General features: G+C 62.7%; 58 protein-coding genes and 1 other RNA gene (1 of these 59 running past the window's edge). 26 read left to right on the top strand and 33 right to left on the bottom strand.

All coding sequences use genetic code 11. From position 1 onward, the window contains the following. On the bottom strand, positions 1-987 hold the 5' portion of the coding sequence (locus BHD07_RS28005; protein WP_018095382.1) for an ATP-dependent DNA helicase. Its footprint begins 141 nt before the window's first position; only the first 987 of its 1,128 coding nucleotides appear in the window; its start codon is at positions 985-987; its stop codon lies off the left edge, out of view. Between the two features lie 244 nt (positions 988-1,231). On the opposite strand from BHD07_RS28005, the gene BHD07_RS28000 reads away from it, so the two are divergent. The 4 genes from BHD07_RS28000 (at position 1,232) to BHD07_RS27985 (ending at position 4,152) form a co-directional block, all read left to right on the top strand. Then, positions 1,232-2,320, top strand: coding sequence for an AbrB family transcriptional regulator (locus tag BHD07_RS28000; protein WP_338283931.1), 1,089 nt, complete (start codon positions 1,232-1,234; stop codon positions 2,318-2,320). 116 nt (positions 2,321-2,436) lie between these two features. Further along, positions 2,437-2,811 carry a COG4315 family predicted lipoprotein gene (locus BHD07_RS27995; protein WP_100671642.1) on the top strand — a complete coding sequence of 125 codons (375 nt, stop codon included), beginning with the start codon at positions 2,437-2,439 and terminating at the stop codon, positions 2,809-2,811. After that, complete coding sequence (locus BHD07_RS27990; protein WP_018095385.1) at positions 2,795-3,349, top strand: RNA polymerase sigma factor; 555 nt, start codon at positions 2,795-2,797, stop codon at positions 3,347-3,349. The genes BHD07_RS27995 and BHD07_RS27990 overlap by 17 nt, the downstream gene beginning before the upstream one ends. Then, entirely contained in the window at positions 3,346-4,152 is an 807-nt protein-coding gene (locus BHD07_RS27985; RefSeq protein WP_338283930.1) for an anti-sigma factor family protein, read from the top strand. The genes BHD07_RS27990 and BHD07_RS27985 overlap by 4 nt, the downstream gene beginning before the upstream one ends. Before the next feature lie 19 nt (positions 4,153-4,171). Here BHD07_RS27985 and BHD07_RS27980 read toward each other — a convergent pair whose 3' ends face one another. From BHD07_RS27980 to BHD07_RS27965, 4 genes are all read right to left on the bottom strand, one after another. Further along, entirely contained in the window at positions 4,172-4,558 is a 387-nt protein-coding gene (locus BHD07_RS27980; protein ID WP_324761984.1) for a nitrile hydratase accessory protein, read from the bottom strand. Beyond that, positions 4,545-5,204, bottom strand: coding sequence for a nitrile hydratase subunit beta (gene nthB / locus BHD07_RS27975; protein WP_338283929.1), 660 nt, complete (start codon positions 5,202-5,204; stop codon positions 4,545-4,547). The genes BHD07_RS27980 and nthB overlap by 14 nt, the downstream gene beginning before the upstream one ends. After that, on the bottom strand, positions 5,201-5,842 hold the full coding sequence (gene nthA, locus BHD07_RS27970) for a nitrile hydratase subunit alpha (protein WP_338283928.1): 642 nt from the start codon (positions 5,840-5,842) through the stop codon (positions 5,201-5,203). The genes nthB and nthA overlap by 4 nt, the downstream gene beginning before the upstream one ends. 67 nt (positions 5,843-5,909) lie before the next feature. Next, a complete protein-coding gene (locus BHD07_RS27965) occupies positions 5,910-6,503 on the bottom strand; it encodes a LysE family translocator (RefSeq protein ID WP_338283927.1) in 594 nt (197 codons plus the stop codon). 404 nt (positions 6,504-6,907) lie between these two features. Here BHD07_RS27965 and BHD07_RS27960 point away from each other — a divergent pair, with 404 nt between their 5' ends. Next, complete coding sequence (locus BHD07_RS27960; protein WP_338283926.1) at positions 6,908-7,636, top strand: class I SAM-dependent methyltransferase; 729 nt, start codon at positions 6,908-6,910, stop codon at positions 7,634-7,636. 102 nt (positions 7,637-7,738) lie between these two features. Here the strand turns inward: BHD07_RS27960 and BHD07_RS27955 are convergent, their stop codons facing one another. Next, positions 7,739-7,963: a hypothetical protein gene (locus BHD07_RS27955; protein WP_003533858.1), complete on the bottom strand. Its 225-nt coding sequence runs from the start codon at positions 7,961-7,963 to the stop codon at positions 7,739-7,741. 156 nt (positions 7,964-8,119) lie between these two features. Continuing rightward, positions 8,120-8,329: a cold-shock protein gene (locus tag BHD07_RS27950; protein WP_003533862.1), complete on the bottom strand. Its 210-nt coding sequence runs from the start codon at positions 8,327-8,329 to the stop codon at positions 8,120-8,122. Between the two features lie 311 nt (positions 8,330-8,640). On the opposite strand from BHD07_RS27950, the gene BHD07_RS27945 reads away from it, so the two are divergent. Then, positions 8,641-9,486, top strand: coding sequence for an aldo/keto reductase (locus tag BHD07_RS27945; RefSeq protein WP_338283925.1), 846 nt, complete (start codon positions 8,641-8,643; stop codon positions 9,484-9,486). A 111-nt stretch (positions 9,487-9,597) separates the two neighbouring features. On the opposite strand, the gene ilvN is transcribed toward BHD07_RS27945, so the two are convergent. Further along, on the bottom strand, positions 9,598-10,170 hold the full coding sequence (gene ilvN / locus BHD07_RS27940) for an acetolactate synthase small subunit (protein ID WP_018095393.1): 573 nt from the start codon (positions 10,168-10,170) through the stop codon (positions 9,598-9,600). Between the two features lie 21 nt (positions 10,171-10,191). Next, positions 10,192-11,970, bottom strand: a complete 1,779-nt coding sequence (locus BHD07_RS27935) for an acetolactate synthase 3 large subunit (RefSeq protein WP_338283924.1) — start codon at positions 11,968-11,970, stop codon at positions 10,192-10,194. A gap of 347 nt (positions 11,971-12,317) precedes the next feature. Between BHD07_RS27935 and BHD07_RS27930 the strand changes: the two genes are divergently transcribed. From BHD07_RS27930 to BHD07_RS27920, 3 genes are all read left to right on the top strand, one after another. Further along, positions 12,318-14,354: an ATP-binding protein gene (locus BHD07_RS27930; RefSeq protein WP_338283923.1), complete on the top strand. Its 2,037-nt coding sequence runs from the start codon at positions 12,318-12,320 to the stop codon at positions 14,352-14,354. Positions 14,355-14,466: 112 nt separating this feature from the next. Continuing rightward, positions 14,467-14,817, top strand: a complete 351-nt coding sequence (locus BHD07_RS27925) for a hypothetical protein (RefSeq protein ID WP_100671651.1) — start codon at positions 14,467-14,469, stop codon at positions 14,815-14,817. 42 nt (positions 14,818-14,859) lie between these two features. Next, entirely contained in the window at positions 14,860-15,300 is a 441-nt protein-coding gene (locus BHD07_RS27920) for a hypothetical protein (protein WP_100671652.1), read from the top strand. A 64-nt stretch (positions 15,301-15,364) separates the two neighbouring features. Here the strand turns inward: BHD07_RS27920 and miaA are convergent, their stop codons facing one another. Beyond that, positions 15,365-16,276, bottom strand: coding sequence for a tRNA (adenosine(37)-N6)-dimethylallyltransferase MiaA (gene miaA, locus BHD07_RS27915; RefSeq protein WP_275598095.1), 912 nt, complete (start codon positions 16,274-16,276; stop codon positions 15,365-15,367). On the opposite strand from miaA, the gene serB reads away from it, so the two are divergent. After that, a complete protein-coding gene (gene serB / locus BHD07_RS27910; RefSeq protein WP_275597684.1) occupies positions 16,275-17,162 on the top strand; it encodes a phosphoserine phosphatase SerB in 888 nt (295 codons plus the stop codon). The two genes, miaA and serB, sit on opposite strands and share 2 nt — an antisense overlap. Next, positions 17,159-17,734 (top strand): GNAT family N-acetyltransferase, encoded by a 576-nt coding sequence (locus BHD07_RS27905; RefSeq protein ID WP_275597683.1) that lies wholly within the window; start codon positions 17,159-17,161, stop codon positions 17,732-17,734. The genes serB and BHD07_RS27905 overlap by 4 nt, the downstream gene beginning before the upstream one ends. 31 nt (positions 17,735-17,765) lie before the next feature. Here BHD07_RS27905 and BHD07_RS27900 read toward each other — a convergent pair whose 3' ends face one another. The 11 genes from BHD07_RS27900 to BHD07_RS27850 all read right to left on the bottom strand — a co-directional run bounded on the left by BHD07_RS27900 (position 17,766) and on the right by BHD07_RS27850 (position 25,184). After that, positions 17,766-19,274 carry a Do family serine endopeptidase gene (locus BHD07_RS27900; protein WP_100671656.1) on the bottom strand — a complete coding sequence of 503 codons (1,509 nt, stop codon included), beginning with the start codon at positions 19,272-19,274 and terminating at the stop codon, positions 17,766-17,768. Positions 19,275-19,483: 209 nt separating this feature from the next. Continuing rightward, positions 19,484-19,870, bottom strand: coding sequence for an ACT domain-containing protein (locus BHD07_RS27895; RefSeq protein WP_003534920.1), 387 nt, complete (start codon positions 19,868-19,870; stop codon positions 19,484-19,486). A gap of 5 nt (positions 19,871-19,875) precedes the next feature. Continuing rightward, on the bottom strand, positions 19,876-20,061 hold the full coding sequence (locus BHD07_RS27890; RefSeq protein WP_018095402.1) for a DUF2065 domain-containing protein: 186 nt from the start codon (positions 20,059-20,061) through the stop codon (positions 19,876-19,878). A 7-nt stretch (positions 20,062-20,068) separates the two neighbouring features. Next, positions 20,069-21,001 (bottom strand): protease modulator HflC, encoded by a 933-nt coding sequence (hflC, locus tag BHD07_RS27885; protein ID WP_100671657.1) that lies wholly within the window; start codon positions 20,999-21,001, stop codon positions 20,069-20,071. Further along, the gene (gene hflK, locus BHD07_RS27880) at positions 20,998-22,086 is read right to left on the bottom strand and encodes an FtsH protease activity modulator HflK (protein ID WP_100671658.1); all 1,089 of its coding nucleotides are present in this window, start codon (positions 22,084-22,086) and stop codon (positions 20,998-21,000) included. Before hflK ends, hflC begins: the two co-directional genes overlap by 4 nt. Before the next feature lie 193 nt (positions 22,087-22,279). Continuing rightward, positions 22,280-22,843, bottom strand: a complete 564-nt coding sequence (locus tag BHD07_RS27875; protein WP_100671659.1) for a dihydrofolate reductase — start codon at positions 22,841-22,843, stop codon at positions 22,280-22,282. Next, complete coding sequence (locus BHD07_RS27870; protein WP_338283922.1) at positions 22,836-23,441, bottom strand: glutathione S-transferase; 606 nt, start codon at positions 23,439-23,441, stop codon at positions 22,836-22,838. Before BHD07_RS27870 ends, BHD07_RS27875 begins: the two co-directional genes overlap by 8 nt. A 62-nt stretch (positions 23,442-23,503) precedes the next feature. Further along, positions 23,504-24,298 carry a thymidylate synthase gene (locus BHD07_RS27865; protein ID WP_338283921.1) on the bottom strand — a complete coding sequence of 265 codons (795 nt, stop codon included), beginning with the start codon at positions 24,296-24,298 and terminating at the stop codon, positions 23,504-23,506. A gap of 163 nt (positions 24,299-24,461) precedes the next feature. Next, on the bottom strand, positions 24,462-24,680 hold the full coding sequence (locus BHD07_RS27860; protein ID WP_100671661.1) for a hypothetical protein: 219 nt from the start codon (positions 24,678-24,680) through the stop codon (positions 24,462-24,464). A gap of 44 nt (positions 24,681-24,724) precedes the next feature. Next, positions 24,725-24,967 (bottom strand): hypothetical protein, encoded by a 243-nt coding sequence (locus BHD07_RS27855; RefSeq protein ID WP_010969715.1) that lies wholly within the window; start codon positions 24,965-24,967, stop codon positions 24,725-24,727. Positions 24,968-24,977: 10 nt separating this feature from the next. After that, positions 24,978-25,184, bottom strand: a complete 207-nt coding sequence (locus BHD07_RS27850; RefSeq protein WP_338283920.1) for a hypothetical protein — start codon at positions 25,182-25,184, stop codon at positions 24,978-24,980. Positions 25,185-25,485: 301 nt separating this feature from the next. Here BHD07_RS27850 and BHD07_RS27845 point away from each other — a divergent pair, with 301 nt between their 5' ends. Then, complete coding sequence (locus BHD07_RS27845) at positions 25,486-25,932, top strand: DUF2267 domain-containing protein (RefSeq protein ID WP_338283919.1); 447 nt, start codon at positions 25,486-25,488, stop codon at positions 25,930-25,932. Positions 25,933-26,045: 113 nt separating this feature from the next. Here BHD07_RS27845 and BHD07_RS27840 read toward each other — a convergent pair whose 3' ends face one another. Beyond that, the gene (locus BHD07_RS27840) at positions 26,046-26,354 is read right to left on the bottom strand and encodes a DUF2853 family protein (protein WP_100671663.1); all 309 of its coding nucleotides are present in this window, start codon (positions 26,352-26,354) and stop codon (positions 26,046-26,048) included. A gap of 149 nt (positions 26,355-26,503) precedes the next feature. On the opposite strand from BHD07_RS27840, the gene ssrA reads away from it, so the two are divergent. From ssrA to BHD07_RS27820, 4 genes are all read left to right on the top strand, one after another. Continuing rightward, positions 26,504-26,863: a transfer-messenger RNA gene (gene ssrA / locus BHD07_RS27835) on the top strand. A gap of 203 nt (positions 26,864-27,066) precedes the next feature. After that, positions 27,067-27,582 carry an SspB family protein gene (locus BHD07_RS27830; RefSeq protein ID WP_338283918.1) on the top strand — a complete coding sequence of 172 codons (516 nt, stop codon included), beginning with the start codon at positions 27,067-27,069 and terminating at the stop codon, positions 27,580-27,582. A 21-nt stretch (positions 27,583-27,603) separates the two neighbouring features. Then, positions 27,604-27,819 (top strand): DUF4169 family protein, encoded by a 216-nt coding sequence (locus BHD07_RS27825; RefSeq protein ID WP_127711993.1) that lies wholly within the window; start codon positions 27,604-27,606, stop codon positions 27,817-27,819. Between the two features lie 82 nt (positions 27,820-27,901). Next, positions 27,902-28,144 (top strand): ribbon-helix-helix domain-containing protein, encoded by a 243-nt coding sequence (locus tag BHD07_RS27820; protein ID WP_127711991.1) that lies wholly within the window; start codon positions 27,902-27,904, stop codon positions 28,142-28,144. Between the two features lie 41 nt (positions 28,145-28,185). Here the strand turns inward: BHD07_RS27820 and BHD07_RS27815 are convergent, their stop codons facing one another. Together BHD07_RS27815 and BHD07_RS27810 are read right to left on the bottom strand one after the other, a co-directional pair. Next, positions 28,186-31,920 (bottom strand): AsmA family protein, encoded by a 3,735-nt coding sequence (locus tag BHD07_RS27815; RefSeq protein WP_445190505.1) that lies wholly within the window; start codon positions 31,918-31,920, stop codon positions 28,186-28,188. Positions 31,921-32,020: 100 nt separating this feature from the next. Further along, positions 32,021-33,427, bottom strand: a complete 1,407-nt coding sequence (locus BHD07_RS27810; RefSeq protein WP_100671668.1) for an FAD-binding oxidoreductase — start codon at positions 33,425-33,427, stop codon at positions 32,021-32,023. A 453-nt stretch (positions 33,428-33,880) separates the two neighbouring features. On the opposite strand from BHD07_RS27810, the gene BHD07_RS27805 reads away from it, so the two are divergent. Then, a complete protein-coding gene (locus BHD07_RS27805) occupies positions 33,881-34,315 on the top strand; it encodes a DUF1772 domain-containing protein (RefSeq protein ID WP_100671669.1) in 435 nt (144 codons plus the stop codon). Between the two features lie 54 nt (positions 34,316-34,369). On the opposite strand, the gene BHD07_RS27800 is transcribed toward BHD07_RS27805, so the two are convergent. Next, positions 34,370-37,504 carry an efflux RND transporter permease subunit gene (locus BHD07_RS27800; RefSeq protein ID WP_338283916.1) on the bottom strand — a complete coding sequence of 1,045 codons (3,135 nt, stop codon included), beginning with the start codon at positions 37,502-37,504 and terminating at the stop codon, positions 34,370-34,372. After that, positions 37,501-38,697 carry an efflux RND transporter periplasmic adaptor subunit gene (locus tag BHD07_RS27795; protein WP_100671671.1) on the bottom strand — a complete coding sequence of 399 codons (1,197 nt, stop codon included), beginning with the start codon at positions 38,695-38,697 and terminating at the stop codon, positions 37,501-37,503. The genes BHD07_RS27800 and BHD07_RS27795 overlap by 4 nt, the downstream gene beginning before the upstream one ends. A 320-nt stretch (positions 38,698-39,017) precedes the next feature. On the opposite strand from BHD07_RS27795, the gene BHD07_RS27790 reads away from it, so the two are divergent. The 3 genes from BHD07_RS27790 to BHD07_RS27780 all read left to right on the top strand — a co-directional run bounded on the left by BHD07_RS27790 (position 39,018) and on the right by BHD07_RS27780 (position 42,943). Then, positions 39,018-39,839 carry a cyclase family protein gene (locus BHD07_RS27790; protein WP_100671672.1) on the top strand — a complete coding sequence of 274 codons (822 nt, stop codon included), beginning with the start codon at positions 39,018-39,020 and terminating at the stop codon, positions 39,837-39,839. A 16-nt stretch (positions 39,840-39,855) separates the two neighbouring features. Continuing rightward, positions 39,856-40,266 carry a carboxymuconolactone decarboxylase family protein gene (locus BHD07_RS27785; protein ID WP_018095422.1) on the top strand — a complete coding sequence of 137 codons (411 nt, stop codon included), beginning with the start codon at positions 39,856-39,858 and terminating at the stop codon, positions 40,264-40,266. A 124-nt stretch (positions 40,267-40,390) separates the two neighbouring features. Then, positions 40,391-42,943, top strand: coding sequence for an ATP-dependent helicase (locus BHD07_RS27780; protein ID WP_127711977.1), 2,553 nt, complete (start codon positions 40,391-40,393; stop codon positions 42,941-42,943). A 51-nt stretch (positions 42,944-42,994) separates the two neighbouring features. Here the strand turns inward: BHD07_RS27780 and BHD07_RS27775 are convergent, their stop codons facing one another. After that, the gene (locus BHD07_RS27775; RefSeq protein ID WP_338283915.1) at positions 42,995-43,456 is read right to left on the bottom strand and encodes a GNAT family N-acetyltransferase; all 462 of its coding nucleotides are present in this window, start codon (positions 43,454-43,456) and stop codon (positions 42,995-42,997) included. Between the two features lie 83 nt (positions 43,457-43,539). Continuing rightward, complete coding sequence (locus BHD07_RS27770; RefSeq protein WP_338283914.1) at positions 43,540-44,229, bottom strand: phosphoribosyltransferase; 690 nt, start codon at positions 44,227-44,229, stop codon at positions 43,540-43,542. Positions 44,230-44,351: 122 nt separating this feature from the next. Here BHD07_RS27770 and BHD07_RS27765 point away from each other — a divergent pair, with 122 nt between their 5' ends. Both BHD07_RS27765 and BHD07_RS27760 read left to right on the top strand, forming a co-directional pair. Continuing rightward, positions 44,352-45,632 (top strand): GGDEF domain-containing protein, encoded by a 1,281-nt coding sequence (locus BHD07_RS27765; protein WP_338283913.1) that lies wholly within the window; start codon positions 44,352-44,354, stop codon positions 45,630-45,632. A gap of 103 nt (positions 45,633-45,735) precedes the next feature. After that, a complete protein-coding gene (locus tag BHD07_RS27760; protein ID WP_338283912.1) occupies positions 45,736-46,233 on the top strand; it encodes a CreA family protein in 498 nt (165 codons plus the stop codon). Positions 46,234-46,410: 177 nt separating this feature from the next. On the opposite strand, the gene BHD07_RS27755 is transcribed toward BHD07_RS27760, so the two are convergent. From BHD07_RS27755 to BHD07_RS27740, 4 genes are all read right to left on the bottom strand, one after another. Continuing rightward, positions 46,411-46,770: a hypothetical protein gene (locus tag BHD07_RS27755; RefSeq protein WP_100671678.1), complete on the bottom strand. Its 360-nt coding sequence runs from the start codon at positions 46,768-46,770 to the stop codon at positions 46,411-46,413. A 249-nt stretch (positions 46,771-47,019) separates the two neighbouring features. After that, complete coding sequence (locus BHD07_RS27750) at positions 47,020-47,409, bottom strand: hypothetical protein (RefSeq protein ID WP_338283911.1); 390 nt, start codon at positions 47,407-47,409, stop codon at positions 47,020-47,022. A gap of 298 nt (positions 47,410-47,707) precedes the next feature. Beyond that, a complete protein-coding gene (locus BHD07_RS27745) occupies positions 47,708-48,172 on the bottom strand; it encodes a chemotaxis protein CheW (protein WP_003536237.1) in 465 nt (154 codons plus the stop codon). Between the two features lie 2 nt (positions 48,173-48,174). Then, positions 48,175-50,244, bottom strand: coding sequence for a methyl-accepting chemotaxis protein (locus BHD07_RS27740; RefSeq protein WP_338283910.1), 2,070 nt, complete (start codon positions 50,242-50,244; stop codon positions 48,175-48,177). Positions 50,245-50,494: 250 nt separating this feature from the next. On the opposite strand from BHD07_RS27740, the gene BHD07_RS27735 reads away from it, so the two are divergent. The 3 genes from BHD07_RS27735 to BHD07_RS27725 all read left to right on the top strand — a co-directional run bounded on the left by BHD07_RS27735 (position 50,495) and on the right by BHD07_RS27725 (position 52,434). Beyond that, on the top strand, positions 50,495-50,653 hold the full coding sequence (locus BHD07_RS27735) for a hypothetical protein (protein ID WP_100671682.1): 159 nt from the start codon (positions 50,495-50,497) through the stop codon (positions 50,651-50,653). 145 nt (positions 50,654-50,798) lie between these two features. Beyond that, positions 50,799-51,398 (top strand): SCO family protein, encoded by a 600-nt coding sequence (locus BHD07_RS27730; protein WP_324762007.1) that lies wholly within the window; start codon positions 50,799-50,801, stop codon positions 51,396-51,398. A gap of 160 nt (positions 51,399-51,558) precedes the next feature. Further along, positions 51,559-52,434, top strand: coding sequence for a 50S ribosomal protein L11 methyltransferase (locus BHD07_RS27725; RefSeq protein ID WP_338283909.1), 876 nt, complete (start codon positions 51,559-51,561; stop codon positions 52,432-52,434). 69 nt (positions 52,435-52,503) lie between these two features. On the opposite strand, the gene BHD07_RS27720 is transcribed toward BHD07_RS27725, so the two are convergent. Further along, entirely contained in the window at positions 52,504-52,761 is a 258-nt protein-coding gene (locus BHD07_RS27720; RefSeq protein WP_003536225.1) for a hypothetical protein, read from the bottom strand. Positions 52,762-53,428: 667 nt separating this feature from the next. On the opposite strand from BHD07_RS27720, the gene BHD07_RS27715 reads away from it, so the two are divergent. Continuing rightward, the gene (locus tag BHD07_RS27715; protein WP_338283908.1) at positions 53,429-55,264 is read left to right on the top strand and encodes an aminopeptidase P family protein; all 1,836 of its coding nucleotides are present in this window, start codon (positions 53,429-53,431) and stop codon (positions 55,262-55,264) included. Positions 55,265-55,688: the final 424 nt, after the last annotated feature.

Genomic DNA, 55,688 nt, shown 5'->3' with positions numbered 1-55,688 from the left:
CGCGTAGCCGTAATCGAACTCGTCGTAACGCTTGCGCGTGGACCAGGGGATTTCGCCCTCGACGTCCTCGAAAGCCGCCTTCAGGAGCTTGATCTTGGCGGCGCCGCGATCCATGTCGTCGTCTTCCGGGCGGATCATCAGGTTGATCCCCGGCTTGACCGTCTCCTTTGACGAACTCATCACCTGCCAGAGCGAACCGTTGAGCAGCCCCTTGGCCGGATCGTTGCGAAGGCACACGAGCTTGTCGCCGGACTGCGGATATTCGCTGGTAAAGCCCTTCAGTTCGCGAAGCCGCTGGTTGTAGCGCCGCCGTGTCCTGTTGGTCCCAACCAATACCTGATCGGCTTCCAGCACCATAGGCTGTGTCACCTGCCCCTTGGAGATGACCTGGGCGGTGCCGTAGTCGCCGTGCATGATCTCCTTGCCCTCGCGCACCTGCATGGCGAGCTGGATGATAGGGTTGTCCCTCGCCTGGCGATGGATATCCGTCAGAAGAAAATCCGGTTCGTGATTGGTGAAGTAGCCGCCGCCGGAAACCGGCGGCAATTGTCCGGGATCGCCGAGAACGAGGATCGGCGTGCCGAAACTCATCAGATCCTTGCCGAGCGCCTCGTCCACCATCGAGCATTCGTCGACGATGATCAGCGCCGCTTTCGCGACCGGGCTCTGGCGGTTGATCGCGAACATCGGCGCAATCGAGGTCTTGCCGGTCTCCTCGTCCTCCACTTCCTCCTCGCCGCGCGGTCGGTAGATCAGCGAGTGGATCGTCTTGGCGTTCGTGGCCCCCTTGGAGCGCAGCACCTGGGCAGCCTTGCCGGTGAAGGCGGCGAACACCACCTCGCCATCGACATTTTCTGCAAAATGGCGGGCGAGCGTCGTCTTGCCGGTGCCGGCATAGCCGAACAGCCGGAAGAGCTGCGATCGGCCTCCCTTCAACCATTGCGAAACGGCCTTCAGGGCCTCATCCTGTTGCGGAGCGAACTGCATGACCTTGAGTGTCAGGATTCGGCCGCCCGGCGCAAGTGCGGATTTGGCCGGCCAGCCGACGAAGCTCGTGCGGTGCTGCTGCGCGGGGCCATCACGTCAGCAATCCACGACTTTGTGGCCGACTTCGGGCAAAACGGCTGTGGCACTTTTTGCCCCGCACCTTGAATTGGGGCGGCCGAACCTGCTACCAATGGTGCGCTGCATACAGTGTGCAGGAAGCCGCGCCGCCCGCCGGAGAATGACCTTGAAGCCGGAACAGCCCTCAACCCCGACGCTGCCCAAGAACGGCGGACTGGGACGTCTGTCCGCCGCCTGGCAGTGGTGCCTGCTGGCCCTGCTCTCCGCCGTCTTCGCCGGCCTCCTCGAAATGATCGGAATTCCTGCGGGGCTGCTGATGGGGCCGATGATCGCCGGTGCGCTCGTCGGCATGAATGGCGGAACGATCCGGCTGCCGCGACAACTCTTCTTTTGCGTTCAGGTCGTGCTGGCGATGATGATCGCCGCTTCGATGAGCCCCGATCTTCTCGTGACCTTTTCCGGCAATTGGCTCCTCTTTCTCGCCATCATACTTTCGGTGATCGGCGTCAGCACGCTCTGCGGCTGGACGATCACCCGGATGGGCATCCTGCCGGGCACGACCGCGATCTGGGGCTCGTCGGCGGGCGCTGCCTCGACCATGCTGCTGATGGCCGATGCCTATGGCGCGGACGCCCGGCTCGTCGCCTTCATGCAATATCTGCGCGTCGTCTTCGTCGCCAGCACGGCGACCATCGTGTCCCATCTCTGGGTGAGCGGCGTCGAAGCCGAAACGGCACCTCAATGGTTTGTCCCGATTGCCGGTCTGCCTTTCATCATGACGCTCGCCGTCGGAATCGCGGGCGGCTTCCTTGGCAGGATACTGCGTGTGCCGGCCGGCGCCTTCCTCGTGCCCTTTGCAATCGGTTCGGCCCTCAACATTACCGGAACGCTTACGATCGAACTGCCGCAATGGCTGCTGGCGCTCTCTTTCGCGATGCTCGGATGGAATATCGGCCTCGGCTTCACGCGGGCAATTCTGGCGCATGCGCGGCGCGCTCTGATGCCGACGATCGTCTCCATCCTCGTGCTGATTGCCTTTTCCGGCTTTCTCGCTCTGTTGCTCGTCAAGGTCGCCGGGACCGATCCGCTGACCGCCTATCTCGCGACCAGTCCCGGCGGGCTCGATTCGATCGCCGTCATCGCTGCCTCGAGTGACGTCGACCTGCCATTCGTCATGGCCTTGCAGACGGCCCGTCTGCTCATCATCACGCTGATCGGCCCCGCCCTCGCCCGCTTCGTCGCCGACCGGGCATAAACCCAGCGCCGCAATCGTTACTTGCGCAGGGAATAAATCCGTAGCGTTCCGTGTCTTATCCTCGAACCCGCCCGAGCGCGGTTCTACGTCGAAGACATCTTGAGGAAGGAACGCCCATGAGAACGCTTGCGTTGACCATCGCCATCTCACTTGCCACGGCCGCCGCCGCCTTTGCCGCTCCGCCCGTGAAAACGGTCGAGTCGGAGAAAGGGCCGGTGCTCGCCGCCGAAAACGGCATGACGCTCTACACTTTCAAAAACGACAAGAAGGGCGTCTCTGCCTGCTATGATGCCTGCGCCACGAATTGGCCGCCCTTCATGGTGGAAGGCGACGCAACGGCCGAGGGTGCCTTTTCGGTCGTGGAGCGAAAGGACGGCAGCAAACAATGGGCGAAGGACGGCATGCCCCTTTATTTCTGGGTGAAGGACAAGAAAATGGGTGACGTCACCGGCGACGGCGTGAAGGGCGTATGGGATGCCGCACGGCCGTGATGGCTTGAATAAACGCGCGGGGGAGGAAATCTCCTCCGCCGATCCGTTCGAGGAGGACGTCCTGGCGCTGATTCCGGCGCTCAGGCGTTACTCGCGCAGCCTCGCGCGTTCCGATACGGATGGCGAAGATCTGCTGCAGGACTGCGTCGAAAAAGTGCTTACGAGACGCGCGCAATGGCGAGGCGTGAACCTTCGCGCCTGGGTCTTCACGATCATGACCAATCTTTATCGCAACGGCCGACGCCGCCGCGCTCAGCACCCGGAAGTGGAGCTTGACGAGACGCTCGGCCTTCGCGCGGAGGAAAACAATGCGGATCCTCTGGAGCGGCAGCGTCTGCTGCGCGCACTCGAGCGGCTCTCCGCGGACAATCGCGCCGTTCTGATGCTCGTCGTCATCGAGGGATACCGCTACCAGGATGTGGCAGACATGATGGAAATTCCGGTCGGGACCGTGATGTCCCGCCTTTCGCGAGCCCGCCGCCAGCTTGCCGAAGCGATGAAGGACGATAACGTGATCGCCCTGCGGAGACCCAAATGAGCGCCGACTTCGAAACCGTCTCCGATGACGACCTCCACGCCTATGTGGATGGCCACCTGGCGCAACCGGAGCGCGAGCGCATTGAATCCTGGCTGGAAAAGCAGCCGGCCAAAGCCGAAGAGGTCCGCCAGTGGCAGGCGCAGGCGACGGCGCTGAAGCAGCATTTCGCCTCTTATGCCCGCAGCGGCGAGGAAGATCGCTCGCTTATATCCGCCCGCCGAAAATCACGGAGTACCGGATGGGCATCGGCGGTGCCGACGCTGCGACGTCTCGCCGCCGGGCTTCTGATCTTTGCCGCCGGCGCGCTCGCCGGAGCCTATGGGCCCGACCTCGTGGCTCCGCCGCCCGAGTCCGCCGATGCCTCCGAGGCGCTCCCCCGGCAGGCACAATCGGCATTTCTGATCTATGCCAGCGAAGTCCGCCACCCAGTGGAGGTCGGTGCCAGCGAGCGGGAGCATCTCGCCACATGGCTCGGCAAACGCCTCGATTATGGGTTGAAAATTCCCGACCTGTCCTCGCTTGGATTCTCGCTCGTCGGCGGGCGCCTCGTGCCGGTCAACGATACGGCAGGCGCAATGCTGATGTATGAAGACGTGACCGGGGAACGGCTAACGGTCCTTCTCGGCCGCAACCCGGAAAATCGCGAAACGAGTTTCCGTATATCCAGCCGGGGTGAAGTCGAGACCTTCTACTGGATAGACGGCGAAATCGGCTACGCCGTGACGGGCGAAGTGCCGCGCGACCTGCTGCAGAAGGTTGCCGACGAATGTTATCGCCAGTTCGAGGCTTCGGAGAGCTCCTGAACCGCCGTCGGACAATCCCTCAACGCAGAGGATCATTCGCGAGCGCGATCGGCGTTCCGTGCGGCGTCGCTTCCGCTGCGCGCTGCCAACTGCCGACCAGCGCTTCCAGTTCGGGGCCGGAAGCGAGGGAGAGTTCCGTTACCAGACGGCTCAGCGCCGCAACCCAGCAATCGTAGTAGTCGCTGCCGTCCGCCCTGCGGCCGGGCTTGTAGAGCTCGGCCGAAAGCGCTTCCGCCCATTCGCTCCACGAAAATACACCCTGCTCGTGAAGCCGCACGGTCATGGCAAAGGCGACCGCCTGCCAGGGTTCGGCAAAGACGGGATCGCCCTCGCGCGATTTCGGCAGTTCCGCCGAAGCCAGAAGCGGGGAACGGGCAGGAGCAGGCGTCGATCTATGCGTGTTCAAGATAGCTCTCCCAGGCACCGATAGAGACAGTAAGCGTCGGGTCCGCGCCCTCACCCCAGATCTCGCCGGCGTCGAAGACCACCGTATAGAGCCATTGCGGGTTCTCGCCCCTGCCGTGGGCGTTGTCGTCCGGGAAGACGAAGCCGCCCTGCACGGCCTCCACCATGCCTGTCCTGGCGCGGGCGTAGCGCGGCAGGCGCGTGTGGCTCTCCGGATTGAAGTTCTTCGTACGCACTCTCTCGCCGGCGGCAAAACGCGGCGGCGTTTCGACCGGCCGGTCGCATGGCCCGCCCTTGGCGAGCACGCCTGCTACCATGTCCGCTGTGAGCACCCGCTTCGGCTCCCGCCCCTTGTCGAGCATGTGGCCGGCGTCGAGCTCGGCTTCCGTCACGAAGCCGTGGCGCTTCAGAAGCGTTTCCAGCGCCCGCGTCCAGATTTCATAATAGCTCGCGGAAAGATAGGTCGCCGGGGGTAGGCTTTCGCGCGCGTGCCGGCTTTCGTCCAGCGTCCAGGCACCGAAAGCGCCACAGGAAAGCGTGATGCCGAGCGCCCGTTTTTCCCACTCGGCATGGAATGTGGGCTCGTTGCGTTCCGGAGCGATCGGACCCATGCCATGCTGACCTCCGAGATCGTGCGGCCCGTTCATCGTACCCCCTCCGGCGAAAGGGCGAGCCCGGTGCCGATCATGGAATCGCGCGTCACGAGCTCTGCCAGGGCGTCCTCGCCGAAGCCATCGGTACCTTCCGGCCGCTCCGGCACCACGAGGTAGCGCAGTTCGGCCGTCGAATCCCAGACGCGAACCTTCTTTTCAGCCGACAGCTCGAGCCCGAACTCGGCAAGCACGCCGCGAGGATCGATAACCGCGCGCGAACGATAGGGCGGCGCCTTGTACCAGACGGGCGGCAGCCCCAGCACTGCCCAGGGATAGCAGGAGCACAGCGTACAGACGATGAGGTTGTGCGTTTCGGGCGTGTTGAACACCGCACGCATGTGCTCGCCCTGGCGCCCAGTGAAACCGAGGCTGGCGATCGCCGCGGTCGCGTCGCGTTTCAGCCAATCGGCAAAATCGACGTCGTTCCAGGCCTTGGCGACGACGCGTGCGCCGTTTCGCGGTCCCACCTTCGTCTCGTACGCCTCGACGATCGCGTCGATCGCCGCAGGATCGATCAAACCCTTTTCCGTCAGCACCGTCTCCAGTGCCTTTACCCGGGCTTCCATGTCGGTCAGATGGTTGTCGTGGTGATGGCCGTGATCGTCGCCATGCCCATGATGATGCTCGGACATTCCTGGCTCCTCTACCGAAGGCTACTGATCTTGATGCGTGACCCTAAAAACGTCGCGTGTCGGCGGACTATCTGAGCATCGGCCAAAGACTGACGACGAGCAAGACGGCCATGGTGATGTTGAACCATTTGAGCCGCGCAGGTTCCGAGAGCCATTGCCTGAGGGCCGAGCCGAAACCCGCCCAGGTCGAAACGCTCGGCACATTGACGAGTGCGAAGACGACGCCGACGACGAGCACGCTCATCAGATAGCTGTCGCTGCTCGTATAGGTGGCCATGGCCGAAACCGCCATTACCCAGGCCTTCGGATTGACCCATTGGAAAGCAGCCGCCTGCAGGAAGGTCATCGGCACTGCATTCGCCTTTCCTTCGCCGAGCGAGCGAGACGTGCCGATCTTCCAGGCGATCCAGAGCAGATAGGCGCCTCCGGCGAACTTCAGGGCCGTATAGAGGAGCGGCACGGAATGAAGCAGTGCGCCGAGACCGAGCCCCACGGCAATGAGAAGAACGAAGAAGCCGATGCCGATTCCCAGCATATGCGGAATCGTGCGCACGAAACCGAAGTTCACGCCCGAGGCGAACAGCATCATATTGTTCGGTCCGGGCGTGATCGATGTCGTTAAGGCAAACAGGAACAGCGCCAGAAGCGTATCCAGTTGCATGAGTTCCTCCAAAGCCGCGGGTCTGCCGAGAACGCCGCTACAAACCTGGGATTCGCGTCGCGTAATCTCCCGGGCGGCGACCCTGGTGGGTCAAGCTAGCTGACCCAAATGCAACCGCCACCCAAATCTTGTCACGGTGACAAACCGAAAGCCGGGGGTGCTGCACCGCCTTGACCCCTAACCTTTTCCATGGGATAGCCACGGTATGTGTGAACATGACACCCACATTGTCGCCCGGTTCGCCGGCATCCCAACAGGCGGGATGCAGGGGCTTCGCACACGCTGACAACAGCGCCGCGCGTCTATTATACGCGCAGGCACGCGCAACCCCTCAGCCTCGCTCGAAGCGGACGGGGCTTTCTTCTAATTCAGGCGCCCGTCCATCGTCATCATGGAGATGGAAAATGGCACAGAACGTTTACGACAAACCCGAATTCTTCACCGGCTACAGCCAACTCGGGCGATCCCTGCATGGACTCGCCGGCGCTGCCGAATGGCCGGCAATCCGCGCAATGCTGCCCGACCTCAGGGACTTGCGCGTCGTGGATCTCGGTTGCGGCTTCGGCTGGTTCGCCCGCTGGGCGCGGGAGAACGGCGCGGCCCATGTCCTTGGCCTCGACCTCTCCGAAAAAATGATCGCACGAGCGCGGCAAGAGACGGAGGATCCTTCGGTCGAGTATAAAATCGCCGACCTCGAGCATCTGGTTTTGCCCGAGGCGAGCTTCGACTTCGCCTATAGCTCTCTCGCCTTCCATTATATCGAAGACTTCGACCGGCTGGTGCGAACGATCCATAGCACTCTCCTGCCCGGATCGCATTTCGTCTTCACCATTGAACATCCGGTCTACATGGCTCCAACGAACCCTGGCTGGTCCACGGACGCCGAGGGCCGCCGCATCTGGCCGCTCGATCGCTACTCGGCCGAAGGAAAGCGTGTCACCGACTGGCTTGCCAAGGGCGTCGTCAAGTATCACCGCACGCTCGGCACCACATTGAACACCCTGATTTCAGCCGGTTTTTCGATCCGCCGCGTTCAGGAGTGGAGCCCGACCGCCGCTGAGATCGCCCGCAATCCGGACCTCGCGGAAGAGGTCGACCGGCCGATGATGCTGCTCGTTGCCGCACAAAGGTAGGAGTCTCGGCCGCGCGGGATGCGCGAGTAGTGTTTGCCATCCCTTGCCGCCCACCTGTTGGAGGGCAGCGCCGAATTCAGGAAATATGCCGTGGAGGTCCGGCTACTTTCGCTTCTGCGCCTTGCCCTTCTTGGCGGGGGCGGCAACTGGATTTGCCGCCTCCTCGGCCTCTTTCTCCAGCCGCATCTGTTTGAGCCGGGCGGTCTTCTTCACACGCGCCGCAGCCTCCTGCTCGATAATGGCGCGTGATGCAATTGTGGCCTGATCCGCGCGATCCGCAGGGTTCTTCTTCTCGGCCTTGAAAATACGATTGCCGACGTCCTTCATGCGAGATCCTCCATCAAATTTCAGCCAATAAAAAAGGCCGGGACAGGCCCGACCTTCCTCATCATCTCAACCCGCCGCGCCAGTACATCCGTGGTCACGGGCGGGGAGATAACAATGTCATGAAGTGCCGTGTTAGGGCACAAACGCGCAATCCGTTCAGAGAGCGCGAAGGTTGTCCGCCGAGGTCTTGCCCGAGCGCCGATCCTGCGTCAGCTCGAAGCTTACCTTCTGCCCGTCTTTCAGCGTGGACAGGCCGGCGCGTTCAACCGCCGAAATATGGACGAACACGTCAGCGGCGCCGTCATCTGGCTGGATGAAACCGAAGCCCTTGGTGCTGTTGAACCACTTTACCGTTCCAGAAGCCACGTCGATGTCCTTTCAATAGCCATGGAAAACCGCCACCGCATAAAAACGGTGTATCAAAACCGATGTTGTCAGGATTTTCGTGACGATGCGCCTTGGCGCAGAAACAAATATCGTCGATCAATATCGATACCGAGCTATGTAGGTCATCATTGTGTTTCTTACAAGGCACAATTTTATTTTCTTTCGAGAGAAGACTATCGGCGCGACCGCACGCGGCGGCGTGTCACGGCCGCAATGCTGCGACTTGCTTGTGGACTTTCCCCCACGCGGCCTTAAATCTCGGAACTGGAGCAACTCTCAGGACAATCCCTATGCACGAACCGACCCCGACCATCGTTTTCAAGGACGGCCGCAAGGTTCCCGCGCTCGGCCAGGGGACATGGCGCATGGGCGAAAACCGCGCGAAGTCCGCCGACGAGGTCCGCAGCCTGCAGACCGGGCTCGATCTCGGCATGACGCTGATCGACACTGCAGAGATGTACGGCGACGGCGCTGCCGAACGTATCGTGGGAGAAGCGATCCGGGGTCGGCGCGACGAGGCATTCGTCGTCAGCAAGGTGCTGCCCTCCAACGCCAGCCGCGCGGGTACGGTTGCCGCCTGCGAACGCAGCCTGCGCAATCTCGGCATCGACTGCGTCGATCTTTACCTTCTGCATTGGCGCGGGGGCTATCCGCTCGCCGAAACTGTCGCCGCCTTCGAAGAGCTGAAGAAGGCCGGCAAGATCCGTGCCTGGGGTGTATCCAATTTCGACGTTGACGACATGGAGGAGCTGTCGGGCGTTCCTGACGGCGGCAACGTCGCGGCCAATCAGGTGCTCTACAATCTCGCCCGCCGCGGCATCGAATTCGACCTGCTGCCCCGGTGCCGCGATCAGGGCGTGCCGGTCATGGCCTATTCACCGCTCGATGAGGGCCGCCTTCTGCATGACGCCGATCTGATTCATGTCGCCAAGGCGCATCAGGCGACGCCCGCCCAGGTGGCACTCGCCTTTTTGAAGACGCGTTCCGGCGTGATCTCGATCCCGAAGACCGGTTCCCCCGAACGCGCCCGCGAAAACCGCGACGCGATCGATATCCGCCTCACGACGGAAAATCTCGACGAACTCGACCGCCACTTCCCGCCGCCGCGAAGGAAGACGCGGCTGGAGGTGATTTGATGCCATAGGGTACCCAGACGGGTGAAGTGGGCTTGAAGGGGTGCGGCGGGTGCAGCCCCTCCCACCTGTGGGGAGGCGCGCGCCCCGAAGGGCGCGATCTTCCTCGCTTCTTTACATTCCCTGGGGCCCGCGGTTCATCGCGGCGATGCCGGTGCGGCAGACTTCGATCAGCCCGAGCGGCTTCATGATGGCGATGAACTGCTCGATCTTGGAAGGCTTGCCGGTGATCTCGAATACGAAGTGATCGATGTTGGCGTCGATGACCGAGGCACGGAAGGCGTCGGCGAGCCTGAGCGCCTCCACCCGATGTTCTCCCGAGCCGTGTACCTTGACGAGCGCCAGTTCGCGCTCGATCGGCCGCTCATGGCCCAGACCGGCGGCGCGGACCGTGAGATCTACGACCCGGTGCACCGGCACCAGACGTTCGAGCTGGTTCTTGATCTGCTCGAGCACGTGCGGCGTGCCGCGGGTCACGATGGTGATGCGCGAGAGATGAGCCTCGTGCTCCGTCTCGGAGACCGTCAGGCTCTCGATATTGTAGCCGCGGCCGGAGAAAAGGCCGATGACGCGGGCGAGCACGCCCGGCTCGTTGTCGACCAGAACGGAAAGCGTGTGCGTTTCCGCAAGCTCCGTTTCCTTGGCGATGAAGTAGGCGGAGCCCGTCGCCTGAAGATGTGCATTCATTTTCCTGTTCCTACCTTGTCCTCAAACGAGCTGGCGGCCCTTGGCATCGATGGCGTTGGCGACCACCTCGTCCGTTGCCTCGTCGGGGAGCAGCATCTCGTTATGCGCCTTGCCCGAAGGGATCATCGGGAAGCAGTTTGCGAGATTGGCGACGCGGCAGTCGAAGATGACCGGGGCCGGTGTGTCGATCATCTGCCGGATCGCATCGTCGAGCTCTCCCGGCTTTTCGCAACGGATGCCGACGCCGCCATAGGCCTCGGCGAGCTTGACGAAGTCCGGCATCGCCTCGGTGTAGGAATGCGACAGCCGGTTGCCGTGCAGGAGCTGCTGCCACTGCCGGACCATGCCCATATATTGATTGTTCAGGATGAAGATCTTGACCGGCAGGCCGTACTGAACCGCGCACGACATCTCCTGGATACACATCTGGATCGAGGCGTCGCCGGCGATGTCGATGACAAGGCTCTCCGGATGCGCGACCTGGACGCCGACCGCGGCCGGGAATCCATAGCCCATGGTGCCGAGGCCACCCGAGGTCATCCAGCGGTTCGGCTCTTCGAAGCCGAAGAACTGCGCCGCCCACATCTGGTGCTGGCCGACTTCGGTGGTGATGTAGGTGTCGCGGTCCTTGGTGAGCTCGTAAAGCCGCTGGATCGCATATTGCGGCATGATGACGTCGGCACTCGGCGTATAGGCCAGCGAGTTGCGCGCCCGCCACCTGGAGATCTCTTTCCACCAGTCGCCAAGCCGCGCCTGGTCGACCGTCTTGGCCGCAGCACGCCACAGGCGGATCATGTCCTCGAGCACAGCGGCGACGTCACCGATGATCGGAACGTCGACGCGGACGTTCTTGTTGATGGAGGACGGGTCGATATCGATGTGGATCTTCTTCGAGTTGGGCGAGAAGGCATTGAGCCGGCCGGTGATCCGGTCGTCGAAGCGCGCGCCGATGCAGATCATGAGGTCGCAATCATGCATCGCCAGGTTGGCTTCGTAGGTCCCATGCATGCCGAGCATGCCAAGCCAGTTCTTGCCGGAGGCCGGATAGGCGCCGAGGCCCATCAGCGTCGACGTGATCGGGAAGCCGGTGAGCTCGACCAGTTCGCGCAGGAAATGTGCGGCCTGCGGCCCGGAATTGATGACGCCGCCGCCCGAGTAGATGACCGGCTGGCGCGCCGTTTTCATGAGCGCGACCGCCTCCTCGATCCTCTTCAGGTCCCCTTGGGTCTTCGGCTGGTAGCTCTTCTGTGTCGGAACGGCCGAAGGCGGCGTATAGGTACCGGTTGCGAACTGAACGTCCTTCGGAATGTCGACGACGACCGGACCCGGACGGCCCGACTGAGCAACGCGGAAAGCCTCATGGATGACGCGGGCGAGCGCGTTGACGTCCCTGACCAGCCAGTTGTGCTTGGTGCAGGGCCGGGTGATGCCGATCGTGTCGCATTCCTGGAAGGCGTCCGAGCCGATCAGCGACGTCGGTACCTGCCCCGAGATGCAGACGAGCGGGATCGAGTCCATCAGCGCGTCCTGCAGCGGCGTGACCGCATTGGTTGCTCCCGGGCCTGAAGTCACCAGCATGACGCCGACCTTGCCGGTGGAGCGGGCATATCCTTCGGCCATATGGCCGGCGCCCTGCTCGTGGCGGACGAGGATGTGCTGGATATCCTCCTGCTGGAAAATCTCGTCGTAGATCGGGAGCACGGCACCGCCGGGATAGCCGAAGATGTGTTCGACGCCATTGTCTTTCAAAGCCTGGAGAACGATCTCCGCGCCCGTCATCTGGTTCTCAGTTCCGCTCATTGGCCTGCTTCCGTCCCTCGTTCAGGTTTGGGTGAATAACGTGTTTGAAGGCATAAAAAAAGGCCCCGTCAGGAGCCTCGTTCAGCGCATGGGTGGCTACCGCCGGATGGTTACACCATCCTGCCCATGCGCCGTCCCACCACAAGAATAACCGCGAAATTTTTCATGGGGCGATTTGTTAAACGGAAATTCCCCATCCGTCAACGGCTTTGGCGGGTCCCGATCGGCACGGCCTGCGAGCAACCAGTTATTAAACCGCAGCCGCTATCCTGGGACGCAGCAAGGAAAAGGCGCCGGATTCGGCGCGCATCCTGCTGCTAATTGGCGTTTTCGCCCGAGGTGCTGCGTTGCTCGAAAGTGGAAATCAATCGGCGCCTCCCGCCGCCGAGACGGATCGCCGCGATACGTTCAAGCCCGGCAATCGATTTCTCGGGCGGGTCGTCGCCTGCAACGGCTCGCGCGCCACGATCGCGGCGGTCGCCGAAAATGGCGAGACTTCGCTCACCGAGCTCTGGTCGGTCGGCAAGTTGGTTTCGATTTCCGTCGGCACCAACCGTGTCGTCGCACTCGTCTATTCGATGCAGACCGTTTCCGAGGGCTGGGGCGAAGAGGTCAACAATACTTTCCGCATCGAAGTCGAATTGATGGGCGAGGTTCATGTCGGTGCGGATGGGCGGGAAGAGTTTTCCGCCGGCATCAGCCGCTATCCCTATCTCGGAGCGATTGCCCACCGCATCCGCGTGAGCGATCTCGCCCGCATCTACGACTCCGGTCAATCGGACAGTTGCGTCATCGGCAAGCTGACGCAGGACGAAAGTCTCGACGCCACCATCCATGTGCCTTCCATGCTTGCCAAGCACTTTGCCATCGTCGGCACCACCGGCGTCGGCAAGTCGACCGCCGTGACACTGCTCCTGAACAAGGCGATCGCCGCCGACCCGAAGCTGCGTGTGCTGATCCTCGATCCGCACAACGAGTTCGCCGCCGCCTTTCCCGACCAGGCGGTGGTAATCGACACGGATACGCTCGACCTCCCGTTCTGGTTCTTCCGGCTCGAGGAGTTGGCCGAGGTCATCTTTCGTGGACGCCCGCCGGTGCCGGACGAACTCGATATCCTGCGGGACGTCATCGCCGACGCGAAAAAGGCATTCAAGGGCGGAGAATCCGCGCTGATGCGGCGGCAGACGGAAAAGAGCTCGATCACCGCGGATACCCCCGTCCCATACCGTATTGCCGATCTTCTGGCGCTGATCGATGAGCGCATCGGTCGGCTGGAGGGACGCAACGACAAGCCGTACCTGCGCTCCCTCAAGGTCAGGATCGTCTCCGCAGTTAACGATCCGCGCTACCATTTCATGTTCTCGCAGAACACGATCACGGACACGATCGAGGACACGATTGCAAAGATCTTCCGCATTCCCGGCGACGGCAAGCCGATCGCCACCTTCGAGCTTGCCGGGATCCCTTCGGAAGTCGTCAACTCCCTCGCCTCCGTGCTCTGCCGCATGGCCTTCGAGATAGGCCTCTGGGGCAATGGCGCCATTCATATGCTGGTCGTTTGCGAAGAGGCGCACCGCTATGTGCCGGCCGATCCGTCGCTCGGCTTTGTGCCGACACGCCAGGCTATTTCACGGATCGCCAAAGAGGGTCGCAAATACGGAGTCTCGCTCGGCATCATTACCCAGCGGCCGGGCGAGCTCGATCCGACGATCCTGTCGCAATGCTCGACGGTCTTCGCCATGCGGCTCGCCAACGATCGCGACCAGGAAATCATCCGTTCGGCGATCGCCAATTCGTCGATCTCCACCACCAGCTTCATTTCCTCGATCGGCAACGGCGAGGCAATCGCATTCGGCGAGGCGGTCGCAGTGCCGATGCGCATGCGCTTTGCCCGCGTCGACGATGCGCGGTTGCCCCGCGCCCACGGCATCACCGACAAGGTTGACGACGACGCGCCGCCCCTCGCCGACCTCCGTTCGATCATCAGCCGAATGCGTGCCGTCAACGGTCCCGACATATCGAGTTTCCAACAGAGCTATCTGGCGTCACAGACCAAGCAGGCGCCGGCGCTCGAGGACAATAACGGGAGCGGGAGAAGCACCGGGACCGAGATCGCGGACTCCCATTCGCGACGATACCCCGCATTCGAGCCCTATAGCCCCGACATGCTTCCCCGCCCGTCCGAGCCGGGAAACCAGGAGTTCGAACGCTTCAGCCGGATCCGCGAGCAGATCCTGTCCGGAGAGGCGGAACGGATGTCGGGCCGGCCCGCCGAGGCGCCCGGCCAACCGGATGCAGGCTTCGCCACGCCGGCACCGCGTCACGAGGGGTCCCTTCGCGAAAGCCTGCTCAGGCGACCACTCGGCAGCCTCATCCGCAAATAGAACGGAAGCGGAGGGTACGGTGCGTCCTGACCGCTCAACCTGCCCTGATTGCAATTTTGGATCCGGGGGCTCCTCTCAAGCGTTGAGGTGACGTCAAGGCGAGGAGACGATCATGGACGACACTGACGCATGGAGAAACGAGCGGCGCCTCTGGCTTGAGGGCTCCGATCCCTATCGCGAATTGCTGGACGAAGACTGCATCATGGCATTCCCTGCGCCGGTTGGTCTGCTGCGCGGACGATCGGTCATAATCCGAAGTCTCCAGGGAATTCCGCGGTGGGAACATCTCACGATCAGCGAGAAAGTCATGAGCCGGATCGGCGAGAACTTCATCGTGCTCGGCTATCTTGCGGAGGCGCGACGCGCGGAAGGTGGGCCTTATGCGGCCTGTTGTACCTCGACCTATCACGGCGTGGGAGCAGACTGGAAGCTTATTCAACACCAGCACACGCCGGTTGATTGACGGCCCGCAAGCCTCCGCCTCCGTTACGCGGAGCAAATTGGGATGAAAATCATGGAAGAGATTTTGACGCGCTTCTTCGAGCGCTACGAGAGCATGGCCAATCAGGTCCTTGCGGGGGCGCTTCCGGTCGGAAGTACGACCTCCGCCTTCGCCACGGACTTTATCGCCGCCTCACCGGCCGGAGTCATGACGGGAAAAAACGACGAGACCCTGACGGCTTCGATGGAAAAGGGTTATGCCCGCTATCGTGCTATCGGCACCAGGGAATTGAAGATCCGCAAAACCACGGTAACGCCGATCGATGCGCTGCATTTTCTCGTAAGGGTCGATTGGCGCTCCGTCTTCGACGCCGAGGAACAGCCGAATGTCACCATCGATTTCGAGGTTCATTACCTCGTTCAGCTGCGTGGCGGCGAGCCGAAGATTTTCGGTTGGATCAGCGGCGACGAGGAGGCGGTATTGAAGGAGCACGGCATCGACTGACGCTTCTGATGCCGCTTCAGACCGCAGCATAATGCTCAAGGAGCCTCAGCCCTGTGCTCGTTGTTCAGTCCAAGGCATCCGGACCCTCGATACGCTGCCAGGTCTCGTCAAGCTGGTTGCGAAACCAGGTCATCTGACGCTTGGCATATTGCCGCGTTGCCGCCGCGCCGGCCTCGATCACCTGCGCCTCGCTCATCTCGCCTCTCAGCATCGCGGCGATCTGTGGGACGCCGATCGCCTTCATCACCGGCATCTCCGGAGGAAGGCGAAGCGTGAGAAGCGCGCGCACCTCCTCGACGGCGCCTCTCGCAAGCATCGTCTCGAAGCGCCGATCAATACGGCCATGAAGAAGCCGCCGCTCCGGCAATACGACGATCTTCTGCGCGCGCGCCGGGTCGATGTTCACCGGCCCACGGCTCTGCTGGTAAGATCCTATCGGCCTTCCCGTGGCCTCGATTACCTCCAGCGCGCGCACGATACGCTGCCCATCGCCGGGTTGCACGCGCGCCGCCGTCTCCGGATCGCGCTCGGAAAGTTCACCGTGCAGCGCCTCGGCGCCCTCCTCCGTCAGGCGCGCACGCAGGCGCTGGCGGATCGCCGGCGGAATCTCGGGCATATCCGATAGCCCTCCGATCAGCGCTTTGAAATAGAGGCCCGTGCCGCCGACGAAGACCGGCAGCCGCCCTTCCTTTCTCAGCCGCGCCACCAGCGCTTCCGCTTCGCGGAGCCACACGCCGGTGGAATAGGCCCGGCCCGGCGGGACGTGACCGTAGAGGAAATGCTCGACGCCCCCCATCTCGCTTTCATCCGGCCGCGCGGTCAGGACTTTCAGCGTCCCGTAGACCTGCATGCTATCCGCATTGATCACGACGCCGCCGTGTCTTTGCGCGAGCTTCACCGCGAGCGCGGACTTGCCGCTGGCGGTCGGCCCGGTTATCAGGATCGCGTCGATGTCTTTCGCAAGGTTTTGCACCATGGCTCTCGTTGCCACGCTTATCGCCAATCCGTCAAATCCCGTTCTGTCGCCAGCACGCGCGGAAGCTGCAGCGGAAAGCCTCGACGCGTCCGGGCTCTATTGGCTCGCGGACGGTATTGCCTGCGACATCGTGTTGAGGGATGGCGCCGAGGCCGGCGAAGCGGAAGCTCGGCTGCGCCAGGCGGTCGCCGGCGCCGCGATCGACGTCGCCGTGCAAGATGCCGAAAGCCGCCGCAAGCGATTTCTGATTGCCGACATGGACTCCACCATGATCGGGCAGGAATGCATCGACGAGCTGGCCGCGGAAGTCGGCTTGAAGGAAAAGGTCGCGGCAATCACCGCGCGCGCCATGAACGGCGAGATCGCTTTCGAGCCGGCACTCGTCGAAAGAGTGGCGCTTCTCCAGGGCCTGCCCGTTACCGTCGTCGCGGAGGTCATCGCCACGCGTATCACATTGACGCCGGGTGGCCGCGAACTGATTGCTACGATGAAGGCGAAGGGACATTACAGCGCCCTCGTCTCCGGCGGCTTCACCGTATTTACCGGCCCTATCGCAGAGAAGCTCGGATTCGACGAAAACCGTGCCAACATTCTCGTTGAAGAGAACGGCAAGCTGACCGGCGACGTTGCCCGGCCGATCCTCGGCAAGCAGGCCAAGGTCGACGCGCTCATCGACATTTCTGAACGGCTCGGCATCACGCCGGCGGACGTCATCGCCGTCGGCGACGGTGCCAACGATCTCGGAATGCTGCAGCTTGCCGGCACTGGAGTGGCGCTCCACGCTAAGCCCGTCGTTGCCGAACAGGCGAAGATCCGCATCGACCATGGCGACCTCACCGCCCTGCTCTATCTCCAGGGATACCGCAAGACGGATTTCGTGACGTGATCATTCTAGAGACCGAGCGGCTCAGGCTCCGTGCCTGGGCCGAGACCGACCGCGAACTCTTTGCCGAGATCAACAACGATCCCACGGTCATGGAGTTCTTCCCGTTCCGCCGCACCCGCGCGGAGGCCGACGCGCTTTTCGACCGCAACAACCGCAACATCTTCGAAACCGGCTTCGGCTTCTTCGCGCTCGCGCTCCGTGAGAACGACGCACCGGTCGGCTTCTGCGGACTTGCACGCACCGATCTCGAACCGCACCTGCCCGACGGCACCGTCGAGATCGGTTGGCGCCTGGCTCTCCCCCATTGGGGAAAGGGCTACGTGACGGACGCAGCCCGGGCGCTTCTCGATTATGGATTCGGCGAGAGGAAGCTAGGGGAGATCGTTGCCATCGCCGTTCCGGCCAACACGCGCTCCACCGCCGTGATGAAGCGGATCGGCATGCGCCCCGATTCCATGCGCGACTTCGATCATTCCGGCGTTCCGGACACGCATCCGCAGCTCAAACGCCACGTGCTTTACGCAATAACCGCGGAAGAATGGCGGCGGGATGGCCTTGCCGCGAAGCGGTAGCGCCCCGTCGCCTCGGCCGAGAGCGCGCGCTCTATTCCATCCGCACCGTCACGAAACGCAGTTCGCCGGTCTTGTTCGCGATCATCAGCAAGGCGTTGCGGCGCCCGTCGGCCTTCAGTTCGGTGACGCGTGAGGTGACATCCTCCGGCGTTTCCATCGCTTCCTGACCGAGTTCGACGATCACCTCGCCCGGCTCCACCCGACGCTCGGCAGCGGGCGAATTGGGTTGCACCTCGGTGATCACGACGCCTTTGACGCTTTCGACGATGCCGAAACTCTGGCGGCGGTCGGCGTCGAGCTCGGCAAGCTTCATTCCGAGCACGGTGTCGCTTGCAGGCAGTTGCGCCGCCGGCGGCTCGCCGGGCTTCGCCTCACCACCGTTCGGCAGCACTTCGCCCGGTTTCGCATTGGCGAGCTGCTCTCCATCCTCCAGCCGGCCGAGCGTCACGCGAGCGGTCTGCTCCTTGCCGTCGCGGATAATGACCACATCGACCGCCTTGCCGACCGGGCTCTCGCCGACCGTGCGCATGAGATCGCGAATTTCCGCGATGTCCGTTCCGTCGAAGCGGATGATGATGTCGCCCGGCTTGATCTCGCCCTTGGTGATCGGACCGCCCTCGATGATGCCCGAAACGAGCGCGCCGCGTGGGAGCTCCATCTTCAGGCTCTCGGCGATATCGTCGGTGACGGGCTGGATCCGTACACCGAGCCAGCCACGGCGCGTCTCGCCGAATTCCCTGAGCTGATTGACGACGTTCACCGCAAGCTCCGCCGGCACGGCAAAGCCGATACCGACCGACATGCCGGTCTGCGAAAGGATCGCCGTATTGATGCCGACGACCTCACCCTGCATGTTGAAAAGCGGACCGCCCGAATTGCCGCGGTTGATCGCCGCATCGGTCTGGATGAAACTGTCGTAGGGGCCGGCATTGATATTGCGGCCGCGTGCGGAGACGACGCCCACGGAGACGGATACGCCCAGGCCGAACGGATTGCCGACGACCATCACCCAATCGCCGATCCTGATCTTTCGCGAGTCGCCGAAGGAGACGGCCTTGAGCGGTTTCTTCGGTTCGACCTTCAGGAGGGCGAGGTCGGTTTTCGTATCCATGCCGACAAGCTTCGCCTTCAGCTTCGATCCATCGGAGAAATTGATCTCGATATCGTCGGCATCCTGGATGACGTGGTTGTTGGTGACTATGTAGCCGGCCGGATCGATGATGAATCCGGAACCGAGCGAGTTGACCGTGCGCGGCCGGCCGCCCTCGCCGCCCTGTCCTTTGAAAAACTCGTCGAAGAACTCCTGATGCGGCGATCCTTCCGGCACCTGCGGCATCGGCGCATTGTCGTCGCTCTTGACGTTCTGCGAAATCGATATGTTGACGACGGCGTCGAGCAGTCCCTCGGCGAGATCGGCAACGGACGGCGGGCCGGCCGGAGGCCGGGACGTGGCCGTCTGGGCCAGCGTCGCATTGGTGAATATGAGTGCCGTCGCGGCCGCCAGCACCAGGCCGCGGAAGAATTCGGGTCGTTTCGACAAGTCGCTAGGCTCCTATCATTTCCCTTACATAACGCCGGCCCCCGGTCGTCCGGCAAGGATGATGCATGAACATCGTTCGGCTGCAACGAACTACAGCGCAGCGCGACCCGATCGAGACGCGCATCACGCGAACCTTCTCTTCAAGATACGGCGGAATTCCGAAGCGTCCAAACACGATTTCCTGATCCGGGCAGCGAACCGGCGGTGCCTCAGATGGTTATTTCGTGCCCGTGCTCTTTCAGAGCCTCCACGGCCTGCTCGAGATTGGACCCGGCGACGAAGACGTAATCGGTGCTGAAGGTCGAATTGGCGAAGACGCCGACACCTGCCTCCGACAGCGGTCGCAGCACCGACGATAGAACGCCTGGCACGTCGAAACTGAAGTGCTGCTCGATGCGGAAGCAGCGCCAGCCGAGCGAACTCTGCACGCTCGATGGGACACGGGCGGCACGACAGACGAGCGTCATTTCCTCGCGGGAACTGGAAACCGTCCAGAACCCCGGGCCCGGCAGCCACTCCGGAATCGCGGATCCGACGTTCAAACGGGTAATGGCATATTCGGCATCGACCAGCCGGATGAGCAATTTATGTGGCATTCGCATTATCCTCGAAGCAACCATACGAGCCCGACGCCGACGGCCACCGAAGTCAATCCGGCCAATCGGAGCTGATGTTCAGGGACATACGGCAATCGCCTCGCCAGTTCCACCAAAACCAAAGGGGCCAGTGCGTACACCAGCCCCTCGATGATCAGGAAAAAAGCCAGACCGGTCAGAAAGTCGGACATCGTCCGCTCAATCTGCGGTGGTCGGCGCCGCCAGGCCCGGGCTCGGTGGCGGTTGGTCCGCACCGTCCGCACTGTTGAAATAACGGAAGAATTCCGAATGCGGCGACAGCACGATGGTTGTATCCGGGCTGCCGATCGACTGCGCATAGGCAGCCATCGACCGGTAGAACTCGAAGAAGCCCGGATCGCGCTGGAATGCGTCGGCAAATATTTGCGTCCGCTCCGCTTCGCCCTCACCGCGCAGGATTTCCGAATCACGCTGCGCTTCGGCGACGATCTCGACCACTTGACGATCCGCGATCGCGCGGCGTCGCTGGCCTTCCTCGTTGCCCCGGGCACGGATCAGTTCGGCTTCGGCCAGACGTTCCGCCTTCATCCGATCGTAGGTCTGCTGCGAGACTTCCTGGGTCAGGTCCGTGCGGCGGATGCGCACGTCCTCGATATTGAGACCAAGCGACTCGGCATCCGCGCTGAGGTCCGTACGGACCTCACGCATCATCGATGCGCGCTCGTCGGAAAGCGCCGCCTCGAATCCCCTCAGACCGTAGACCCGGCGCAGCGACGCATCGAGGCGCGTCCTAAGCCGGGACTCCGCAGATTCCCGGTCTCCGGAAACCGTCTGCCGGAAGCGGCGGGGGTCGGCGATCTTATAGACGACGAATGCATCCACCTCGTAGAATTTGCCGCCGGAGACCTGCACGCGGATATTGTCGAGGTCGAAACGGAGTGCCTGGTCTTCGACATACTGGACGCGATCGGCGTCCATGAAGCCGAATGGAAGCTTGAAATAAAGACCCGGTTCGCTCTTCACCTCCCGGATCTGACCGAAGCGAACGACGATCGCCTGCTGGCGCTCGTTCACGACGAAGACCGAGGAATAGACGACGAACAGGACGGCGGCGAGGACGATCAGGATTATTGAACTGCGATTGTTGATCATTGGTTTCCTCCCGACTGAACGGGCCTGCCGATTTCGTTGAGCGGCAGGTAGGGCAGCACGCCCTGGCCGTTCTTTTCGTCCAGGATGACCTTCTTGGACTTGCCGAGAACGCCTTGCAGCGTTTCGATGTAAAGCCGCTTGCGCGTGACCTCGGGGGCCTTGGAATATTCGTCGTAGACCGAGATGAAGCGCTGAGCCTCACCCTGAGCTTCCTTGACGACGCGGTCCTTGTAGGCGGCTGCCTCTTCGCGGATCTGGGCGCCCTGGCCGCGAGCCCTGCCGAGCACCTGGTTGGCGTACTGGTTCGCCTCCTCCACGAAGCGGTCCTCGTCCTGTTCGGCGCGCTGCACTTCGTCGAAGGCATCGGCCACCTCACGCGGCGGTGCGGCATCCTCGATCGCTACGGTATTTACCGATATGCCGGCGCCGTAAGCATCCATCGTCGCCTGGATCGTGTTCTTCACGTCCGCGGCGATCGCCTGGCGGTTGTCGCGGAAGATATCCTGGGCCGGACGGCGGCCGACGACCTCGCGCATTGCGCTTTCGGCCACCTGCTGCAGCGTGTCGGCCGGGTTCTCGACATTGAAGAGATAGGCCTTCGGATCGGTAACCGAGAACAGCACCGAGAACTGCACGTTGACGATGTTCTGATCGCCGCTGAGCATCAGGCCGGCATTCGACTGGCCCGTGCGGCCGCCGATATTCTGCTGCTGCTCCGTCACCTTGACGATCTCGACGGTTTCGAGCGGCCAGAAGTGATAGTGCAGGCCCGGCATGGAGATTTCTTCCTTCGGCTTGCCGAAGCGCATCTCGACGCCGCGTTCATCCGGCTGAACGGTATAGATGGAATTCAGCAGAACGAAGCCGAGGACCAACAGGCCTACGATGACGAAGATCCCGCCGTTGAAGCCTCCCGGCACCACGTTTTTCAACTGATCCTGGCCACGCCGGATGATCTCTTCCAGATCCGGCGGACCGCCTCTTCCGCCGCGTGGCCGGTTGGGCCCCTGGCCCCATGGCCCCTGATTGCCGCCGCCGCCGCCCCACGGGCCGCCGCCGCCGCCATTCTGATTGCTCCAGGGCATCAAATCCTCACTTCCAAGAAACTCTGTCGCTGAACGCCCCGCAGGCATTGCGGCCGGTCACGATGTGAACCCGTTATAGGTATCATGTGCATTGCTTTCAACGCGATACGGCCGAGTTCACCGTAAATGCGTTAAAATTGTTCACCGCTGCGCCGCAGCGATAGGCAAGTGCGTGAATAAGCACCGAGACCGCTCAGGCTCCGGCACCTTCTGGCGGCGACGTGCGGCGGCGCCAGGTCACGAAGTGCATCGCGTGGCTGTCTTTTTCGCCGCGCGGAAGGTCTTCCTCCAGCACCTTTTCGAAAATCGACGGGTCGATAGAAGGGAAGCGTGTATCGCCATCCACCTCCGCTTGCACTTCGGTCACGTGCAGCACATCGGCCATGCCGATCGACTGACGGTAGATCTCGCCGCCACCAATAATGCAAATCTCGTCGGCCCCGACCGCGGCCGCCCGCTCCCGCGCGATCGTGAGCGCCACTTCCAGCGACGGCGCCACCTCCGCGCCGGGAGCCTCGAAATCGGGGTTGCGGCTGATGACGATGTTCGGCCTGCCGGGCAAGGGTCGCCCGAGCGAGGCCCAGGTCTTACGTCCCATGACGACCGGCTTGCCGATCGTCAGCGCCTTGAAGCGCTTGAGATCGGTCGAGAGCCGCCAGGGCAGATCGCCCTCGCGGCCGATGACTCCATTCGCTGCGACAGCGACGACGAAAACGATCTTCGGTCGGGTGGTCACCTTCTGCTCCGCCTCAGTCATGAAAGCCACTCGGCTTGCTGTCGATTTCACGCGCGCGAACCAGCGCCGCCCGGTCCGTGACGACGCGAATATAGCGATCTATCACGTCGCTTTCCGGCAGGATCTTGCGCATCCACTGCAATGCGCTTGCGAGCAACAGATCGGCCGCGCTCATCGATTCGCCAAGGAGATAGGTGTGCCGCGTAAGCGCGTCGATCACATGCGCGCACATTTCGGTGTAAAGCCTCGCGAGCCCCGGATTGTTCACCGTCACTCCGGATATATGAGCGAGAGCGGTCGGCTCGATGACACCGGCATAGTAGGCGAGCCACGACAGATAGGCGCCGCGCTCGCGATGGCCGGGCGGCCGGCTCAGCCTGCAATCGGGATAGAGATCCGTCAGATATTGCACGACCGCGACCGACTCCCAGATCAATGTCCCGTCGTGGAGGAGTGCCGGCACCTGCTTGTGCGGATGCGGATTGTTTTCGTCCGGGCCGCCGGATCCGTCCCAACGGCGGATATCGACATAACGGATGTCGTAGTCGGCACCGAGTTCTTCGAGCAGCCAGATGATGCGCGATGAGCGCGACAAAGGCGCGTGGATCAGCGTCAGCATGGAAACCTCCCATTGGGGCACCACCGGGAAACGCGGGAGCCGGCTTTGCCCGGAGTGCTTAGCTAGACCGCGACCGGCGCCTTGATATGTGAATCGGCTTCGTAGCCGACGAGCTCAAAGTCTTCGAATCTAAACGAAAATATATCCTTCACCGCCGGATTTATTTTCATTTTCGGCAGCGGCTTCGGCGTTCTCGTCAGTTGCAGCTGCGCCTGTTCGAAGTGGTTGCGGTAGATATGTGCGTCACCCAGCGTATGAACGAAATCGCCGGCTTCGAGCCCTGTCACCTGCGCCACCATCATCGTCAGCAGAGCGTAGGAAGCGATATTGAAGGGTACGCCGAGAAAGATATCGCCCGAGCGCTGGTAGAGCTGACAGGAGAGCTTCCCGTCCGCCACGTAGAACTGGAACAGGCAGTGGCATGGCGGGAGCGCCATTTCGTCGACAAGCGCCGGGTTCCAGGCCGAAACGATGTGGCGGCGGGAAGTCGGATTGGTCTTCAGGCCCTCGACGAGCGCCGCGATCTGATCGATCTGTCCGCCGCCGGGCGTCGGCCAGGAGCGCCATTGATAGCCGTAGACCGGTCCGAGCTCGCCGTTTTCGTCCGCCCATTCGTCCCAGATGCTCACCCCGTTTTCCTTGAGATAGGCGACGTTCGTGTCGCCCCTGAGGAACCAGAGAAGCTCGTGAATGATCGAGCGCAGATGCAGCTTCTTGGTGGTCAGCACCGGAAAACCCTGCGACAGGTCGAAGCGCATCTGATAGCCGAAAACAGAGCGCGTGCCCGTACCCGTACGGTCGCCCCGGTCGGTTCCCGTTGTGATCACATGTTCGAGGAGATCGAGATATTGTCGCATGCTTTTCCGCCGACGATTCGTTCGTAGCGTCGAAAATAGAACGAACCGCCGCGCGAACCAATGGTGGAAAGGTGTTTTCCCGCACTTCGCATCGCCATGCACGACCGTCCTTCGGTCGGGCCAACCAGCCCCGTCAACATCTCCGGCATACGCGCCCGCCGGTTCATTTCGACGGGCGTCGGTTTGCGGCGTGGTCCTGATACTGCTCGTTCCTTACCGCCCTCTCGTCGAGGCCGCGCGAGTCGGAATGCTGCGCCTTGTCCCTGTTCGACAGAACGTCGTTTTCGCCGAGGACGCCTTCCTTCAGTTCGGTTTTCGCACCGCTACCGTCGCCCTTGCCCTTGTCGGGCTTTCCCATGTTCTTCTTGCTGGCGTGAGCCATCGCAGTCTCCTTTCACCTATTCTCGGAAATGCCGGCCAGCTAGCTCAGTCGCCGGCGCCCTTGTGATGCCTGCTCTCCTGATTTTTCCCACGCAGAATGCTGCGATCGTCCGCCTCGCGGGCATCGCCATGCTCGGTGCTCAGATCCTGTCCCTTGCGTTGCGCCTTTCTCAAAGCGTCGGAACGGTGCAGATCCGCTTCGGCATTGAAGTCCTTGTCTGCGTTGGAGGTGTTCTCGCGGCCCTGCAGCACGCGCTTCTGCTGCTCTTGCGTCTTTCTGCCGACCATTGCCTTGCTCCTATTTGTTGCTGCGACCGCGCTGGTCCGGATTTGCGCCGCCTTGCGCGGTCGTGTCGTTCGCGACATCTCCTTCAATAGTGTTGCCGCGTTTCGAGGCTTCGTAGTCCGACGGTCCACGAATGCCCTTCGTGCGTCCGATCCCGGGATCCTGCTTCAGGTCCTTGTCGCTCGGGCGGCGTGTCTTCGGATGTTTGGACGATGTCATCGGCCTTCCTCCTGCTCTGCGACTTGTTCCGGGGCGCCCCTGGTTCACTTCCTCGTTTAACCGCACTGAACCGTGAATGTTCCGCAATCGCGGCCCCCTTCGGCAGCACGAGGCGGAGCATATTTATCGGCAGCGGCGAAACAATCGCGGCGTATGGCTGTTAGGCCAATCTACAGCGCCGCGTTCTTCGCGGGACGCGAAATTCTGCATGTTCACGCCTGAACGGGCTCTAGGCGCCTGAACCGGTTCCCGCCAAAGAGACATGCAGTTGCGCTTCAGCCATCAAGCAAGGGAGGTGACGATGAGCGCCACAGGTCTCGACGTCTTCGAGAAGACACTGCAAACGACCCATATCTGGCTCGGCGAGATCATGGAACAACACGGTCCCGACCGGAAAGTCGCCTGGCACATCCTGTCAGTTGTGCTGCGGGTCCTGCGGGACCGGCTTCCTCCGGAAATCGCGGCCCATCTCGGCGCGGAACTTCCGCTGATCGTACGAGGCGCCTACTACGATCAATACCGGCCGAACCACCCACCGGACAAGGGCACTCGTTCGCTCGACGAATTTCTCGCCCGGATCGCGGACGGTATGAAGGATACGCGGCCGGTCAATCCGGCCGACGCGGCGCGTAGCGTATTTCGGGTCCTGGCACGGCATGTCGACCTTGGCCAGACTGCTAAGGTACGCGACGCCTTGCCCAAAGAAATTCAGTCGCTGTGGCCCGACAGCATCGGCGCCCGCGAATAGCCAAAACGGGGGCGAATAAAAGAGATCGGCGCCGGGTCACGGCGCCGCCGGGGCAGCTCTGGCGCCCGGCCGGCTCGTCGCCGACCGGAAAGCGCTTTGCCGGCCAACCTGGATCAGAGCGTCTGGAGCTTGCCCAGATTCTTGGCGACCAGATAGTAGAAGGTCACACGCGACTTGCTGCGATCATCCGCCATCGCTTTGGCCGCCGCAGCAACAGCGGCATCTGCATCTGACCCGCCGACGCCGAGCTTCTTCTCACACCACTTTTCCTTGACGCGTTCCAGTTCTTTTGGATCCGACGCCGAAACGAGGGCGGAATCCTTATTGCGAAGGGCGATACCGAGATGGCGCACGATCTTGTTGACAACTGCTTCGTCGGCGCTGCTGTCATACTTCTGCACGTCTGCAAGATAATCAGTCATGAAGCCTCCACTTTGCACTTGCTCTCAAAAGCTGCCGCCCTTCTCGCGAACCGCGTGCAGCAGGCGGAGTTTTTCACGCCGCTCGTGTAAGTCAAGCATTTCGTGCGGAGTTGGCGAGACCGACATAAATCCGTCATTTCCCTCAAGAAGCCCTTTTCTTGGCAGTCGGAAAGACCTATATGACGAGTGCCGTCTTCGGGCGGCTATGGCAATAAACGGGCGATGCAATAAACCCATTGGACCCGGGGGCGGTACCCGGCGCCTCCACCAAAAACCGGCCTGGTGCAGACCGGCTTTTGATGGGGGCGAAATAGGATCGACAAGGGCGTAAAGATCGACTTTTTGCTCGGCATTGTACCACCGTTATCGGGCTAAACTTATAGTTGCAAACGACAACTATGCTGAAGCACGTCTCGCTGCCTAACGGCGGTGCGACACTTCAAATCAAGTCCTTCCGGGTAGCACCGTAAGGCGGGGTCCGAAGGCACCTGGCAACAGAAGCCTTCACCTTCTCCCCTGTCGTGAAATGGTCTATAGATGCCTCAATAATTGACTCGTCATAAACAGACGGGCAATGAAGGAGCAGGCCACGGCGCCGACATAGTCAAGGCGCAGGTTTGGCTGTAGCACCTTGAATCGCTGCATGATTTCCTGAATGGAGTTCCGGTTGCAGGAATCATGCATCAAGTGACTTGAAGAGAACGGGGACCAAATGGGCCAGGACCATATTCGCTACGACATTCTGGCGCAGGACGCGCTTCGCGGCGTCATTCGCAAGGTGTTGGCCGAAGTTTCCGCTACGGGCCACCTGCCCGGCGATCACCACTTCTTCATTACGTTCCTGACCGGTGCGCCCGGTGTCCGGATCTCGCAACATCTCAAGGCCAAGTATCCGGAACAGATGACGATCGTCGTCCAGCACCAGTTCTGGGATCTGAAGGTTACCGAGGCCGGCTTCGAAATCGGCCTTTCGTTCTCGGACACACCGGAAAAGCTTGTGATACCGTACAATGCAATTCGCGGCTTCTACGATCCCTCGGTCAACTTCGAACTGGAGTTCGATGTGGCGGCCGGCGAGGAAGAAGAAACCGATTCGGCGGAAATAACCGCTTATCCGCTCGACGAAGCTGCCGAGGCCGCAACTGACGAAAGCACGGAAAAACCCGACGGCCCGAAGGGCGGCGGCGCTTCCGTCGTCTCGCTCGATTCCTTCCGCAAGAAAAACTGACGACGCGAGGAGGCGCGGACCATGGCCGGCGACGTGATCAATCTGCGTCAGTTCCGCAAACGCCAGGCTCGGACTGAAAAGGAAAAGCAGGCCGAGCAGAATCGCCTTACCTTCGGCCGCAGCAAGACCGAGAAGGCCCTGACCAAGGCCTTGAACGAAAAGGCCGCAAAGACGCTTGATCACGGCAGGCTCGAGCAAGCGGGCGGCGAGGCCTCAATCGACCGGAAGAAGCCGTGACGACCGCAGCCGCAAAAGCGATTCCCACTCAAGGACTTGCGGCAGCTTTCCGAATCCGATCGGCAGCTGCTTGAATCCGTTTATGAGCATGGGGAAGGTCGTCAAGCATTCGGCCACCTTGCACGGACACCGCACCAGCTTCACTCTCGAAGAACCCTTTTGGCTGGAATTGAAATCCATCGCCAAGGACCGCGACATGCCGCTCGCGCGGCTCATTGCCGAGATCGACGACGGCCGTGGCCAGGATGGAAATCTGTCGTCGGCCTTACGGGTCTATGTGCTCGCCTGGGTCAAGGCACGCGAAGGGACGGTGCGCGAGGCATAGAGCCACCTCCGGGAACAATGCCGTTGCTCGCCGGTCGCCTGCTACTGCACGGTAATGTCGGGAAGCAAATCGAAATTCAGGCCCTGACCAGCCGGTGGTCCGGCATTTTGCCCGCCCGGGTTGCCGGAAGGCGATGGCAACTGGCCGCCGCGCCGGGCATCCTGCGATGGAGCGACAGGCGTCTGCTGGCGACCGATGCTGCGCGGCGGCAGCTGCCGCATTCTCAGCCGCTCCTCATCCTCCGCACGGCGTTCAGCGGCCGCCCGTGCTTCCGCCTCCGCCCGCATCCGCGCCGCTTCCGCCGCCGCTGCCTGACGGCGGCGCTCCTCGGCGATCGTCCGCAAGCGCTGCTGCTCACGCTCCGCCGCGCGCGCCCGATAAAGCGCGACCTCGCGGCGCAAGCGTTGCTTTTCGAGCACATTCGCCTGTAGTGTCTCGACACGCCTGCGCTCGCGCTCGAAGGCTCTGAGCGACAGGAAGTTCGACAGCTCCGTGACATCGATCGTCACGCCGGGCGATGCAAGCAGCCCGGCATAGGAGAACCGGACGCGAGGCTCGGCTCCCGCAAGCGCCTCCTCGCCGGGACGGAAGGTCAGATCGATCGCCCCGCTCATTCGCCCTGCAGGCAAGTCGAAAGCGGCCTCCCCGCTGAAAGCGGCGTTGCCATCACCGGCGGTGACGTTCTGCGCCCTGACGGTTCCGCCTGCAATGCCGAAGGGCACCTTCACAGCACCGACGACCGACTGGCCGGTGAAGAGCAGGTTCTCTGCAGCCTTGCGGATCGCATCGGGCGAGATATCGGTCTTCATTGCGTCCGCCGCCGCCATCAGTTGCGGCAGCGCCGCCGTATTGATGCCGTTGAGCGTAAGCCCGTTCAAGGTCGCCGTTCCAGATCCGCTGAGCGATTGCACCATTGCCTGCGGCGTTGCGCCGGCAGCCTCCATCGCCACGGCAAGATCGAAGCGGCCGGTCGCCACCGGGCCCGTCGGCCGTACCCAACCCGTTTCGGCAATGTCGGCACCTGTGAGATCGAACTTCGAGCGCAGGTAGCCGGAGCCGTTGGCATTGCCGATTTGCAGCCGCCCCGCGAGCTTGCCCCCCAGCCAGTCTCCCGTCGCATCGCTGAGTGCGAGTTCATCTCCCTTCCATTGCAGCTGCCCGGCAAAGCCGGTCACCGGACCGTAGACGCCTGGCCAGAAGCGCTTCGCACTTACGTTGAGCGCCACATCGAGCCCGGTCCATGCCGGTTTTACGACCGGTGCCAGCGCCAGTCCCCCGGTGCTTGCGTCGTGAACCTGCCCCAGAATTCCTTCGCCGAGCCAGGCGAGATCGAGGGCATCGACCGAAAGCTCCCCTTGCGCCTTGCCGAGGACCTTGCGGTCGATCGAAAGCGCGCCGGCAAAGCCGTTCTGGTCGGCTTTGCCCTCGATTGCGGTCACTGCGATTTTTTCGGCATCGGTCGCAAACTCGGCCGAGACCGTTACCGGCAAACCGCTGCCCATCTGCGGCAGCCCGATGCCCTGCAACAGCAGATAGGGCTCCAGGTCCTCGGACTTCAGGGTGAGCTTCCCCTGCCCTTCGAGGTAGTGCGCGCGCGCAAGATCGAAGACACCGTTCGCCGCAAGCGACGTCCGCTCCGTGGTGAAGGTCAGCGAACCATTTGCCTTCGAGCCCTCCGTGCTCTGCAGCTTTATGGCAAGAATGCCGTTTGCGTCCGCTTCGAAGGGCAGCGGGTCCAATCCGGCCTGCCCCAGGAGAACGGATGTCTGCGGATTCTCGAGCGTCGCCTCCAGCAGCATGCCCTGGCCGGCGAGCGCCTGGGCGACATCGGGCGCCTGATAGCTGGCGGCTATCTTGCCTCCGTTGGCGGTCCCGATCACGCCGAAGGTGAAGGGTGCGTTCCCCTCCTTGTTGCCGGCCGTCAGCGTTACGTCGAAAGCAGCGTCCGAGTAATAGGGTCCGGCCTTGATCAGCCGTGCCAGCGCCGGATGGGCCGCGCTATGCCGTCCGATCATTTCGAGGAAGGGCGTAAGCTCCTCCGCGGCGAGTTTCATCTTCGCCGACACGACCGGTTTTTCGAGCCCGCCGCTGATGCGGCCGGAAAACGCAAGCTGTGCGCCGGAAAGAGCGCCGATCGCCACGCGCTCCGCCTGGAGCTGGCCGTTCTTGAAGGTGAGTACCGCCTGAACGTCCTGCGCTTCCTCACCGAAGGCGGAGAATGTCTCGGCGGAAAGATCGGCGGCGATGGCGTGCTGCAGCAACGTCCCGGTGGAGGCGTCGCCCGCGACAAGACCGGCGAGGGCCTGAAGCGCCTCCATATCTATGCGGTTGCCTTTCAACTGCAGCGACAGCGCGGGCGGCTGCTCGGCGAAGGACTGGCGCTCGATCCTGCCGCGCAGCGTGGCCGGACCCGCCGCCACTTCAAGGTTTTCAAACTGCTGCAGAGTGTCCGTCAGATTGACCGTCGCCGAAAACCCGGCCGTTCTCAGCGTGCGTATCGCCGGATCGACCGATCCCGCCAGCCAGTTCGCGAATCCCGACGGCTGGTTCGAAGCGATGACGAGGTCCCCGCGAAAGGAGCGCTGCTCCTTGAGGCTCAGCCGGCCCTTGGCTTCCAGTTGCGTGCGGCCGGGCAGGAGTGCGACCGCATTGTCGACGATCCAGCCGGCGCCGTCGGGCCGGACGTCAAGGCGAACGTCGCGCACCGTCGTGTCGCCGATCACGATCGCCGGAAGTTTCAGACTGGCGCGTCCCGGCACCTGCGGGATCGGGATATCGGCGGCGATCGCCAGCATTGCGTCGATCCGCTGGCGTAGCGAGACGGCCGGATCGCGCCCCGTCTTGCCGCTGCTGCCGGAATTGCCGATGCGGCTGACATCGATCTGCTGGCCGTCGGCGATCAGCAGGAACCGCTGGTCCTTGCCGGTGTCGAGCGTCGCCTCGCCGGTGACGATATAGGGATCGTCGGGCGGCCCTATTTCGAAATGGTATTCCGGTACGCGGATGCTTTCATTGGTAAGCTGGAACTCGCCGTTGATACGAAGGGCGCCGTCCGCCTTGACCTCGCTGGCGGGCCGGTTCTCCGTGAGCGTGAAGCGCCCGGCATAAACCGGTCTGAAATCGACGATCTTCAGATCGCCGTCGAGCTCCACGCCGAAGGGCCGTTCGTCCGGCACCAGCCGCGCCCGCAGGCTTAAGGCGCCTGTTTCGTCGACGGTGTTGCTCGTCAATGAGAAGCTTCCCGCCTCACCGTCGAGCGTCGCACGGCCTTCGACCCTCCAGGGCCCGGCGAGCGTGCGGGCCGAGAGGTCGGCGGAAAGCTCACTGACCCGGCGCGTGCGCCCCGTCTGCTCATCCACGAACTCGATCTCGCCGTCGGCGATCTCCACCCTCTCCAGGATGACCGTATTGGCGGGAATCGCGGCGCGCGACCCGCGTGCCCAATCCAGCGTGCCATCGGGCTGGAGCCGGAGCCGCGCCTTCGGCCGGTCGAGCCGCATGTCGAAGATCAGTGCCTCGCCGCTCAGGAAGGGCGCAAGCTCCGCGCTCATCGAAAACTGCGCGACCTGAATCAGCGGTGCGCCGCCGTCGCTCGCTCCGACGCGCACGTCGTTGAGCGTGACCGTAGGAAAGGGAATGAGACGCGCATCGACGCTGCCATGGACCACCACGGGCTTGCCCATGATGCGGCTTGCCTCCCGCTCGAAATCGGCACGGAAGCTGGTCCAGTCGATAAACAGGGGTGCGATCAGCGCGGCAAAGAGCGCGACAACCAACAGTCCTCCGAGGGTAACCAGAATTCGCGCCAGCACCGTGTCACATTCCCGTCAGTTCGTCCGTCCCTTGCATTGCGGCTTTGAGCCGGTTTTGCAAGTCTCAGGCAAAGATCTTGCCCGGATTGAAGATGTTGTCGGGATCGAGAGAGCGTTTGATCTGCCGCATCAGATCCAGCGCATCGCCGAGTTCGGCCGCAAGAAACGGCATCTTGCCCTGCCCGATCCCATGTTCGCCCGTACAGGTGCCGTCCATGGAGAGCGCCCGCCCATTCAGCCGCTCGACGAAAGCCTCCGCCTGCGCCACGTCAGCCGCATCCGTGTCGTCGAAGAGCAGCCCCACATGAAAATTTCCATCGCCGGCGTGCCCGACGATCGGCGCGACCAAACCATGCGCAGCAATGTCTTCATGCGTCGCCGCGACGCAGTCGGCAAGACGCGAGATCGGCACGCAGACATCGGTGGAGAGAATGGCGCGCCCGGGCATGAGGCTCTTCTGCGCCCAGTAGGCGTTGTGCCGTGCCTTCCAGAGCCGTGCCCGCTCTTCCGGATTGGTCGTCCAGATGAAACCCGTAGAACCGAATTCCGACGCTATTTCGGCGAATTGACGGGACTGCAGCTCGACGCTCTCCCCGTTGCCGTGGAATTCGACGAAAAGGGTGGGCGTTTCCTGGTAGGTCAGGCCCGAATAGGCATTGCACGCCCTCATCTGCAACGCGTCCAGGAGTTCTATGCGCGCCACCGGGATGCCGGACTGGATCGTCAGGATCACGGCATTGCAGGCGTCGGCAATCGTCGGAAAAGGGCAGACGCCGCCGGAAATCACCTCCGGTATGCCCTGCAGGCGAAGCGTGATCGAGGTGAGGATGCCGAGGGTGCCTTCCGCGCCGACGAAGAGGCGCGTCAGGTCATAGCCGGCCGACGACTTGCGCGCCCGATGGGCCGTCCTGATTTCGCGCCCGCCGGCGACAACGGCCGTGACGGCGAGCACGTTTTCCTTCATGGTGCCGTAGCGCACCGCATTGGTGCCCGATGCACGCGTCGACGCCATGCCGCCGATCGAGGCGTTTGCGCCCGGATCGATCGGGAAGAAGAGACCGGTGTCGCGCAGGAAGCTGTTGAGTTCCTCCCGCGTCACGCCCGGCTCCACCGTGCAGTCCAGGTCGTCGGCATTGACCGCAAGCACGCGGTTCATCCGCATCATGTCGACCGAAATGCCGCCATGGGGCGCGTTGACGTGACCTTCGAGCGAAGAGCCCGTTCCGAAGGGGATGAGCGGCACGCGGTGCTCACATGCGATCTCCACGACCTCGCGCACCTCGGCTGCACTTTCGGGGAAAACCACGGCATCGGGCAGCTGCGCGGGAATGTAGGTCGTCGTGTGGGCGTGCTGGGCCCGGATCGCTTCACCGGTCTGGAATCGATCGCCGAAGCGTGTGGCGAGGTGTGTTTTGGCCGCCGCGATACCGTTCTCGTTTCTCGCCCCTGCCCGGATTGCGTTCACCGCCACGAAAATTCTCCTTCTCATCTCCCGATGCGCCTTCGCGGCCCCGGAAGAGCGCTCTTTCGTCTTGAGCGCCCGCACAATCTATCCCCAATTCGCACTCGAATTAAGGGCACCCGGTCCGGCGCGACAAGGAAAATACGCGAGGGCTCACTCTCCCGTCTCCACTCTCGCAAATCCGTCGCGGGCGCTTTGGACGGCTTCGAAGATCGACACCGTCCTTGTCCGCACGCGCCCCAGCCACCCGGCCGACCGGAAGCGCTTACATTTCAATGGGCTACTGTGCAAATCGGAATCACTTTGTCCAGAAGTTCACCGGTTTGGAGCGGCATCGCGTCAAAAAATTACCGCCGGTGATACCGGCTTGTCACAAGTCCGGCCGACTGGAGGGCACCGCAGCGAATGCGCCTTTTGTTTGCAGGCCTATAGGGTATTATGTCCGGAAAGGGAGAACGTCGCATGTTCGGGCTGCTTGCTTTGATCACCGCGTCGATTTTCTTCGGCGCCGCCATTTACATCAATGTGGCTGAACAGCCTGCCAGACTGGCGCTGGACGGAGGTGCAGCGCTGCGGGAATGGGTACCCGCCTATCGGCGCGGCTTCGAGATGCAGGCTCCTCTCGCGATCGTTTCCTGCCTCCTCGGCGCTGTGGCATGGTGGCAGTCAGGCGATGCGCTCTGGGGCTTGGGAGCGGCCGTCATCATACTCAACTGGCCCTATACGCTTTTCGTCATCATGCCCGTCAACCAGCGCCTGGAGACGACCCGTCCGGATCAGGCGAATGCGGAAACCCGCGAACTGATCGAGCGCTGGGGCAGGCTCCATGCCGGCCGCAGCGCCCTCGGTGCACTCGCTACCCTCATCTATCTCGCTGCCGCAGCAGGCGGCTTCTGACGATCCGCGGCAATTGCGCCGCGCCACCTGCCGCTGCCTCAGATTTCGACCATGTCAGATCTTGAGCACCTCGGCCGCCTTCATCTCCTCCAGCAGCTTCCGCTCCTCGTCGGCATGTGGCTTGGTAAAGCGGGCAATGACCAGATAGGCGACGGGCGTCAGATAGAGCGTCACGACCACCGCCAGGCCCAACCCACCCACGAGCACCCAGCCAAGGGCGATGCGTGCTTCGGCGCCGGCACCGCTTGCCAGAACCAGCGGTACCGCGCCCACGACGGTCGCGATCATTGTCATCATCACCGGCCTAAGACGGATATTGGCGGCATTCTCGATGGCGCTGCGGACGTCCTGCCCACGGTCGCGGAGCTGGTTGGCGAACTCGACGATCAGGATGCCGTTCTTGGCCATGATGCCGACCAGCATGACGAGCCCTATCTGACTGTAGATGTTGAGCGTGTTGCCGGTCACGATCATTGCGAAGACGGCGCAGGCGAGACCGAGCGGCACGGTCGACATGATGATGAGGCCGCTCACGAAGCTTTCGAATTGCGCCGCGAGCACCAGAAAGATGATGACGAGCGCGAAGCCGAAGGTAACGAACAGGCCGTTGGCGTTCTCGTCCAGCGTCGCGGCCTCGGCAAGCGGCATGATCCGCGATCCGGGCGGCAGAAGGGGTTCGGCGATCTCCTCGACCATCGACAGCGCCTCGCCGAGTGCGAGATCGGACTTCAGGCCGGCCGACAGCGAAACGGCGCGCAGTTGTGATTCGCGGGAAAGCTGCGGCGCCACTGCCTTCTCCTCGACCGTGGCGATGGACGACATCGGCACGATGCGGCCGTCGCCGGCCTTGACGAAGATGTTCTGCAGATCCGTCGGGTCGTTGAGCGGCTCGGTGGAAGAGAGCAGTTTGACCGGATAGGACTCTCCTTCCACGAAGATATCGACGACGCTGCTGCCGTCGAGCATCGCCTGCAGCGCCCAGGAGAGGCCACCTATGTCCACGCCGAGGTCGGAGGCGCGCTCCCGGTCGATCGTCACCGACAATTGCGCCTGGTTGGCCTCGTAGTTGAGCCTCACATTCTCGAAGCGGCCGGTATCCTCCATCGCCCTGACGAGCTTCGCCGCCGCGTCGCCCAGCTTCGTGTAATCATTGCCGACAAGCGCGACCTGCAGGCCGCTGCCGGCACCGCGGATACCGAGGCTGTTCGCCTGGATGGTGAAGGCGCGAACCGACGGGATCTTCGACGTCGCCCTGTTGATGTCGGCGACGATCTGGCCCTGCGTACGCTCGCGCGCTTCCCATGGGGCAAGCGTCAGGACCATGAAGCCGCTATTGGCCGAGCCGCCCTGACCGGAAATCGAGAACACATTGCTGATCTCGCCGGATTTGAGCAGCGGCTGCAGGCCCTCTTCGATGCGGCGCAGCTGTGCCTGCGTGTATTCCAGCGAGACGCCCTGCGGCGCGTTGACCCGCAGCATGACCTGCGAACGGTCCTCGTTCGGCGTCAGCTCCGACTTGAGCGTCAGAAAGCCCAAAGCGCCGACGGCGGTAAAGAAGGCGGCCACCGCGAAGACGATGAGCGGCGCATTGAGGCAGGCGCGAAGCGTCACGCGGTAGAAGGCGGAAGCGCGCCGGCCGAAGCGCTGCATCACCCCCTCATGCTCATGCGGCTCTTTCGTCAGCATGCGCGAGGCGAGCATCGGACAGAGCGTCAGCGAGACGAAGGACGACAGGAGGATCGAGAAGGCGAGCACGAAGCCGAATTCACGGAAGAGCCCGCCCGTCTGCCCCGGCAGGAAGGAGAGCGGAACGAACACGGCCGCCAGCGTAGCCGTGGTTGCGAGCACGGCGAAGAAGACCTCGAGCGTACCGTGGACGGCGGCGGCGCGCGGACCGAGGCCCTCGGCCCGGCGCCGCACGATATTTTCGAGCACCACGATCGCATCATCGACGACGAGCCCGGTCGCAAGCACGATCGCCAGAAGCGTCAGGATGTTGATCGAGAAGCCCGCAAGATAGATCGCGGCCACCGTTCCGATCAGCGCGATCGGCATGGTTATGGTCGGGATGAGCGTCGCGCGCCAGTCGAGCAGGAACAGGTAGATGACGAGGGTGACGATGAAAACGGCGACGAAGAGTGCGATCTCCACCTCATGGATGGCGCCGTTGATGAACACCGCATCGTCGCTGGTGATCTTGAGCTCGGTTCCGGGCGGCAGGATATCCGAGGAGATCGCGTCCACGACGCTGCGCACGCCCTCGGAAATATCGACCGTGTTCGACTGGGCCTGGCGGATGATGCCGAGGCCGATACCCTCGCGGCCGTTGGAGCGCAGCGCCGAAGTGCCCGTATCCGGGCCGAGGGTCACGGTCGCGACGTCGCGAAGCCGGACATTGTTGCCGAGCATCAGGTTTTCGAACTGCTCGGGCGTCTGGAGGTCGGCCGTCGCCCGAACGGAGATGTCCTGACTTGCGCTCGTCAGCGAGCCCGCCGGCACATCGTAGGAGGCGTCGGAAAGCGCCTCGCGAAGATTGGCCACGGTGACTCCGCGTCCGGCGAGCTTCGCCTGATTCAGGTCGATACGGAAAATCTTCTCCTGGTCGCCGTAGACGGTGACGTCGGCAACGCCTTCGACCGCGGCCAGCCGGTCGCTGATCTCGTTCTCGACGAGCAGCGTCATGTCGTCCATGCTCATCGTGTCGGAGGTCAATGCAAGGCGCATGATCGGCTGGCTGTCGGAATCCGCCTTCACGATGCGCGGCTCGTCGGCATCATCAGGCAATTGGCCGGTGATCCGGCCGAGCGCATCGCGAACGTCGTTGGCCGCCTGGCCGATATCGGTCGTGTCGGAGAATTCGAGCGTCACCCGGCTGCGCCCGAATGACGAGGAAGACGAAATGCCCTTGATGCCCTGCACGCGCGAGACGGCACCTTCGATGACCGAGGTCACTTCACGGTCGATCGTTTCCGGCGAGGCGCCGTCGAACTCGGTCGTGACCGAAACCACCGGCTGGTCGACCTGCGGCAGTTCGCGGATCTCGACGCCGTTCCAGGCGGCAAGACCGGCCACGACGATCAGCGTGTTGACGACCAGGGCGAAGATCGGCCGGCGGATGAAAAGCGCGGTGAAACCCGTCTTTCCGCCCTGCCCTCCGCCTGGTTGATGGCCTCCCATGCCGATATTCATTTCGCGTCTCCCGCGACCTTCTGCTCGGCCTCGGCCGCAGGCTCGCCGGCGATCCGCACCACGCCGCCGTCGCGAAGCCGCTGCACGCCCTCGGTCACGACGCGGTCGCCCTCGGCGAGGTCCGCATCGACAAGCACCCTGTCGGGATTGCGCTGGATGATCTTGATCGGCACGCGCTCGCTTTTGTCGCCTTTGACCCGCCAGATAAAGGAGCCTTCGGAGCTCCACTGGATCGCCAGCGGGTCGACGGTGGGATATCGGTCGCCGTCGAATGCCACGGTGACCGAAAAGGACATGCCGGCGCGCAGCATGTCATCCGGATTCTCGAGTCGCGCCCGGACCCGGAGCGTCCGGCTCTCCGGGTCGAGGCGGTTGTCTATCGCGTGAACGACGCCCTGAAGTGCACGACCTGGCTGCGCGATCGCGCTCGCGGTCACCGGCTGATCGACGGAGATCTTGCCTGCGAAGCGCTCGGGCACCCAGAAATCGACGAGTATCTGCGACCGGTCGTCCACGACGGCGATCGGCGTCGAGGTCGTGACGTAATCTCCTATATTGACGGTGATGATCCCGACCACCCCCTTGGAGGGCGCCACGATATCGCGGCGCTTCAGGTCGAGCTCGGCGGTTTTCAGCGCCAGTTCGGCTGCCTGCAGCGCGATTTCGGAGTCACGCACCTCGACGGCCGTCACTGCGCGCGCGGTGCTGAGATTGCGGTAGCGCTCGACCTTCTCCCGGGCACTGTCGCGGGTCAGCCGCGCCTGCTCGGCAGCGATCATCTGGTCGTCGCTGTCGAGGCGCGCGATAACCTGGCCTTCCGTGATCCTGTCGCCCGACTTCACCAGTATTTCCGTGAGATTTCCCGTTGCGGTCGGCGTCACGGTAACCGAGCGGATCGCTTCGCCGTTGCCGATCGCGTTCAGCCTGTCGTTGACGACGGCGCGCTCGGCAGGCTTAACGACGACCAGGGGGGCTTCCGCGAAGCCGCTGCGTCGACCCTGCCCGCGCTCGCCATTGCCCGAACCGCCCCCTGCCCCTTCGCCGTCCTTTGGTCCCGACAACGCATCGATCAACGGTTGCGAAACCCCGATCGCCGCCAAGGTCTCACCCGCGCCGGGCGCAAAGCGCACCCACGCGGCGCCCCCGACGGCGAGGACGACGACGCTGATCGCGAGCTGATTCCAAAAGCGCATTCATGTCTCCAAAAGAAAAGCTCTCCAAAAGAAAAAGCCCTCCAAAAGAAAAGGGCGCTCCAACGAGGCGCGCACCCGATGGAACGTTCCGATTTGCGCCGATTATCGTTGTTTGCAGACGTCCGGGCAATCTCGGAATGGCATCATTACGCAATTGTAACAAAAGCGATTTTGGTGGCGGCATGATGGCCCCTGCGCCCGTCCTGAACCGCACACGCTGGCGGCGGGTCGGCGGCATGTTTACAGCTTGCGTGGCTCGGCTATTCTGTTCGTCGCCGGCGGCTGTTTCGGGCCGGCTCTCGACACGAAGGGAGACGGCAATGTGCGATGCATGCGTCATGGAATCGGTCAAGCAGCGGATGATGTCGCGGCGGAGTTTGCTCCGTGCGGCCGCGGTCGGTACGGCAGGCATTGCCGCCGCCGGCATGGGGATCGCACCTCCGGCGCTTGCCGCCGGCCACGGCAGCGTCACCGATCTCACCCATGAACTTCATGAGGAGTTTCCGACTTTCTTCGGTCAGCAGCAATTCTTCCGGGAGCAGAAGTTCAAATATGCCGAACACAAGTTCAACCTGTTCGAACTTCGGGTGAACGAGCACACCGGCACTCATGTCGACGCGCCGCTGCACTTCTCCGCCGACGGCCTTTCAGTCGCCGAGTTGCCCCTCGACAAGCTGCTCGTGCCGCTCTGCGTCGTCGACATCCGCGAGAAGGCGGCCGCCGATCCGGATGCGCAGCTGACGCCGGACGACATCAAGGCGTGGATTGCGGCCAATGGAGACATTCCCGAAAATGCCTGCGTCGCCATGCTGTCGGGCTGGTCGGATCATCTCGGTACCGACAAGTTCCGCAATGCAGACACGGCCGGTAAGATGCATTTCCCCGGCTTTCACGTGGAAGCAGCCAAGTTCCTGATCGAGGACACGAAGGCAGCCGGCATCGCCGTCGATACCCTCTCGCTCGATCACGGCATTTCGCCCGATTTCGCCACCCATTACGCCTGGCTGCCGGAAGGCCGCTGGGGCCTCGAGGCGGCCGCCAATCTCGACAAGGTGCCGGCCAAGGGCGCGACGCTGGTCCTCGGCGCACCAAAGCACCGTGGCGGCACCGGCGGCCCGGCCCGCGTCTTCGCCCTCGTTTGAAACGCATGGAGTAAGCATGAGCACTGTGGCGCCGCCATCCGGTCCCGAATCCGACCCACGCGTCAAGGCCGTCTTCGACGACATCCGGGCGACTCGGAAATCGGACTTCATCAACAATATGTGGCTCTGGCTCGCCTTCGACCCCGAACTGCTGGAGCGGACCTGGGCGGAGGTCAAGGCGGTAATGGCGACGCCTTCGGCGCTCGACCCGCTGGTGAAGGAAATGCTGTATATCGCGGTTTCCGTGAGCAATGGCTGCGGCTACTGCATTCATTCCCACACCGCCGCCGCAAGGACCAAGGGAATGACGGACGCCGAGCACGCGGATCTCCTGCGCGTCATTTCGCTCGCCGCCAAGACCAACCAGCTGGCGACGGCCCTGCAGGTCCCGGTCGATCCGGTGTTCGACGCGTCCGGCAAAACATAGACGGCGGCATGCCGACCTGAGAACATCAGTCTTTCCACAGGCATGCGCGAGCGGGCGAAGGTTCCGGAATAAAAGAAGAACATCCTTTCTGGCCTTTCGGTCCCGAATCACTACATTGGGCCGCATGACCAAAGGTTTTGACGATATTCCCTTTTTCGACGAGGAACCCGCGCCGCGGAAACCCGCGGCCGCCGGCGGCGGCATCGCGGCGCGCGCCATGGCCGCCCGCGACAAGACCCAGCGACCGGACTATGTCTCCGGGCTCAACCCGGAGCAACGGGAGGCAGTCGAGGCGCTGGAAGGTCCGGTGCTCGTGCTCGCCGGCGCCGGCACCGGCAAGACGCGCGTTCTGACGACGCGGATCGCCCATATCCTTTCGACCGGCCGCGCCTATCCCTCGCAGATCCTCGCCGTCACCTTCACCAACAAGGCGGCGCGGGAAATGAAGGAGCGCATCGGCGTGCTCGTCGGCCACGCCGTCGAGGGCATGCCCTGGCTCGGCACCTTCCACTCGATCGGGGTCAAGCTCCTCCGCCGCCATGCCGAACTGGTAGGCCTGCGGTCCGACTTCACCATCCTCGACACCGACGATGTCGTTCGACTTATCAAGCAGCTCATCCAGGCGGAGGGTCTCGACGACAAGCGCTGGCCGGCCAAGCAGTTCGCCGGCATGATCGACACCTGGAAGAACAAGGGCCTGGACCCGTCGCAAATCCCGGAAGGCGATGCCCGCGCCTTTGCCAACGGCAAGGGCCGCGAGCTCTATGCCGCCTACCAGAACCGGCTGCTGACCCTGAATGCCTGCGATTTCGGCGATCTGCTGCTGCATCCGATCCGCATGTTCCGCGCCAATCCGGACGTGCTGAAGGAGTATCACGCCAAGTTCCGCTACATCCTCGTCGACGAGTACCAGGATACCAACACGGCGCAATATATGTGGCTGAGGCTGCTGGCCCAGCGGACGCAGGGTTCCGGGAAGAACAACCCCTCCCCAAGCCCTGCGGCGCCGCAGTCCAGCCCCTCCCCCTCGTGGGGAGCGGTTGGGGAGGGGCATTCCCCTGGCGCCGAAGAGAGAAAGCCCACCGTCAACATTTGCTGCGTCGGCGACGACGACCAGTCGATCTATGGCTGGCGCGGCGCCGAGGTGGACAACATTCTTCGCTTCGAGAAGGATTTCCCCGGCGCCAAGGTCATCAAGCTGGAGCGCAACTACCGCTCGACCGAGCATATCCTCGGCGCGGCGGCGCATCTGATTGCCCATAACGAGGGCCGGCTCGGCAAGACGCTCTTTACCGAACGCACCAATCCCGACGACGAGAAAGTGCATGTTCATGCCGCCTGGGATTCCGAGGAGGAGGCTCGCGCGATCGGCGAAGAGATCGAGCAGCTCCAGCGCAAGAAGCACAACCTGAACGACATATCGATCCTCGTGCGGGCCTCTTTCCAGATGCGCGAGTTCGAAGACCGCTTCGTCACGCTCGGCCTCAACTATCGCGTCATCGGCGGTCCTCGCTTCTATGAGCGCCTCGAAATTCGCGATGCCATGGCCTATTTCCGCCTCGTCTGTCAGCCCGCCGACGATCTCGCCTTCGAGCGGATCGTCAACACGCCGAAGCGTGGCCTCGGCGAGACGACCGTCCGCACCCTGCACGACTACGCCCGGGCCCGCGACATCCCGATGCTGGCCGCGGCGAGCGAGATCGTCGAGACGGACGAATTGAAGCCGAAGGCGCGCAAGGGCCTCTTCGACGTCGTCGCCGATTTCCGCCGCTGGCAGGCTTTGCTCGAATCGACGCCGCACACCGAACTTGCAGAGCAGATCCTCGACGAGAGCGGCTATACCGCCATGTGGCAGGCCGACAAATCGGCCGAAGCGCCCGGGCGCCTGGAAAACCTGAAGGAACTCATCCGTTCGATGGAAGCCTTCGAGTCCATGCGCGGCTTTCTCGAGCACGTCGCCCTCGTGATGGACGCCGAGCAGAACGAGAATATGGACGCCGTCTCCATCATGACGCTGCATTCGGCCAAAGGGCTGGAATTCGACACCGTCTTCCTGCCGGGGTGGGAGGAAGGGCTGTTCCCGCATCAGCGCGCCCTGGACGAGGGCGGCCGCGCAGGTCTGGAGGAGGAACGCCGCCTCGCCTATGTCGGCATCACCCGCGCCAAGCGCCGCTGTCATATCTGGTTCGTTTCGAACCGCCGCATCCACGGCCTCTGGCAATCGACGCTTCCCTCACGCTTCCTCGACGAGTTGCCGCTCGCCCATGTGGAAGTCGCCGAACAGGAGGTCTCTTATGGCGGTTACGGTCGCGGCGGTTACGGCCAGTCGCGCTTCGACAAGGCCGATCCCTTCGAAAACAATTATCAGACGCCCGGCTGGAAGCGCGCCCAGCAGCACCGCTCGGACGCCACCCGCGACAATTGGGGCACCCGCTCCGGCCACGCCATCGAACGCATCGGTTACGGCGAATCAGGGCCTCGCACCCGCACCATCGAAGGCGAGCTCGTCGCCAAGTCGACGAGCGCCGAGCCCTCCCGTTTCAATGTCGGCGACCGGGTCTTCCACATCAAGTTCGGCAACGGCAACATCGCGGCGATCGAGGGTAATAAGCTGACGATCGATTTCGACCGCGCCGGGCAGAAGCGTGTGCTGGATGGGTTCGTAGAGCCGGTGTAAGCACTTCCGGAAAAATGTGCAGCGCTTTTCCGCTCTACCCTATCCCAGGCCTCAAAACATCTTTCGATACATGACGAAGCCCGACTTCTCGGCCACCTTGTCGTAAAGCTGCATCGCCGTGTGGTTGGTCTCGTGGGTCAGCCAATAGACGCGCGGCGACCCCGCGCGTTTCGCCGCTTCGTAGACGCCGTTGATAAGCGCCCGGCCGACCCCCTTGCCGCGGCCGGCCTCGTCGGTGAAAAGGTCCTGCAGATAGCAATTCGGCTGGATCGACGTCGTGCTGCGGTGGAAAATATAGTGCGTCAATCCGATGAGCCGCCCTTCGCTTTCGGCGACCAGCGCATGCATCGGCTCATAGGCATCGAAGAAGCGCGACCAGGTCATCTGGGTGATGTCGGGATGGAGCGCCGTTTCACCGGCTCGGCCGTAAAAGGCGTTGTAGCCGTTCCAAAGCGGAAGCCACTGCTCATAGTCGAGGCGCGTTATCGGGCGTATGGCAAGATAGTCGGACATTCTCAATCCCCGTTCGCAAATTCAGGCGCACTACAACTATCTTTGCCGGAAGCCTGTGTCACCGCCCCAGCGCAAGACCCCGTTTATCCGCCCCTCGCCTGTCTCAGCAGCGCGATCACCTCGGCATCCGTGGTCTGCTCGAAATCGTCGTAATAGACGCTGACCGCATGGAAAGGGGTGGGGGTGGCGAGACAGACGAGCCGGTCCACCTCGTCCCGCAGGGCGACGATCGCGCTCTTCGGCGAGACCGGAACGGCGAGCATCAGTGCCGCGGCGCCTGCCTGCCGCAGGGCTTTCGCCGCAGCTTTGGCCGTTCCGCCCGTGGCAATGCCGTCATCGACAATGATGACATTGCGCCCGCTTGGAGAAATTCGCGTCTGATCGCCCAGATAGAGGACGCGGCGGCGCGCGAGTTCGAGCCTTTGCCGCTCGGTCTCCGCCTGCACGTACTTCTCGGAAGGACTGACGATACGCATTGCCTCGGCATTGAGGACGACCTGCGGCTCGTCGCTGTCGACCAGCGCTCCGAGACCGAATTCGCGATGACCGGGTGCGCCGATCTTGCGAACGATGAGGAGTTCGAGGGACGCGCCGAGGGTTCTTGCCACCTCGAAGGCCACCGGTACGCCGCCGCGCGGCAACGCCATCACCAGCGGGTCGGCGAAGTCCGCGTTCTCGGTGAGATGCGCTTCGATGGCGCGAGCAAGCCTTCGACCCGCATCGGCTCTGTCTGCAAAGGGTATGTCTGCGAAGGATATGCCTTCCTGGGCCATGACATCGCTCCCTGAAAAGCTCCGCGACCGATTGCTACAACTATGGAGAGAGTGATCGCTCAAATTGCAGCGAATTTCGCCAGCTTTCGTTAATGCGCCATCGTTACCAATGGCCTTGCATAATGGCTGAAACGCAAGCCGCACTTTATTTTAGCACGACAGGCCGTTTCGAAATGAGCTTTCTCTCCGCCATACCGGTCATCGCCCTTCTTGCCATGCTACCCGTTCTCCTTTCTCTGCGGCCGGTCGCCGCTGTTCGGGAGTTCTCCGCGGGTTGCGCGCTCTCGGCAGCTTCGGCAGGCGCTTTGACGGTCGCGGCTGCGTTGCAGGCGCCGGTCGCCGCAATGTTCGGCTATGCGGGTCTCGCCGTTTCCCTCTTCTTCGTCCTACAGGGCCTTCGCTGGTTCCTCGCATTGTCGATGCCTGCATCGCTTTGTCTGGTGCTCGCATTCTCGAGCGGCGTGCTCGGCTTCATCATCGCGCTCGGCGGCCATGACAGTCCGGCCGCTGCTGTGATTGTCGTTGCGGGCGTTGTCGCGGCTCCACTTCTCGTCCTTGGTCTGGCCGCAGCCGACCGCTGGCCGAGCGAAAAGCCGGCGATCAAGATCGTAGTCGTCGGCTCCGCCGCCGTGGTTTTCACCGCCCTTGCTCATGTTCTCGGCCCATCGTCGCACGTCGTGCAGGGGCTCCCGGGCCCGCCCGCTTCGATGCTGTTTGATTTCCTGCTCGTCACCATGCGGGTGCTGTGCCTTCCCCTTGTCTTCCTGGCCGTGATCCTTACGATGCAGGCCCGCATCATCGCCGGGTTGAGGGCCATGATCGCACGCGACGGCTTGACCGGTGCGCTGTCGCGCGGGACGCTCATGGAAGAGGGCGAGCGGATCTTCGCCGAGTGCCTCGCACGCCAGGAGCCGGCTGCCTTCCTGCTGCTCGACCTCGATTTCTTCAAACAGATCAACGATCAGTACGGGCACGCCTGCGGCGACATGGCGCTCGCGCATTTTGCCGAAACCGTCTCGGCTTTCCTCGCCGGACGGGGCGTCCTCGGACGGATCGGTGGCGAGGAATTCGGCATCGTCCTGCCGGACCACACGGAAGAGCAGGCAAAGGCGCTTGCGGAGGACATCTGCCGCGTGGTGCGCGAGACGCCTGCCGGCCGCTCGCATCAGCGCATCCGTTTGACCGTGAGCATCGGGATCGCCGCCGCCATTGCGGGCGAAACGATTGCCGACGTGATGATACGCGCCGATCTCGCTCTCTACGACTCAAAGGCGGATGGTCGCGACCGTTGCTCGGTAGCAAGGGATCGCCGCATCGACGCCAGCGCCCGCGCCCTTGCGGCAGCCGCCGCGCAATTGCGCGAAGCGCGTGCCGCCCGGTCGGAACTGCGCCACTCGGCGTGACTTCTCGCACGATGGATCCTGCATATCGACGGGCGTGGCGGCCGGTGCTTGCATTGCAGCATCCGCTGCCTATCTGAACGGTGCAGTTCATTGGAGGATACTCATGTTGCGCCGCATCCGTGCCTTGCTTGTCGCCGGCCTCACCGTCACGGCCGCGGCGGTTTCGCCCGTCCACGCCGAAACCGTTGGGCAGGTGGGGGTCGACTGGCTCGGCAACGATATCAAGATCGATGCCGTGAGCGACCCGAAGGTGACCGGAGTTACCTGCCACGTCACCTATTTCGATCGCAGCGTCATCGACCGCCTGAAGAACGGCAACTGGTTCGAGGATCCGTCGAACAACTCCATCGCCTGCCGCCAGACCGGCCCCATTGCCATCGGCGATATCGACCTGTCGAAGGAGGGGGAGGAAGTCTTCCGTTCCGGACTGTCCCTCATCTGGAAAAACCTGCTGGTGACACGTATCTACGACAAGGCCAACGACACGCTGATCTATCTGGCGCATTCGAGGCAGTTGACCGACGGTTCGGCCAAGATGTCGATCACCACGGTCCCGCTCTATGGCCAGCCGGTCACCTGGAAGAATGGGCGGCCGGAATAAGCGATCCGGCAGACGCAGCAGATCAAACGGCCGGAAGGGGAGTACGGGTTTCCGCACTCCCCTTCCGAGCTACAGCGCGCGCTTCTGCGAGACTAAGGCCTGCCGCATTTTACGCCGCATACATAATTTCTTGAGCTGGTGCGCCTCGATGAAACATGCAGTAGCTGATTTCGCGCCTTACGGTTTAGGCGGCACAATACCCCGATAGTAGTCGCCCTCACCCGGGTCGAATCTCTCCTGGTAGGTACCGTTCGGAGACATCATACGACCTCCGTCGATACTCCCTGTCGCAGTCGGGTCGACCGAAGACGGAGGCAGGTTACGCGACGTCGGCATGCGCACCTGATTCTGCGTCCCCGGAGGGTGGTTCGGGTCGAGGCCCTGATAGTAGCTATCCGCAAAGGCTGGCGCCGCGGCGCCCACCAAGGCGGATGACAGGACAAATGCAGCAAATGATTTTTTCAGAGAAAGTCTCATGACATTAACTCCTATGTCCGTTAGGCATCCCACCTCCCAATGGATGCTACTGTTCAGCATACGAGCCTCCTACGGATGCTGCGGTTACAAAGATAACACCGGGCACCGGTCGAAAGCGTTTGACGATTTGTCACTTTTGCTCATCCAAGAGTGATGCTCATTACGTAACTGTAACTTGACCGCCCCCTCCACCGACCAAGGTGGCATTGCGGGCGCGTCCTCAGCCTGAAAGAGCATGCAGCGGCGGACCATCGCCTCTGAAGGCGGTGGTCCGCGAAAGCGCAATGCGCTCGAAGACATCAGGAATGTTTACGGACGGGGAGCCGGAGGCGCGATGCCTTGATAATAGTCCCCGTCACCGGGGCCCTGATACTCGTTCGTATAGTGCTCCCGTACCCGGCCGGGAGCGTTGCTCGCCCGGCTGCCCGGCGCCGGTTCCATGTAGATGCTGCCGGTCGGTGCCGGATCGACATAGACGCTGCCCGTCGGTGCGGGATCGACATAGACGCTGCCGGTCGGGGCAGGATCGACGTAATACGGACGGGCCGGCACCATTACCGCCCCTCTGTTCTGAGTGCCCGGAGGATTATGCGGGTCGATGCCCTGATAGTAACTGTCTGCAAAGGCCGGCACGGCGACGCCGGCAAGCGCCGATGAGAGGGCAAATGCAGCGAGCGATGTTCTGAAAGAAACTTTCATGGCGTTGCTCCTGTCTGTTTCCACATCAGCTTCCAAACGCGGAGGCTGTAATCACCAGCAGACGGCTTCTCGCCAAATGCTGCCTGTGCATAACTCGTTTGGCGTGCAGGGGTTCCTTGCGTGCGACCGCTACGTTTTCACATTTGCTCGCTCCGCCGTGATGCCGATCGCCGTGCAACAGCCGCCGAGCGTCCGCCGGCTCATGCGAAAAGGCCCGCTTTCGCGGGCCCATTCGGAAACCGTCCCTGGCGGTCCGGCAGTCATGCTTTCAGGGCAGAGCCGACCTGAAAAATCGTGATTAGGCTGCCTGTGCCAGTTCCTCGGCGATGACGGTGTCGAGATTGAGGAAGCAGACCATGGATTTTTCAAGCGCGACGATGCCGCGGCAGAAGGCGCGCTGGGCTTCCGGGATGATCTCCGGCGCGGGCTGCAGGTCTTCGCTGCGAATCGTCATCATATCGGAGACCTGCTCGACCAGCAGTCCGACGAGCTTGCCATTGATGTCGGTGACGATGATGGCGGAGCGCTCCGACGGCTCGGTCATCTTCATGCCGAGGCGGCAGGCCATGTCGATGACCGGGATCACCGCACCGCGCAGGTTTATGAGGCCGAGAACGTACGGCGGCGTGTGCGGCATCGGCGTAACCGGTGCCCAACCGCGGATTTCCCGGATTGCCATGATGTCGATGCAGAATTCCTGTTCACCCAGGTGAAAGGAGACGATTTCGAGATAGGCGCCTGACTGCTTGATTGCGTTGCTCATGATCAAAACTCTTCCCAATTTTCACCGGACGCCGTTACCGACGGCGTTGATCCCGGCATGTTGCCGAATGCGCCAGCCAGTTTTCCCATCAGCGCCTTTGCTGGAGATGGAGCTGAACGCGTGGATGATTGCGCGGCCGCGGGCTTGCGAAGTGACACGGGCGCGGCAGCAGTCGCTGTTGCCGCCCCGGCCGGAGCGCCTGGCCTCGCCGAGCCTGCCCTGCCCGGCGGCCGGATCGCCGCCGTGCGGATCGCCGTCTCGCGCGCCTGCCCGTGGCGGAATTGCCCGACGATCTCGCTGAGCTTCTCGGCATCCTGCGCAAGCGTATGGCTCGCCGCATTGGTCTGCTCGACCATGGCGGCATTCTGCTGCGTCATCTGATCGAGTTGAGCGACGGCGGTATTGATTTCGCGGAGGCCCGTCGATTGCTCGCGCGCCGCCATGACGATCGAACTCATATGTTCGTTGATGCAGGCCACTTTGGCACCGATGCGGCCAAGCGCGTCGCCGGTCTCCTGAACCAGCCTGACGCCGGTCTTGACCTCGTTGCCCGAGCGGCTCACCAGAGCCTTGATATCCTTCGCGGCACCGGCAGCGCGCTGGGCGAGCTCCCTCACCTCCTGGGCAACGACGGCAAAGCCCTTGCCGGCCTCCCCAGCCCGCGCGGCCTCGACCCCGGCATTGAGCGCCAGCAGATTGGTCTGGAACGCGATCTCGTCGATCACGTCGATGATCTTGCCTATCTCGCTGGAAGCGCCCTCGATGCGGGCCATGGCGGCGATCGCCTCGCCGACGATGCGCCCGGACTCCTCGGCATTGATGCGGGCCTCGTCGACCATATGGCTTGCCTCTTCGGCGCGCTCGGTCGCTGTCTTCACAGTGACGGTGATTTCCTCGAGCGCGGCCGAGGTCTGCTCCAGCGATGCGGCCTGTTTTTCCGTTCGCCGAGCCAGATCGTCGGCCGCGCTGCGCATCTGCCGCCCGTTCGATTCGATCGAGGCGGTATTCTCCGTGACACTCGAAAGGACATGGCTCAGCCGTTCCACCGTGTCGTTGAAGTCGCGGCGCAACGCATCGAGCCCGCTATCGAAAGGCTTGCGGATCGCAACCGCCAGATTGCCGTCTGCAAGCTGATTGAGCGCTCCGCCGAGGGCTTCGACTGCGGTCTTGATCCGTCCGATAGCCTGCTCGCGCTCCGTCTCGTGCCGCTCGCGTTCCGCCTCGATTTCCTGCCGACTCGCCCTCGCCCCTTCCTCGAGCGCGCGTTTCTCGATTGCCGAGACCCGGAAAAGCTCCACCGAACGTGCCATTTCGCCGATTTCGTCGCCGCGGTCGAGCCCCGCCACTTCAGCCGTGAGATCGCCCGAATGTATTCGCCGCATGCCGTCCCGCAGACCGAGGATGCCCCGGCGCAAGACGTTCCCATGGAACCAGATAAGGCCGATCAGGGTCGCCATTGCCAGCAAACAGGCGGCTGCCTGGAGCATGAGCCCATGCTCACCATTGGTGCGGACATCTGCGATGCGCGCCGCGGCCAGGCCGGCTGCGGCATCGGCCAGTTGCGCAAGCGATGCGCCAACGCGCTCGCCTGCGGCGTCGATGACATCGTCGATGCGGGCGAAATCCTCGCCTGGCGCTCCGGCCTCCACGAGCGCTTTCAGGTCCTGCTCGACGGCCTTGCGCAGTTGGGCGATATCCGCTTCGTAACCGGCAAGAACTTCCGGCTTGCCGACAAGACGCGCGAGCGCCTCGAGATCGGCTTGCCTGCCCTCGATGACCTCGAGCGAGGATTTGATCTGGGCCGCACGCTCCGGCTGTATCCGGCGTTCGCCGCGGTCGACGATGGTGTCCATTGCCGCAAGCACGAGCTTCAGGCGGGCAAGGCGCATTTCCTCTATCGTTCCCATGTCGCGCTGAGCGATAACCGCCTTGTCGAGCGCCTCTTGCGAGCTGCCTTGCTCATAGAGGCCGACGGCGAGAACGGAACCGAAACCGAGAAAAGCTGCCCCCGCAAGCGTCGCAAGGCGTTGGCTGACGGAGAGCGTTCTCCTGGCGGATGCAAGGGTGTTCATCGATATGGCAGTCCATAGCTGGACCCGCCGCGGCAGGCGGGGTCCTCCGTTGCGATCGATGCGGAAAACCGGGCTCGATCAAACCGGATGACCTCATGTCATATCGAAGTGGTTCACTTCTCCGCGTCTGTGGACAGTGGCAAACAGACCTTAAACAATCGCTAAAACAGGGGCCGCGACTTTGCGGAAGTTCGCGCGTTTCGACCGCTGCTGCCCTTTTCCTTCCGTCTCATGGTGTTATGATCGCCTCATGCGCACGGACACCAAAAAGTCGCTCTCTCCCCTGATCTTCGCCCTCGCCACCGGCGTGCTCGCGCTCGTCTTCCTGCTCGCCTTCAGAGGCTGGATCGCGAATGGCGCCGACATTTTCCTGTCGCTGGCGCAAGCCGGCCTCGCCTGGTGCATTTGAGACGCATCGCCTCGAGCACACCTGCGGCAATTGTCCCCTTTGCACCCGTGTGTCCGAAGCGGTATCAACGCTACATTCCTGACGGCCGGACGGCGCCGTGCGTCGGTTTCAGATGCGTCGGGGCAGCAACAGACTGGTGGCAATAATGAAATCCATACGCATCGTTCTCTGGGTAGCCATTCTCGTCATGGTGGCCGTCCTCGGCTGGCTGACCTTCGACATGACGCAGTCGAAGCAGCAGGCCGCATCCGGCCCCTTCGGCGTACCCTTTACCCTCGTCGCCCAGAATGGCGAGCCCATCACCGAGAAAGCGTTCACCGGCAAGCCGACGGCGCTCTTCTTCGGCTTCACCCATTGCCCGGAAGTTTGCCCCACCACGCTGTTCGAACTGAACGGCTGGCTCGATAAGGTCGACCCCGAGGGCAACAAGCTGCAGGCCTACTTCATCACCGTCGATCCGGAGCGCGATACCCCCGAGGTGCTCGGCCAGTATGTTTCAAACGTGTCCAAGCGCATCACCGGTATCTCCGGTCCGCCCGAAAAGGTGCTGGAAATGGTCAAGGGTTACCGCGTCTATTACAAGAAAGTCCCCACCGACGAGGCAAAGCCGGACGGCGACTACACAATGGATCATACAGCCTCGGTCTTCCTGCTCGACGCCAACGGCCAGTTCAGCGGAACGATCGCCTATGGCGAAAATCCCGAAACGGCCGTCAAGAAGCTGGAAAACCTCACGCGCGGCTAACAAGGCTTGCCCGTCTATCCTGCGGGCGCCGGCAATCCCGGCGCTTTGCCTTTGTACCTCATTCATGATAGCGGCGAACCGCCCACAGCGCGCGCATCCGTTCGGACGCGCCGAAGCCACTGTGGCCCTTTTGAATGGCTGCATGCCGAAGGAAAGCACCGTGAGCGAGATACGCCTTTTCGTTACCACTACCGAGAAGCAGGCGGCCGCCGTCCTCGACGTCATGAGCGCAATCTTCGAAGAAGACGATTACGCGATCGCGACCATGGAGATCGACGAGAAGCGGGATGTCTGGGAGGCCTCCGTCTACATGATGACGGATGAAGAGGAGAGCGTGAGATCACGCCTCGCTCAGGCACTCGAAGCCGAATTCTCGCACCTTCCGATCGAGCGCGAAGTGCTGCCGGATGTCGACTGGATCGCCAAGTCGCTGGAGGGCCTCGCCCCCGTGCGCGCGGGCCGCTTCGTCATCCACGGCTCGCACGATCGCGACAAGGTGAAGCCGGGCGAGATTGCCATCGAGATCGATGCCGGTCAGGCCTTCGGCACCGGCCATCACGGCACGACCGCCGGCTGCCTCGAAATGCTTGCCTCCGTCGCCCGATCCCGGCCTGTCCGCAACGCGCTCGACCTCGGGACGGGAAGCGGCGTGCTGGCGATCGCCGCCTGGAAGCTCCTGCATGTTCCGGTGCTCGCAACCGACATCGATCCGATCGCAACGCGCGTCGCCGCCGACAACGCCCGTCGCAACGGCGTCGTCAACGGCTTGACCTTCGCCACGGCGCCCGGCTTCCACTCGACCACCTTCAGCGCCAACGGCCCCTTCGACCTCATCATCGCCAACATTCTGGCGCGGCCGCTGATGAAGATGGCGCCGCAACTTGTGGCCAACCTCGCTCCGGGCGGTTCGGTCATCCTCTCGGGCATTCTCGCCGAACAGCGCTGGAAGGTGCTCGCAGCCTATAACGGCCAGAACCTCAGACATGCGTGCACCATCTGGCGCAATGGCTGGGTAACCATTCATCTGACCAGATAAGTCATGCTTATCGCAGACGCGTCCGGTCGCGGCGTCCGCTTCAGTGTTTCTATGAAACGTTGGAATGCTCTAAAGCGCATCCCTGATCGGGAACATGTCTTCGCCGTAATGATGAAGCCTCGTGTGATGTCGGCGGCATAACCACCGCACCTTCAAAGGCTCGTCGTATTGATCGTGATGGGCATCGACCGCTTCGATCCCGCAAACCTCGCACGTTTGCTTTTCCAGCTCGCCTGCCTTCACGGCTCGCTGCACAGCGAGGTGAGCATCATATTTTCCCGGATTGGCACGGCGCCAATTGGCTTGGCGGGTATCGGTTTTCAGCATCGCTGCTCTACCTCTGCATGCTCCGTTTGAGAGATATCCTCGCAAGTCGACCGTAAGCGGACATATCACGAAGCAAACCGTTCTTCATTTGTTTTCCCGTGGACACCGCCTCTTTCCACAGGAACCTCCGTATCGACCGAAACGGGAGCTGAGAAAACGAAAAGGCCGCCCGGTCCATCATGACGGGCGGCCTTCTCGAAACAAAGGCGATGCCGAAGCATCGCCTGCTGACCGGCTTTTGGCCGACCATACCCGCGAGCTTGAGGAGGAGGAGCGCTCAAGCGGGCTCTACCGTTCCGAAGCTGGCCACCCTGAGGGAGGAGGAGAACAGATGACCAACTATTCTCGGAACTGCAGTCTTTTGAACCGGCGGACGTTCGTCCGTGTTCGTTGAGGCGGCTTATAACCTATAATTCCGATAGAGAAAGCCACATTCGGGCATGGGTGCCATGCGCCGCGTGCATATGTATTACAAATGAGCAAATGGCCGCCCGCGCTGCCCGAGGTGCCGGACGTTCACGCGAATTTCGCCTCCCTCTCCGGGAGCGGATCTTAAGTTGTTATTTTATGCGGGTCGTTACCCCAAAACCGCTGCACACTTTTGGAAGAGATGCATTAACATGCTCGTCTCACCTGCGGTTCTCCGCCAAGCTTACCGGGAAAGTCCATGTTCCAATCCTTCGAAGTCACCTCCACGCCCCAGTTCGGCAAGGAGAGAACCACCGCCCTGCGTGCCGCCCTCGCAACCCTGGGCGTCGATGGCTTCCTCGTGCCGCGTGCCGACGAATTTCAAGGGGAGTATGTGCCCCGCAGTTCCGAGCGGCTGTCGTGGCTGACGGGCTTTACCGGTTCGGCCGGTGTAGCGCTCGTAACGCAGCGCGAAGCGATCGTCTTCGTCGACGGCCGTTATGTAACCCAGCTCAAGGAGCAGGTGGACGGCAGCGTCTTCACCGGCGGCGATCTCATCGGCGAACCGCCGCATGTCTGGCTGGAGCGTCATGGACCCAAGGGCTTCCGCCTCGGCATCGATCCTTGGCTGCACACCGCGGCGGAAGTTCGCCGGCTCGAAAAGGCGCTGACGGCGGTCGGCGGCAGTGTCGTCCTTCTCGACCACAATCCGCTCGACCGGCTCTGGGCCGACCGTCCCGCAGCGCCGCTCGGGCCTGTGACGATCCAGCCGGTCGAGCATGCGGGACAATTGGCAAGAGACAAGATAGCGGAGATCGCGGCGGGCGTGTCAAAGGCGAAGGCCGCGGCCGTCATACTTACCGATCCCTCCTCCGTCGCCTGGACCTTCAACATCCGTGGCAGTGACGTGCCGCACACGCCGCACCCGCTGGCACGCGCCATCGTCCATGCGGACGGAAGCGCCGAGCTTTTCCTCGACAAACGCAAGACCGGCATCGAGCAGGAGGCCTACCTGACGCAGCTCGCCGATATAATGGCGCCTGCTACCTTCGACGATCGGCTCGCCGCCCTCGCCTCAACCGGCGCAGCCATCATGATCGATCCGGATCTCGCCCCCTTTGCGATCGGCGAGCTGATTCGCAGGAAGGAAGGTTCGGTGGTCGAGGCGGTTGATCCCGCCCGCCTGCCACGCGCCTGCAAGAATGCAGCCGAGATCGCCGGATCGACCCGGGCGCACCTGCAGGATGGTGCGGCGATGGTCGAGTTCCTCGCCTGGCTGGACGCGCGGGAGCCCGGCAGCGTCACCGAAATCGGCGCAACCAGGCAATTGGAGGCGATGCGCGCGGCCGTCGGCGAGCGCATGCAGAACCCCCTGAAGGACGTTTCTTTCGACACGATCGCCGGCGCCGGTTCGCATGCCGCAATCATGCATTACCGGGTCACGAACGAAACCGACCGGCGGATCGAGGCGGGTACCATGTTCCTGATCGACTCCGGCGCGCAATACATCAACGGCACGACCGACATCACCCGCACGGTCGCGATCGGCGCGGTGCCGGAAGAACAGAAGCGATTCTTCACGCTCGTGCTCAAGGGCATGATCGCAATCAGCACGGCGCGCTTCCCGAAGGGGTCACGCGGCGTCGATCTCGATCCGCTCGCCCGGATCGCACTGTGGAAGGCGGGCGCCGATTATGCGCACGGGACCGGCCACGGTGTCGGCTCCTATCTCTCGGTCCACGAAGGACCGCAGCGCATTGCCCGCCTTGCCACGCAGGAATTGCTGCCGGGCATGATGCTGTCCAACGAACCCGGTTACTATCGCCCCGGTGCCTTCGGCATCCGCATCGAGAATCTCGTCGTCGTCCGTCAGCCGGAGGAGATCGATGGCGGCGACCAGCCGATGCTCGGCTTCGACACGCTGACCTTCTGCCCGATCGATCGCCGGCTCGTCCTTCCCGCCCTGCTGACCGACGACGAGCTCGACTGGCTGAATGCCTACCACGCGGAAACGCGGGAAAAGCTGATGCCGCTGCTGTCGGACGCGGAGACGAGAGACTGGCTGGTCAATGCTACGGAAGCAATCGCACGGTAGCTCGGAACCGGGCGGCCCGGCGGTGTGGGCTGGGGCTGGGGTACCGCCGGGCCTCCGTTGGGAGGGTCGATTTCTCAACCAACAGCATGGTTATATTTGCGGCGACGCTTTCGCGTAACCCGCGAATTTTACTGGATCGCAGCCTTAGAGCGTCTCATAAGACACACAAAGGTCGCTGCAGGAAACTTTTCGGGACTGCAATCTCTTCTTCCTCATCCCTGCGCATGTCACAGAGATGAGGGCAGCGCCGCGCCTGCGGCGCGACGAGCACTGTTGGGGTGGACGGCTCCCAACGGCATCGCAATGTGCCAGAGTGAGTCGTTAAGACATCAATCGAGGGAGACCGTCCGTGGAGCAGATTATCCGAATTGGCATGGATACGTCAAAGAGCGTTTTCCAGTTGCATGGAGTGAACGCCGCCGAG

The organism is Sinorhizobium sp. KGO-5, assembly GCF_036245905.1.
Taxonomy (GTDB): domain Bacteria; phylum Pseudomonadota; class Alphaproteobacteria; order Rhizobiales; family Rhizobiaceae; genus Sinorhizobium; species Sinorhizobium meliloti_A.
Note: the sequence above shows the minus strand (reverse complement) of the source record. Positions and strands in the feature narration are given on the sequence as shown.

Bases quoted from the DNA above. Each gene is read 5' to 3' on its own strand.
- BHD07_RS27995 (WP_100671642.1), top strand. From the start codon at position 2,437: ATGAGAACGCTTGCGTTGACCATCGCCATCTCACTTGCCACGGCCGCC.
- BHD07_RS27990 (WP_018095385.1), top strand. From the start codon at position 2,795: ATGCCGCACGGCCGTGATGGCTTGAATAAACGCGCGGGGGAGGAAATC.
- BHD07_RS27985 (WP_338283930.1), top strand. From the start codon at position 3,346: ATGAGCGCCGACTTCGAAACCGTCTCCGATGACGACCTCCACGCCTAT.
- nthB (WP_338283929.1), bottom strand. From the start codon at position 5,204: ATGAACGGGCCGCACGATCTCGGAGGTCAGCATGGCATGGGTCCGATC.
- nthA (WP_338283928.1), bottom strand. From the start codon at position 5,842: ATGTCCGAGCATCATCATGGGCATGGCGACGATCACGGCCATCACCAC.
- BHD07_RS27965 (WP_338283927.1), bottom strand. From the start codon at position 6,503: ATGCAACTGGATACGCTTCTGGCGCTGTTCCTGTTTGCCTTAACGACA.
- BHD07_RS27960 (WP_338283926.1), top strand. From the start codon at position 6,908: ATGGCACAGAACGTTTACGACAAACCCGAATTCTTCACCGGCTACAGC.
- BHD07_RS27955 (WP_003533858.1), bottom strand. From the start codon at position 7,963: ATGAAGGACGTCGGCAATCGTATTTTCAAGGCCGAGAAGAAGAACCCT.
- BHD07_RS27945 (WP_338283925.1), top strand. From the start codon at position 8,641: ATGCACGAACCGACCCCGACCATCGTTTTCAAGGACGGCCGCAAGGTT.
- ilvN (WP_018095393.1), bottom strand. From the start codon at position 10,170: ATGAATGCACATCTTCAGGCGACGGGCTCCGCCTACTTCATCGCCAAG.
- BHD07_RS27935 (WP_338283924.1), bottom strand. From the start codon at position 11,970: ATGAGCGGAACTGAGAACCAGATGACGGGCGCGGAGATCGTTCTCCAG.
- BHD07_RS27925 (WP_100671651.1), top strand. From the start codon at position 14,467: ATGGACGACACTGACGCATGGAGAAACGAGCGGCGCCTCTGGCTTGAG.
- BHD07_RS27920 (WP_100671652.1), top strand. From the start codon at position 14,860: ATGAAAATCATGGAAGAGATTTTGACGCGCTTCTTCGAGCGCTACGAG.
- serB (WP_275597684.1), top strand. From the start codon at position 16,275: ATGGCTCTCGTTGCCACGCTTATCGCCAATCCGTCAAATCCCGTTCTG.
- miaA (WP_275598095.1), bottom strand. From the start codon at position 16,276: ATGGTGCAAAACCTTGCGAAAGACATCGACGCGATCCTGATAACCGGG.
- BHD07_RS27895 (WP_003534920.1), bottom strand. From the start codon at position 19,870: ATGCCACATAAATTGCTCATCCGGCTGGTCGATGCCGAATATGCCATT.
- BHD07_RS27890 (WP_018095402.1), bottom strand. From the start codon at position 20,061: ATGTCCGACTTTCTGACCGGTCTGGCTTTTTTCCTGATCATCGAGGGG.
- hflC (WP_100671657.1), bottom strand. From the start codon at position 21,001: ATGATCAACAATCGCAGTTCAATAATCCTGATCGTCCTCGCCGCCGTC.
- hflK (WP_100671658.1), bottom strand. From the start codon at position 22,086: ATGCCCTGGAGCAATCAGAATGGCGGCGGCGGCGGCCCGTGGGGCGGC.
- BHD07_RS27875 (WP_100671659.1), bottom strand. From the start codon at position 22,843: ATGACTGAGGCGGAGCAGAAGGTGACCACCCGACCGAAGATCGTTTTC.
- BHD07_RS27870 (WP_338283922.1), bottom strand. From the start codon at position 23,441: ATGCTGACGCTGATCCACGCGCCTTTGTCGCGCTCATCGCGCATCATC.
- BHD07_RS27865 (WP_338283921.1), bottom strand. From the start codon at position 24,298: ATGCGACAATATCTCGATCTCCTCGAACATGTGATCACAACGGGAACC.
- BHD07_RS27860 (WP_100671661.1), bottom strand. From the start codon at position 24,680: ATGGCTCACGCCAGCAAGAAGAACATGGGAAAGCCCGACAAGGGCAAG.
- BHD07_RS27855 (WP_010969715.1), bottom strand. From the start codon at position 24,967: ATGGTCGGCAGAAAGACGCAAGAGCAGCAGAAGCGCGTGCTGCAGGGC.
- BHD07_RS27850 (WP_338283920.1), bottom strand. From the start codon at position 25,184: ATGACATCGTCCAAACATCCGAAGACACGCCGCCCGAGCGACAAGGAC.
- BHD07_RS27845 (WP_338283919.1), top strand. From the start codon at position 25,486: ATGAGCGCCACAGGTCTCGACGTCTTCGAGAAGACACTGCAAACGACC.
- BHD07_RS27840 (WP_100671663.1), bottom strand. From the start codon at position 26,354: ATGACTGATTATCTTGCAGACGTGCAGAAGTATGACAGCAGCGCCGAC.
- BHD07_RS27830 (WP_338283918.1), top strand. From the start codon at position 27,067: ATGGGCCAGGACCATATTCGCTACGACATTCTGGCGCAGGACGCGCTT.
- BHD07_RS27825 (WP_127711993.1), top strand. From the start codon at position 27,604: ATGGCCGGCGACGTGATCAATCTGCGTCAGTTCCGCAAACGCCAGGCT.
- BHD07_RS27820 (WP_127711991.1), top strand. From the start codon at position 27,902: ATGAGCATGGGGAAGGTCGTCAAGCATTCGGCCACCTTGCACGGACAC.
- BHD07_RS27805 (WP_100671669.1), top strand. From the start codon at position 33,881: ATGTTCGGGCTGCTTGCTTTGATCACCGCGTCGATTTTCTTCGGCGCC.
- BHD07_RS27800 (WP_338283916.1), bottom strand. From the start codon at position 37,504: ATGAATATCGGCATGGGAGGCCATCAACCAGGCGGAGGGCAGGGCGGA.
- BHD07_RS27795 (WP_100671671.1), bottom strand. From the start codon at position 38,697: ATGCGCTTTTGGAATCAGCTCGCGATCAGCGTCGTCGTCCTCGCCGTC.
- BHD07_RS27790 (WP_100671672.1), top strand. From the start codon at position 39,018: ATGTGCGATGCATGCGTCATGGAATCGGTCAAGCAGCGGATGATGTCG.
- BHD07_RS27785 (WP_018095422.1), top strand. From the start codon at position 39,856: ATGAGCACTGTGGCGCCGCCATCCGGTCCCGAATCCGACCCACGCGTC.
- BHD07_RS27780 (WP_127711977.1), top strand. From the start codon at position 40,391: ATGACCAAAGGTTTTGACGATATTCCCTTTTTCGACGAGGAACCCGCG.
- BHD07_RS27775 (WP_338283915.1), bottom strand. From the start codon at position 43,456: ATGTCCGACTATCTTGCCATACGCCCGATAACGCGCCTCGACTATGAG.
- BHD07_RS27770 (WP_338283914.1), bottom strand. From the start codon at position 44,229: ATGGCCCAGGAAGGCATATCCTTCGCAGACATACCCTTTGCAGACAGA.
- BHD07_RS27765 (WP_338283913.1), top strand. From the start codon at position 44,352: ATGGCTGAAACGCAAGCCGCACTTTATTTTAGCACGACAGGCCGTTTC.
- BHD07_RS27760 (WP_338283912.1), top strand. From the start codon at position 45,736: ATGTTGCGCCGCATCCGTGCCTTGCTTGTCGCCGGCCTCACCGTCACG.
- BHD07_RS27755 (WP_100671678.1), bottom strand. From the start codon at position 46,770: ATGCTGAACAGTAGCATCCATTGGGAGGTGGGATGCCTAACGGACATA.
- BHD07_RS27750 (WP_338283911.1), bottom strand. From the start codon at position 47,409: ATGAAAGTTTCTTTCAGAACATCGCTCGCTGCATTTGCCCTCTCATCG.
- BHD07_RS27745 (WP_003536237.1), bottom strand. From the start codon at position 48,172: ATGAGCAACGCAATCAAGCAGTCAGGCGCCTATCTCGAAATCGTCTCC.
- BHD07_RS27740 (WP_338283910.1), bottom strand. From the start codon at position 50,244: ATGAACACCCTTGCATCCGCCAGGAGAACGCTCTCCGTCAGCCAACGC.
- BHD07_RS27735 (WP_100671682.1), top strand. From the start codon at position 50,495: ATGCGCACGGACACCAAAAAGTCGCTCTCTCCCCTGATCTTCGCCCTC.
- BHD07_RS27730 (WP_324762007.1), top strand. From the start codon at position 50,799: ATGAAATCCATACGCATCGTTCTCTGGGTAGCCATTCTCGTCATGGTG.
- BHD07_RS27720 (WP_003536225.1), bottom strand. From the start codon at position 52,761: ATGCTGAAAACCGATACCCGCCAAGCCAATTGGCGCCGTGCCAATCCG.
- BHD07_RS27715 (WP_338283908.1), top strand. From the start codon at position 53,429: ATGTTCCAATCCTTCGAAGTCACCTCCACGCCCCAGTTCGGCAAGGAG.